Annotated in this window: 26 protein-coding genes; 5 read left to right on the top strand and 21 right to left on the bottom strand. The window is 40.2% G+C overall.

Annotation, left to right across the window (positions count from 1 at the left end; all coding sequences use genetic code 11):
- Nucleotides 1-127: 127 nt before the first annotated feature.
- The 6 genes from sov to ruvB form a co-directional block, all read right to left on the bottom strand.
- The gene (sov, locus tag CWD91_RS21775; RefSeq protein ID WP_103443095.1) at nucleotides 128-7,309 is read right to left on the bottom strand and encodes a T9SS outer membrane translocon Sov/SprA; all 7,182 of its coding nucleotides are present in this window, start codon (nucleotides 7,307-7,309) and stop codon (nucleotides 128-130) included.
- Nucleotides 7,310-7,314: 5 nt separating this feature from the next.
- Entirely contained in the window at nucleotides 7,315-7,896 is a 582-nt protein-coding gene (ruvA, locus tag CWD91_RS21770; RefSeq protein WP_103443094.1) for a Holliday junction branch migration protein RuvA, read from the bottom strand.
- A gap of 66 nt (nucleotides 7,897-7,962) precedes the next feature.
- Nucleotides 7,963-10,257 (bottom strand): NADP-dependent malic enzyme, encoded by a 2,295-nt coding sequence (locus tag CWD91_RS21765; protein ID WP_103443093.1) that lies wholly within the window; start codon nucleotides 10,255-10,257, stop codon nucleotides 7,963-7,965.
- A gap of 222 nt (nucleotides 10,258-10,479) precedes the next feature.
- Complete coding sequence (gene queG / locus CWD91_RS21760) at nucleotides 10,480-11,400, bottom strand: tRNA epoxyqueuosine(34) reductase QueG (RefSeq protein WP_103443092.1); 921 nt, start codon at nucleotides 11,398-11,400, stop codon at nucleotides 10,480-10,482.
- Nucleotides 11,401-11,405: 5 nt separating this feature from the next.
- Entirely contained in the window at nucleotides 11,406-12,737 is a 1,332-nt protein-coding gene (locus tag CWD91_RS21755) for a cytochrome P450 (protein WP_103443091.1), read from the bottom strand.
- Between the two features lie 53 nt (nucleotides 12,738-12,790).
- Complete coding sequence (gene ruvB / locus CWD91_RS21750; protein WP_103443090.1) at nucleotides 12,791-13,813, bottom strand: Holliday junction branch migration DNA helicase RuvB; 1,023 nt, start codon at nucleotides 13,811-13,813, stop codon at nucleotides 12,791-12,793.
- Nucleotides 13,814-13,964: 151 nt separating this feature from the next.
- Here ruvB and CWD91_RS21745 point away from each other — a divergent pair, with 151 nt between their 5' ends.
- Entirely contained in the window at nucleotides 13,965-16,229 is a 2,265-nt protein-coding gene (locus CWD91_RS21745; RefSeq protein WP_103443089.1) for an acyl-CoA dehydrogenase family protein, read from the top strand.
- Here CWD91_RS21745 and CWD91_RS21740 read toward each other — a convergent pair.
- The 9 genes from CWD91_RS21740 to CWD91_RS21700 form a co-directional block, all read right to left on the bottom strand.
- A complete protein-coding gene (locus CWD91_RS21740; protein ID WP_157943867.1) occupies nucleotides 16,226-17,050 on the bottom strand; it encodes a GIN domain-containing protein in 825 nt (274 codons plus the stop codon). The two genes, CWD91_RS21745 and CWD91_RS21740, sit on opposite strands and share 4 nt — an antisense overlap.
- Before the next feature lie 181 nt (nucleotides 17,051-17,231).
- On the bottom strand, nucleotides 17,232-19,052 hold the full coding sequence (locus tag CWD91_RS21735; RefSeq protein WP_103443087.1) for a cytochrome c oxidase subunit I: 1,821 nt from the start codon (nucleotides 19,050-19,052) through the stop codon (nucleotides 17,232-17,234).
- Nucleotides 19,053-19,096: 44 nt separating this feature from the next.
- A complete protein-coding gene (locus tag CWD91_RS21730) occupies nucleotides 19,097-20,155 on the bottom strand; it encodes a cytochrome c oxidase subunit II (RefSeq protein WP_103443086.1) in 1,059 nt (352 codons plus the stop codon).
- A 34-nt stretch (nucleotides 20,156-20,189) separates the two neighbouring features.
- Nucleotides 20,190-21,503 (bottom strand): quinol:cytochrome C oxidoreductase, encoded by a 1,314-nt coding sequence (locus CWD91_RS21725; RefSeq protein ID WP_103443085.1) that lies wholly within the window; start codon nucleotides 21,501-21,503, stop codon nucleotides 20,190-20,192.
- A gap of 18 nt (nucleotides 21,504-21,521) precedes the next feature.
- On the bottom strand, nucleotides 21,522-22,082 hold the full coding sequence (locus tag CWD91_RS21720; RefSeq protein ID WP_103443084.1) for a c-type cytochrome: 561 nt from the start codon (nucleotides 22,080-22,082) through the stop codon (nucleotides 21,522-21,524).
- A gap of 11 nt (nucleotides 22,083-22,093) precedes the next feature.
- Complete coding sequence (locus tag CWD91_RS21715) at nucleotides 22,094-22,615, bottom strand: DUF3341 domain-containing protein (RefSeq protein ID WP_103443083.1); 522 nt, start codon at nucleotides 22,613-22,615, stop codon at nucleotides 22,094-22,096.
- 2 nt (nucleotides 22,616-22,617) lie between these two features.
- On the bottom strand, nucleotides 22,618-24,366 hold the full coding sequence (gene nrfD / locus CWD91_RS21710; protein WP_103443082.1) for an NrfD/PsrC family molybdoenzyme membrane anchor subunit: 1,749 nt from the start codon (nucleotides 24,364-24,366) through the stop codon (nucleotides 22,618-22,620).
- A 33-nt stretch (nucleotides 24,367-24,399) separates the two neighbouring features.
- Entirely contained in the window at nucleotides 24,400-27,519 is a 3,120-nt protein-coding gene (locus CWD91_RS21705; RefSeq protein WP_103443081.1) for a TAT-variant-translocated molybdopterin oxidoreductase, read from the bottom strand.
- Between the two features lie 35 nt (nucleotides 27,520-27,554).
- A complete protein-coding gene (locus tag CWD91_RS21700) occupies nucleotides 27,555-28,883 on the bottom strand; it encodes a c-type cytochrome (RefSeq protein ID WP_103443080.1) in 1,329 nt (442 codons plus the stop codon).
- Between the two features lie 229 nt (nucleotides 28,884-29,112).
- Between CWD91_RS21700 and CWD91_RS21695 the strand changes: the two genes are divergently transcribed.
- Complete coding sequence (locus CWD91_RS21695; RefSeq protein ID WP_103443079.1) at nucleotides 29,113-29,484, top strand: SPOR domain-containing protein; 372 nt, start codon at nucleotides 29,113-29,115, stop codon at nucleotides 29,482-29,484.
- A 47-nt stretch (nucleotides 29,485-29,531) separates the two neighbouring features.
- Here CWD91_RS21695 and infB read toward each other — a convergent pair whose 3' ends face one another.
- The 3 genes from infB to rimP are packed head-to-tail and all read right to left on the bottom strand — an operon-like array spanning nucleotide 29,532 to nucleotide 34,129.
- On the bottom strand, nucleotides 29,532-32,375 hold the full coding sequence (infB, locus tag CWD91_RS21690) for a translation initiation factor IF-2 (protein ID WP_103443078.1): 2,844 nt from the start codon (nucleotides 32,373-32,375) through the stop codon (nucleotides 29,532-29,534).
- 43 nt (nucleotides 32,376-32,418) lie between these two features.
- Entirely contained in the window at nucleotides 32,419-33,651 is a 1,233-nt protein-coding gene (gene nusA, locus CWD91_RS21685) for a transcription termination factor NusA (RefSeq protein WP_103443077.1), read from the bottom strand.
- Between the two features lie 13 nt (nucleotides 33,652-33,664).
- Nucleotides 33,665-34,129: a ribosome assembly cofactor RimP gene (gene rimP, locus CWD91_RS21680; protein ID WP_103443076.1), complete on the bottom strand. Its 465-nt coding sequence runs from the start codon at nucleotides 34,127-34,129 to the stop codon at nucleotides 33,665-33,667.
- Nucleotides 34,130-34,692: 563 nt separating this feature from the next.
- Between rimP and CWD91_RS21675 the strand changes: the two genes are divergently transcribed.
- The gene (locus tag CWD91_RS21675) at nucleotides 34,693-37,050 is read left to right on the top strand and encodes an alpha-L-fucosidase (protein ID WP_103443075.1); all 2,358 of its coding nucleotides are present in this window, start codon (nucleotides 34,693-34,695) and stop codon (nucleotides 37,048-37,050) included.
- Between the two features lie 117 nt (nucleotides 37,051-37,167).
- Here the strand turns inward: CWD91_RS21675 and CWD91_RS21670 are convergent, their stop codons facing one another.
- The gene (locus tag CWD91_RS21670; protein ID WP_205164681.1) at nucleotides 37,168-38,331 is read right to left on the bottom strand and encodes a sialidase family protein; all 1,164 of its coding nucleotides are present in this window, start codon (nucleotides 38,329-38,331) and stop codon (nucleotides 37,168-37,170) included.
- 13 nt (nucleotides 38,332-38,344) lie between these two features.
- Nucleotides 38,345-39,604, bottom strand: coding sequence for a sialidase family protein (locus CWD91_RS21665; protein ID WP_157943866.1), 1,260 nt, complete (start codon nucleotides 39,602-39,604; stop codon nucleotides 38,345-38,347).
- Nucleotides 39,605-40,229: 625 nt separating this feature from the next.
- On the opposite strand from CWD91_RS21665, the gene CWD91_RS21655 reads away from it, so the two are divergent.
- Together CWD91_RS21655 and CWD91_RS21650 are read left to right on the top strand one after the other, a co-directional pair.
- The gene (locus tag CWD91_RS21655; RefSeq protein WP_103443071.1) at nucleotides 40,230-41,264 is read left to right on the top strand and encodes a dihydrodipicolinate synthase family protein; all 1,035 of its coding nucleotides are present in this window, start codon (nucleotides 40,230-40,232) and stop codon (nucleotides 41,262-41,264) included.
- 572 nt (nucleotides 41,265-41,836) lie between these two features.
- A complete protein-coding gene (locus CWD91_RS21650) occupies nucleotides 41,837-43,060 on the top strand; it encodes a site-specific integrase (protein ID WP_103443070.1) in 1,224 nt (407 codons plus the stop codon).
- A 190-nt stretch (nucleotides 43,061-43,250) separates the two neighbouring features.
- Here CWD91_RS21650 and CWD91_RS21645 read toward each other — a convergent pair.
- Nucleotides 43,251-45,435, bottom strand: a 2,185-nt coding sequence (locus tag CWD91_RS21645; RefSeq protein WP_157943865.1) for a relaxase/mobilization nuclease domain-containing protein, incomplete at its 5' end; no start/stop codon positions are given.

Raw genomic sequence — 45,435 nt, 5'->3', positions numbered from 1 at the left:
CAAGTTAAATGCCTGAAAATCAATCAGTTGACCAAAAATTATGGGGATGTAAAAAACAAAAAAAGTCGGAAGAAAAAATCTTCCGACCATGACTGCCTTTTAAGCCCCTTTTCTATAACAGGAAAGACTAATTACCGAAATTATACCTCAAAGTAAATCCGGTATTTATCGAAGTTTGAGGGAAGGCAGTTGAAACAGCAAATTTGGAAAATGAATGATCGTAAAAGAAAAGCGCATTTAAACTTTTGCTCAAGGCGTAATCTGCCACGAATTTAAGTGACACTATATTTTGTCCTGAAGTAATTTGATTGTTGTCAATATCCAAGTTTCGAATAATGGTAATATTATCCCTTAGGGTTAGGTCTGCTTTAAGATTTAAATCGCCCTTTAACCTTTGCTTCTCCCCTCCTATATTGGTTACAAATTTCACATCCTTAAAGCGATAACCAAGTCCAATCGTATAATCCCTACCATTGATCTCTGTCATCAAATTATTATCAAAACTTAAGGACATCATCCTTTCTGTTCTGATTTCCGCTAGGACACTAAGTGAATTTTGCATTTCGAAATCTACCCGCATCAATGGATTAAACTGATCCGTCAGCACCACATTGTTCATAATATTAACCGGTAAAAAATCTTGATTTTCCTGATTTATAGGCTCTAGACCCTCATTGATCAACTGGGTACGCGTTAAATTGGTCTGGAATGAATTTATACTATAAGCCGACCTATATCCGTGGCTTAAAGAAAAACGTTTAAATTTTTCCTTGAACCAAGGATTGCGCATTAATCCAGTATATTTAATGTTCCAGTTGGGAATTGGAATATTCCTAAAAGCGTCCAAGCTCACCTTGTTGGGATCTTTCCCTGTATAAGCAGCAAAAAAAGCAGGCAATAAAACATCCTGACTTGTTTTACCATATCTTTCCGGAAAACCATCAGCATCCACCACACCGGTATCATGGTTTCTTTCAGATACAATTCTATTGGCCACTGTAATCCTATTTTGCTTGAAAGTTTCAAAATTGTCCGAATTAAATTCATCTCCTTGACTAAATACCGTACCAATCATTAAAGTAGAAATACTAAAATTGCCATAGTTATTCCCCAACAAATTCAAATATTCATATGTGCTATTACCCAGATCTTCCACATTAAAAGTCTCCTGATAACTCTCCGAAGATTGCCTATCCGCTACAAGGTCAATGGTTAAATCCCTCGTGGGCTGAGCTGTTGCCGTTATATTCAACTGTTTATTGCTATTTTCTATATATTGCTGGTTAAACTCTTGAAAAGTGGTCAACCAACCATTCCTTGCCGCCTCATACCTAACATCGGCCTGACTTCCAAAAACAAATCCAATTGTTGGTTTTGCCGTACCTATAAAGCCTACAGACCTCGTATACCCGGGCAATACCTTACCATCATTTTGGCTATAGGTAACATTTACCCGCTTCACCATGGTAAGCACATCTATAAAGGCATTATATCCGGCACCGCTCGACTTTTTAACTTCATTATCATCTTCCTTTGATGCCGCATTACCCCCCTTGTCCAAACGAACCGGTTTCTTAGCTGCAGCTTTGGTATCCTTTCTGCCCAATCCTAGAAAATCATAGAATTTTTGCATGGTCAAGGAAGCTGTTAAATTATGGGTACTCGCATTCTGCACTGTATTAATATCCTCTCCAGCCACTTGGCGCAAAGCATCCCCTCCCCTTTGCCAATCAAAGTTACTGGTATAGGTATACTGGGAATTAATAAAACTAAACGCGGGGATTTTATTAAAGGGCAATTCGTAATTCAATTGCATCTCCTGAGAATGTCTATTGGGTTCTCCAAGGTCAAAAAATCCGTCCCACAATCCCAAGGCCTGGTTTATATCCGAATCCGAATTTCCATCTTCCTCAAAATAATTCCTTACAATATTATTATTGGAAGCAGTTAAATTTAATCGCAAGGACTTTGTTAGGCTATAATTGATAGCATACTGCCAATTAAAAAGATAGTTCCTTTGCTGTAAAAATGGTAGATCTAATTTTTCGACCCCCGGCTCAAAAACATCCCTGAACTTTTGTTGGTTAAAAGATCTGTTTATATTGGATTGAAGGGAAACACTGGCAGGCAGTACATTCAAATTTAAATCTTTCAACCATTTCCAATAATTGCCGGTAAACAAGGAATCTTTTTTTGCAAAAGGCTCCACGGTTACAGGTTTAAAATTATGGTTGTACACAAATCCGGTCACCACATTTTGATCCTTTAATTCATCGATCTCAAAATCCCTATGGTTTACCTCATTGTAGGAATAATTGAAGGTAAAGTTTTCTATATCGTAAAAGTTTGCATCGGCCTCTTCCCCTCTATCCTTACTAACCCCTATAAAGTTGATACTGGTCCTTTTTGTATAATCTTCTCCCTGTTGTTTTATAGCCTCTGCATCTTCAGGGGTTTCTGCAGCTGCAATGCGGTCCTCCAATTTAAGATCATCATAAACGGGATCGAATTCCGGAGTTATCATCTGCTCGGAAATACCGTAATTAAATGGCAGTTGTATACCCCATTTTTTTGGAAACAATTGACCAATATTCACATTGGTGACTACATCATAGGAGATAGCATCTTCACGCGCCCTTTCATTCGGCATTTGATCAATGGCACCGAATCCGGAGGTACTTTTACTACCGGTTGCGGAAACACTGGCAAAGTCTGCCATGTTCATATCCATTGCAGCGATTGCTGCCCATCCTCCATTATTATCCAATCCTGAAAGTCGCAATTCATTAAACCACACCTCGCCCCTAGCCGGAAGGTTGTCATCATTCTTCACCCCGACCATTACACTTCGAATACTGCCCAAAGAAGGGTTTCCACGAATACCGATACGCAAATTCCCAAGCGTCCTGGGATCAAATTCATTTACCTGAATCACTTCCCCATTATTAATTTCGTAATAATTAATAGTGCTCAGGGTCTGCGCTGCGATTCCAGCGGATTTTACCTTGGACAAATCATCCAATGAGAGATCCAGTTGATTTACATCGGGCCAAATTTCGCTGTCCGAACTGGTACCATAAGGCGTTAATTGCAAGGGTAACTCTATCTGATAATAATTCTGGGAAAAATCCGAACCTATTCTAATAAAACCTACCAAGGGAGTCTCGTCGTTGGCATAATCGGTCTCCACAATCTCTTCGGCATGTATAAACATTTTCAAACGTTTATACTGCCTAATGTCAATATTCAAATTTTTAAATACCCCTCTAGAATCCTGTGGTTCCAAATTCTCGACCACAAAAGACAAAGACTGTTCATTCTGCCTGATAATGGTATTGTTATTGTTAAGTCTTTCACGCTGCACCCCAGGAGGCAAAACATATGGTATTGGCGTTCTGTTTGCGTTTTCTTCAATATTAACAGCATTTACATCCACTAAAGTACCATCATCCGAAGCGTCTCCATCAACATCGGGCTGTAGAGATTTCGTATAGGTACGCCAATCTCCGCGCACCAGATCTAAAGTAGCAAAACGCATTACCACATTACTGGAGAATCCAGTTAGGTACATTCTCATAAAGCTAATAGATCTAAAATCGGTTATTCCTCCTTTGGCATCGGTAAAGTCCGTTAAAGGTATCTTGTACTGAATCCAACGCTCGTTCAAGGTATTCCCATTGGGTAATGATCTGGTAACCCCTTCTTTTATATCCGTTACGTACTTATCATTAATAGTAGTCCCAGGCTTAATATTTATACGATACTCAAAATAACTGTTTACAGTATTCATGGTTCCGTCCCTGTCTATATCCTCTACATCCGGCAAGGTTGTGGAACCTCTGTCAGAATTGCTCAATTGAACCGGTGAGTTGCCATCTGGGTTGTTGAAATTTAAATACCGTTCCAAAATGCCCCCTTCCCTGCTCAGGAAATATTCGTAATTATCCAGTGCCGGATCCTCCGCAGGACCATTATAGGTTAATCCTCCCTCAAAGGTATAGGTTGCCTCATCGGCATCATTTAAACCATCAAAACCAATATCCTGTAACCCCCTGTTGTTCTGATCTGCGTCAAAAGCATATACCAGGGATTGGGTTGCAGGAACCTTACCCCAATTTGTTTTATAGGTTAGATCATTGGAAACAGGATTTACAGGTAATCCGTTTTCATACTGCTTTCTTCCATCAGGCAGGATATCCTCTGAAATATTTCCAAAGTTGATCACCAAATCACCGGCACTTGTTGCAATACCATCCACATAGGGATCTAACACCCAAAATTGAACGTATTCCACGTTGGACTGCTCAAAATTGGTGCTACTCAAAGATCTCATTATTCCGGCCCATTTATCTTGAGGCTGTTCCGTAGTAAAATCAGGGTTTGCGTTGTAGGGACCTTTTACATTGGGATAATAAGCAATATCCAAGGTGTTTTGTGCCAAAGTCTGTCCTTGTGGAACATCTTGATTAAAAACGTCTTGTATATAGATCCTTCTGGTCTCGTTAGTGGAAATATCATCATCACTTAATGCCGTTGGACGTTGATTGGAATAAAAAATGGGATCCACGGTATACCATGCCATTTTAGCCCTTCCATATCCAGATTCCAAACTATTGGTACCGGTCATGTATTCCAAAGGCGGGCTGGCCATGGACCATCCGAGGAATGATCGAATATCGATTAAGGATTGTGCACCCTCAAAATCATCCAAATAAGTAGTGGTTTCTCCCTCAAAATCCGCATTCTTAGGTGAGCCCGGACTTAAAAAGGCCACTTCGCCCCGCACCGATAAATTGGACGGAACATCGGTATCAATGTTTGGTAATTTATTCGCCAATCTGGTCAGGAAAGGAACTTCTGTAGAGAAATTACTGTTCAAACCGAATATCGTATTGTTCACCGGCTCAATACCATAATTGGATTTTTGGGTTAGAGGTTTCTCGTTCAGGTTTAATAAAGTACCGCCCAACACAAAGTTCTTATTGAATTGATGCTCGACATTCACTCCGGTAAAACGCCTTGTTTGCTGACCAAAAACAGCATTATTTTCAACAGAGATATTGATGGGGGTGTTGGAAGCTTCCAAGCTTGGATCCAATATCTGAACTGTACCCGATTGATAGTTTACCGTATAGTCTATGCCTTCCTGCAGCTGTCGACCACCGGCCGTAACCCTTACCGATCCCCTAGGCACATTAAATGCACCGATTGGAATACCATTGGTTCCCTGTGACTTATAGGTACCTTTTAAAATGAATTTATTTTTTTCGGCATCCTGCTGCGCCGCCGCCGTAGGAAGGGCATACATGTTCCTAAATACGTACTTCTCCTGATTTGCATTATAACCCTGGTCATCATCAACATCATAGGTTCCTCCCCCTAGGAGATCAAATAAGTATTCGCCAAATGGCTCCACCTTCGTAAATATTATACTTCCCGTTTGCGAGTCAATGGTAATACCTTCCACATAATCAAAAAAGCCATCCCCACCATTTTGAAGGTCGTTATAAGAATTTAACCTATCCAGATTAAACACATCCAATAAAATCCTTTCCTCCAAAGGCTTAGGAGTTGTTGGCCAACCAGAACCAACTCCGGATTCCGCAGGGGTAATATAATTTCTAGGAGTGGTTTCGGTATATAAAATGTTTAACTTAAAATCCTCCTGACTTAATTGATAAGCTCCAGTGGAATAAATATTCTTCATCATCAGATCCCAGATTGGATCCACAACATTGGTGATATTGCTCTTTAGCAATTTAAGTATTAGGGTATTATTGTTTACTGGAATTTCAGCTCCTGGTGATACCGTTGTGGCATCTACACTACCATTGGCAAACTCACCCACCTGATAGACTTCACCGTTAAAGGTATACTGAAAGGCAACCCCTAAAACTTCATCATTGCTCAATCTTTGGTTTAAGGAAATATATCCCAGCTGGGCATTAAATGTAAAGTCCCGACCTTGTTCCAGTTTACGGGCATTTTCCAGGATTGCATAATCAAACCCTTGATTTACAGTATATCCTGGTATATTAAAACCAGACTGTACGGTAGCTATATCGCGAACATTGCTTGTAAGGACTCCACCTGACCCCATTTGCAAGGGATCGTAATCGTTGGCGCCGTTTCTAGGTAAATTACCAGCGGCAGAATTATTAAAGAATCCGGCTGGATCCCCGTTATTTTGTCCTATTCTGGTCTTTCCAGGTTGCACCTCACCCAAATCCTGAATGGCAACAATATTTCTGACATTTAAAGTTTGCTGACTTCTGTTGGTAACCCAAACCTCCAATCTGGTAATTTGGACCTGACTCCTTATATATGGATAATTAACAAGTGCAGCATCATAATTGTCCCTAAAGTAATGTGCTAGAAAAAAGTGTTTGTCCTCGTCATAATCCTGGGCTCTTAGTTCAAAGTCGTTCACTGTACCTCCTCCTTGCGCAACTACGGTATTGCTCTGTGACCTTTGTTCCGAAAAAACTGCTGTAACCCTGGTCTTGCCGAATTGCAATTCCGTTTTCACCCCAAATAAACTCTGCGCTCCTGTAATCAGGGAACTGTTAAGGGGCATACTAACATTACCGACTTCAATTTTTTGAAGGATATCATCCTCCGAGGGCGTATAGTCCAATTTTACCAAATTCTGGAAATCGAAGGTTGCCTCGGTATCGTAATTGGCAGTAACCTGTAACCGTTCCCCTATTTTGCCCAACATACTTAGACTTATACGTTGATCAAAATCGAAGGAAAGGTTAGTTCGGTTTCTTGGGGACAGGGAAGGATTGTCGTTTTTTTGCCAAATAACCCCTAAATCCATTGCCACAGAACCCTGGGGAATAACCTCGATCGTATTTCCGCCAAAAACACTTTCAAAAAAACTATTGTTTACATAAAAGTTGGGCAGTAAATTTTTACGAGCTTCCTCACTACCTTCCTTTTTACCTGAAAATGCATCAATTTTTTCCTTAAAATAAGATTTCATGCCTTCACGGCGTACTAGCTCCATATATTGGGCCGGTGTAAGTATAACTGGGTAGCTAATATCAAAATCGCCAACACTTACAGTATAAATATATCTGTCCAGATTGGGATCATAAGTATATTTGGAAATAATGCTATCGGGGTTTTCCATTTTCAATTTCCCCAAGGCAACACCGGTTTGAAGCGTGTCCAATTCCTGCTCGTTAGTATCTTCCACCTCTGTTTCCTGAGCAAAGGAAGATTCCGTTGCGGTGAAGAAAACAAAGAATAGGATAGTAAGCTTAAATAATGATTTAAGATAAATTTTTGCCCCTTTTTTCAAACTTGTTATAAATTTTTAAGCGCAAATTTTATAATGTCCTCTACGCTTAGTCCAGGGTCTTGGCCTACTACCTTGTCCACAACTTTTTCAGCTTGTTTGCGAACAAATCCAAGAACCTCTAATGCAGATAACGCTTCATCTTTATTTGTATTGTTTGACGGGGCGGAAAGTTCATCAATATCGTAGACTTTTAAAACCTTGTCTTTTAGGTCCAAAATTACTCGCTGGGCCGTTTTGGCACCAATACCCTTTATCCCTTGAATGGTTGGCACATCTCCGGTTGCAATGGCGTCCCTTATTTGGCCGGGAGACAAGGACGACAACATTGTCCTTGCAGTACTTGACCCTATTCCGGAAACGGACAACAACAATCTAAATATCTCGCGCTCCGACTTCTCCGAGAAACCGAACAAGGTATGTGAATCCTCCTTTACCTGGAGATGGGTGTATAGTTGTATATTTTCCGAATCCCCAATTTTTGAAAATGTGTGCAACGAAATATTTACAAAATATCCGACACCTGCACACTCTATTACAATATGGGTTGGATTTTTTTCAACAAGTTTTCCTTTTAAATGGGTAATCATTATTTATTTCTGGTTTCAGGGTTCAGTATTCGGAACTTCTTGAGAATTGAGATTTTTTCAATGATATTACTTTTTGGCCTTTGCCATTTTCCTTTTCTCCCTTTCTTGGGCATCAATAACGGCAACAGCGGTCATATTGACCATCTCGTCCACACTGGCCCCTAATTGAAGGATATGCACAGACCGTCTTAAACCTACCATTATTGGCCCTATGGAATCCGCTTGGTTCAATTCTTTCAATAACTTGTAGGTTATGTTTGCCGACTCCAAATTTGGAAAAATTAAAGTATTTACCTTCTTACCGGATAATTTAGAAAAAGGGAATTTCCCCTGGTGCAGGTCCTTATTCAATGCGAAATCGATTTGTATTTCACCGTCTACCACCAATTCAGGGTTTGAAGCGTGCAAAATTTTCGCCGCTTCCCTAACTTTTGTTGCTCTGGGATGGGTTGAAGATCCGAAATTGGCATAGGATAACAAGGCCATAACAGGGCTAAAACCAAAGGTAGTCGCTACATTTGCGGTCATTTTTGCAATTTCTGCAATTTCCTCTGCACTGGGGTCAATATTAATCGAGGTATCCGCCAAAAATAACGGCCCTCTTTCTGTAATCATAATGTTAACGGTTGACACCTTTTTAACGTTGGCCGCTCTTCCTATTACCTCGAATACTGGTTTTACCACGGTTGGGTAAGCTCTGGAATATCCTGAAATCATTCCATCCGCATCCCCCTCCAGGACCATCATTGCGGCAAAATAATTACGTTCCTTCATCTTGGCACGGGCCCCGAACAGACTTACCCCGCTACGCTGTCTATTTTCAAAATATTTGGTAGCATAATAATTTCTTTTATCATTGGCTTCATCGGCATGGGAATCTATGACAAGAATATCGGCATCAAATTCGAGTTCCTTCATCAATTCCGCAATAACCACCTTATTCCCCAATAAAATTGGCGTCGCGATTCCTTCTTCATACGCAATTTGGGCCGCTTTAAGAACGTCCAAATGATCAGCCTCCGCATAAACAACCTTTTTAGGGTTCATTCGGGCACGGTCGTGCAGCAATCGAACTATTTTGTTGTCGTTACCAGAGCGCTGTAGTAGCTCCTCTCTGTATTTATCCCAATCATCAATAGGCATTTTGGCCACACCACTTTCCATTGCAGCTTTTGCTACTGCAGGAGGAATTTCAGAAATTAACCTGGGATCAAAAGGCTTGGGAATAATATATTCTCTCCCAAAGGTTAATCTGGTTTGTCCGTATGCGATATTAACCTGTTCCGGGACAGGCGCCTTGGTGAGCTCCGCCAATGCCTTTACGGCCGCCATTTTCATAGCTTCGTTAATTTTGGTGGCCCTTACATCCAGGGCTCCTCTAAATATAAAAGGAAATCCCAAAACATTGTTTACTTGATTAGGATGGTCGGATCTTCCCGTTGCCATAATTATATCCTTTCTGGTTTTTATCGCCAGATTATATTCTATTTCCGGATCGGGGTTGGCCATTGCAAACACAATTGGGTCTTTGGCCATGGATAGTAACATTTCCGCAGAAACGATATCCTTCACGGAAAGGCCAATAAAAACATCGGCACCTTTCATGGCTTCTTCCAAAGTGTCAATTTTCCTATCCGTGGCAAACTCCAATTTTTCTGGGGATAAAGTATCGCGATCACTTCGGATCACCCCTTTACTATCCAACATTACTATATTCTTGTCACTGGCCCCAAATGCCTTATATAGCCGTGTACATGAAACTGCGGCAGCACCTGCCCCACTTACCACTATACGGACCTTACTTATTTTTTTCTTGGTAAGTACCAATGCGTTCAGAAGGGCAGCGGATGATATAATCGCTGTTCCATGCTGATCATCGTGCATTACCGGGATATCCAATTCCTCTTTTAATCGTCTTTCAATTTCAAAAGCTTCAGGCGCTTTTATGTCTTCCAAATTAATACCGCCGAAGGTTGGGGATATTATCTTAACCGTTTCTATAAATTTTTCAACATCAGTGGTATCCAATTCAATATCAATTCCATCAATATCAGCGAAAATCTTGAACAAAAGACATTTTCCTTCCATCACCGGCTTGGATGCCTCGGGACCTATATTGCCCAATCCAAGTACAGCAGTTCCATTGGAAATTACCGCCACTATATTTCCCTTGGCCGTATACTTATATACGTTATCCTTGTTCTTGGCAATTTCCAGACAGGGCTCTGCCACTCCTGGAGAATAAGCAAGACCTAAATCCCTTTGAGTAGCGTATGGTTTGGTAGGTACAATTTTTATTTTACCGGGTTGAGGCTTGGCATGATATACTAAAGCTTCCCTTCTGGTCTTCTGCTTGCTCATATAGTGTTATTTAGAAAAACAAAGTTAACAGTATTCTTTATAATAAATAAGAATTAAAAAAGTAATCTCCCTTAGTTTTATTATAGGCCGAGGCTATTAATTTGCATTAGCACTTGTCACCAATGTCCTACATACCAAAACAGATGTATAATTTCATTAAGCCATGCAACTCCCTAAACCATTTGGCTTTGGACCAGAATCCAATTCCTATATCGGCATATGCTATTTTAAAAAGTCAATGTTCCGTTTTAAACCTGAAAATTTAGTGCGTTTTACGGCAGATTTTTGGAACACCTTCATAAAAACGTCCTCTGTAATTTCTTCCCAATCCTTTTTAGTCATGGAAAGTAATTCAGGATTGGGATTAAACAAAGGTTCGCGATGGGGTTTGGAGAAGCGGTTCCAAGGACATACATCCTGACACACATCACAGCCAAAAATCCAATCGTCCATTTTACCTTTGAATTCTGTTGGCATCTCATTCTTTAATTCAATGGTAAGGTAAGAAATGCATTTACTGCCGTCCACTACATAGGGCTCAACAATAGCTTGGGTAGGGCAGGCATCTATACAGGCAGTGCAGGTACCACAATGATCTGTTACCCTATGGTCGTATTCCAACTCCAAATCCAATATCAGTTCTGCTATAAAATAAAAAGACCCCACTTGCTGGGTCAATAGATTGCTATGTTTCCCTATCCAGCCCAACCCACTCTTTGCGGCCCATGCCTTGTCCAATACTGGGGCCGAATCTACAAAGGCCCTTCCGTTCACCTCCCCTATCTCTTTGGCAATAAATTCTTGAAGTTCCCTTAATTTGGATTTAATAACATGGTGGTAATCCTGGCCATAGGCATATTTGGAAAACTTAAAGGTGGTTTCTTTTTGCGTTTCCTCCGGAAAGTAATTAAGAAGAAGGGAAATAACGGATTTAGACCCCTCCACCAATAGGGTGGGATCCAAGCGCTTATCGAAATGATTTTCCATATAGCCCATTTCCCCATTCATGTTCCTATTGAGCCACTTTTCCAATCTAGGGGCTTCCTCCTCCAAAAATTCCGCCCTGGAGATTCCGCACGACAAAAAACCGAGGCGTTTGGCTTCGGCTTTAATCAGCTGTGTATGCTTGCGTTGGTTATTCAAAAAAATTATCGTTCTTTAAATAGTAAAGGTACACACTTTGGCTTAAGGGAAATTAACGGATTGACCTCTACGTTTTCCAAGGAACTGGTAATTTGATATTTTTTCACAATTTCTGCTATGGCAATAATCATTTCATACATGGCAAAATTATTTCCCACACACATTCTTGGACCCGCCCCAAACGGATAATAATAGTCACTATAGTCCTTTTTATCCCTACCATTGAAACGGCTGGGAATAAATTCTGTTGGCCTTTCCCAATATTCGGCATAGCGATGTAATTCATAAATGGACATAAGCACCATGGAATCCTTGGGAAGTGCGATTCCCTCGAAAGATTCGTTTTCCGTGGCAATCCTATCAATGATGTATGCTGGTGGATATAACCTTAGCGCCTCCTCTACGCACTGTTTAACAAATTGAAGCCGCAACACTCCTTGCATCAAATCAACATTGCTATCGTCCAGATTTACCTTGGACACTTCCTCATAAACTTGTTGCTGAATTACTGGATTTTTGGCCAAAAGAAACAGGGTGAAGCTAAGTGCATTTGCGGTAGTTTCGTGACCTGCGGTAAAAAGAATCAGTACCTCATCCAACAATTGTCCATCCGGCATAGGCGAGCCATCTTCATATTTTGCCTTAAGCAACATGTCCAACAGATCATCTATTTCCAAACCGGATTCTCTCCGTTCTTTTATAATTTCCAAAAGCAGCCCCTTGCCTTCCTCGGACATTTTTAGGTGCCGGTCTATTTTACCATTTAGCCTGTACCACCATTTCAAATAAGGCTGTCGCATTTCTTTGATCAGCATCCGTTGATTGGCCTCGGTAATATGTTTGAGTCGGGACATCCTTTCCCTTATGTCAGTACTACTAAAAAGTGCCTTTGCCACAACCTGAAATGCAAGATCGCCCATAAGTGGAAAAACATCCTGTTCACGGTTGGGGTTTATGCGCTCAAGTTCCGAAAGTATGGCCCTTCTGATGACCCCCATTAAATTATGGAGTTTTTTCTTATGAAAGGCGGGTTGCACCATTCGCCTGTGTGTCCGCCAATGCTCTCCATTGGAGGTTAAGATACCATGACCAATATACTTGGCCAAGTCAACTGTTTGCAAAGGGGATTTTTGAAAATTCTTGTGCTGTTTTTGGAGTATGTACTTTATTAAGCCGGGGCTTCTGGTAAAAAGAACTATGTCATTGGTACTTAATTGCACTTTAAAGCTATCCCCACTTACCTCAAAATTTTCATGATGAAAGGGCAAAGGATTTTTTAGGATTCTCCTTGCATTTTTTAAGACCTGAAACCTGGATACTAATTTCAAATTATTCAATTAAAAAGGGTTTGGCTGTAGGTCCCATAATTTTATAGGTCTCGGTAACCCTATCAAAAAAGACCACCTTGGATATTTCCTTTAATTCTCCCAAGGTGCCTATAAGCCAATTCAGTTACCTCCCTACCTCTGGGAGTGCGCATTATAAACCCTTGTTGAATTAAAAAAGGCTCATAAACCTCCTCTATGGTTTCTGCACTTTCAGAGACAGCAGTCGCCAAAGTGCTTATCCCTACAGGTCCTCCTTTAAACTTGTCTATAATAGTGGTCAAAATCTTATTATCCATTTCATCCAATCCATGGGCATCTACATTTAATGCTTTTAGACCAAATTGCGAAATCTCAATATCAATCTTCCCATTACCTTTAATTTGGGCAAAATCGCGGACCCGCCTTAAGAGGGCATTGCATATTCTGGGAGTTCCCCTACTTCTTCCGGCAATTTCAATTGCCGCTTGTTGGGTTATTGGTGTTTTCAGGATTTCGGCACTTCGTTCCACTATGGTTGAAAGCAGTTCGGTGGAGTAATATTGCAATCTACTCTGTATTCCAAAACGAGCCCTCATGGGAGCCGTTAACAAACCAGAGCGCGTAGTAGCCCCGATCAAAGTAAATGGATTTAAATTTATCTGTACGGATCTGGCATTGGGACCCGATTCGATCATTATATCAATCTTATAATCCTCCATGGCAGAATACAAATATTCCTCCACAATAGGACTCAATCTATGGATTTCATCAATAAACAGCACATCCCGTTCATCCAAATTCGTTAGCAATCCCGCCAGATCTCCTGGTTTATCCAATACAGGACCTGAAGTCATTTTAATTCCCACCCCCAATTCATTGGCCAAGATATGGGCCAAGGTCGTCTTTCCTAAGCCCGGAGGACCATGGAACAAGGTGTGGTCCAGGGCCTCCCCTCTCAAATTGGCCGCCTGAACAAATATTTTTAGATTTTCCAGTACTTGCTCCTGCCCTGTAAAATCATCGAAGGAAATAGGGCGCAAAGCCCTTTCAATATCGTATTCTTCGTTTGAAAAATTACTGGCTGTCGGATCTAGGTTCTCATTCATACTCCAACAAAGATAACGGAATTTGGGATAATTCTTCAATGAAACTAGACATAAGAAAAGAGCTATTAACTTCTCCCAAATCGTTTCCCAAATTTTTCATAATCTTATAGGGTATAAGAATATTAAATAAAAAATAATGTAAATTCATAGAATGATAAAGACCATATATCCACCAGGCATTCTACAATATATACCTTTCTTTTTTGTAATCTGGTCCGATGACCTATTGACCGTTTCAGAAATAGCGGTGGTAAAAAAGGTAATTGACGAAGACCAACACCTTTCCCTAAAAAATAGGGAGACCCTAAACAACTGGCTTAATACAGCCAAGCCGCCAAAGTCGACAGAAATAAAAACATGGCAGCGTACCATTTCCAATTCCGGCATTAAATTGGTGGAAGGCGACAACCACCCTTTAACCTCTTTTAGCAAGAAATTAATATCACAAAATGGAGCTGCCGATTTATTCAATGAAGATTTGTCGGCCATTGAAATAAACCTCGGAATACAACCAAATCATTATCACCATTTGTTTGAAGTGGAAGTTGTACAGGAAAAAACTTCCGATTATTACAACCCTAAAGAAATAGATCAATTATTTAAGGGTGATTACAGCCATAAAATAGATGAATTTAGGGATAGCCTAAATGATACCACTTTCTCATGGGAGATCATTAAGAACAAAGACATTTTTAGGGAGAAAGTGCTATCCCAAGTACAATATTTGGCCAAAGAAGGCTATGGTGCCATTGCCTATCCAGAGGCTTATGAGGGCATAAACAATATGATGTTGTATGCCGCTATTTTCGAAAACCTCATGTACGTTGATGGAAGCCTTACCGTAAAGTTTGGGGTCCAATTTGGACTCTTTGGAGGAAGTGTGGAAAAGTTGGGCACAAAAAAACACCATGATCGTTATTTAACAGATATAGGAAGAGCCAAGTTACTGGGATGCTTCGCTATGACGGAAACAGGTCATGGATCTAACGTAAGAGGCATAAAAACCACCGCAACGTATAATTTAAAGCAGGACAAGATTACCATTCATACTCCGGGAAAAAATGACAACAAGGAGTATATTGGCAACGCCTTGCACGGTAAAATGGCCACGGTATTTGCACAACTGATTGTTGGAGGCAAAAATCATGGAGTCCATGCCATTATAGTGCCAATAAGGGACAGTAAACATCAGCTTATGCCAGGTGTACGGATTGAAGACAATGGATACAAATTAGGACTAAATGGTGTCGACAATGGTAAAATATGGTTTAATCAAGTGCAAGTTCCCCGAGAAAACCTTTTAAATAAATATGGTGATATTAAACCTGACGGCAGCTATTATTCTGAAATAAAAAATCCGAACAAACGTTTCTTCACCATGCTCGGAACCTTGGTAGGGGGACGGATTTGTGTAGCCAAAGGAGCCTTGAGCGGTGCAAAGATGGCCCTTGCCATAGCTGTAAAATATGCCTTGAATAGAAGGCAATTCAACGACAATGTAAAAATCCAGGAGGATTTGATCATGGACTATCCCTCACACCAACTAAGGCTAACACCGGCTATTGCCAAATGTTATGTATACCAAGTGACATTGGATTCATTAATGAAAATCTATAGTGATGACAGTATAACGGATAAACGAAAAATAGAAACCCAAGTAGCCGGATTAAAAGCTATTATAACCTGGTTCGCTAACGAAACCATACAAGAGTGCAGGGAGGCTTGTGGAGGAAAGGGATATCTGTTGGAAAACAGAATAGCCGATTTAAAAGCAGATGTGGATATATTTACCACATTTGAAGGAGATAATACGGTGCTTTTACAATTGGCCGCCAAGGGCATTATGTCCGATTTTAATTCAGAATTGAACAGTGCCGGGTTTTCGGCCGTAATTAAACTATTGGGTACACAAATAAGTGATAAATTGGTCACCATAAATCCTATATACGCCAACAAAGTAGATAAAGAGCATCTTTACAATCCAAAATTCCACAAACATGCCTTTGACTATAGGACAAGAAGATTAACTTATTCCGTAGCGATGCGGATTAGGGATTACATCAAAAAAGGGGTGCCGTCCTATCAGGCATTCTTAAAAGTGCAAACACATTTATTGACTTTGGGCAAGGCCTACAGTTGTGAATTGGCCTATACTACATTCTTACAGTTTACCGAAACCATTGAAGACAGCAAGAACAGACAACTCTTTCTGAAATTGGGGTGCCTCTTCGCATTATCTGAAATTCGTGAAGATGCCTCTTGGTTCTTGGAACAGGGCTATTTGGGCGGAACCAAATCCAAGGCTATACGTCAGAGGGTAGAGCGGTTAAGCTCTGAGCTCAGACCACATATTGAGGTTTTGGTTGATGGTTTTGGGATTCCTGAACATTGCCTTACAGCCCCAATAAGCCACTAATTCTTACGCCTATAAAGCTCGGAGGTATCCAGAAATTCCTGCAGATTAATTTTGCCGTCTCCAAAAACATAGGTCTTGGACGATCCTTGGGAATTGAGATCAACATTAGTCTTGGCCAAAACCTCGGCCGAGGAGCTGCCTTCCAGAGTTGCCAGAACCGTATTGGCTTCCAATCTTTTCGCTTTTAGGTCGGAATCATCCAATAACTGCACTTGAAAAACATCGGTAAATCCTTCCAAATCGGCTTTTGAATTCCGCTGCATATACAAAACAGTATTTTCCATAACCCCAAACAGCCTTAAATCCGATTTCTCAGCCAAACGAATATTTAAGGTATCACTGTCTATTTTAAAATTGCCCTTACTGTTATCGTTCATGTTAATTTCCATTGCATCGGCATCCACATCAATTTCAACCCTGCCAGACTCAAAAGTATTCACTTCTAGAAAATCGGTTGAAAATCGATTCTTAACAATGACATTACCCGCATTGGCAGTTATACGGTATAATTGACTAAAATTAACTGTAATATTTAACCTTCTCTTGGAGGTTATCTTATAGTAGGAACTAATAACAAGTGTTTCATTCTCTACTCTAAACTTTAGAACATCTATTAGATTGTCGTCCGCTTCTATTATATATTCCTCTGTGGAAGCTGCCTGCAAGTTGATATCAAGATCATCATTTAACTCAATTGCGCTAAACGGAGGCAAGGTCTCCCTAACCTCTATAACATTCTTATTGCCTTTGATTTTGGGTTTTCGCTGGGAATAGACTACACAGCTTACCGTTAACATAAAAAATAATAATATATGTCTCACTATAAATAATTTAAAATAAATAATCTATACATTACAAAAAACAGCTTTTAGGATCTTAGGCATTAAAACACTTAATTAACCCATAGATTATTTAAAGACCAATCTTTCCCCAATGTAAATGGAAGGTACAAAAAAAGTCCATCTTAAGGACGGACTTTTATATTTTGTTACTTTCAAATAATTAATGTTGCATTTCCTCCTCGCCCTCAAACAAAGGTAAGGTTTGAGGAACAAAATCCTGACTAGGAATTATATATTCACCCTTGTCATCGGTTTTGCTATAATCATATGGCCAACGATGTACTTCTGGAATTGCTCCGGGCCAGTTACCGTGCATATGTTCTACTGGTGTAGTCCATTCCAAGGTAGTAGCTTTCCATGGGTTCTGAACAGCTTTACTTCCGTAGAATATACTTCGTATAAAATTGAAGGCAAATACCAATTGTGCTCCAGCCGCAATAAGCGCAAATACTGTCATTAACACCTGAATATCCGTTAAGTCATCGAACATTGGAAATGCAGTGTTCTCATAATACCTACGTGGTACCCCTGCCATTCCAACAAAATGCATTGGGAAGAAAACACCATAAGAACAAACGGCCGTAATCCAAAAGTGCACATAGCCCATGTTCTTACTCATCATTTTACCAAACATCTTTGGGAACCAATGATAAACTCCGGCGAACAATCCGTAAAGTGCCGATATCCCCATCACAAGGTGGAAGTGGGCTATAACAAAATAAGTGTCATGAACATTGATATCCAAGGTACTATCCCCAAGAATAATTCCTGTTAATCCCCCTGAAATAAAGGTTGAAACCATACCTATGGAAAACAACATTCCAGGATTTAATTGAAGATTACCTTTCCACAAGGTAGTAATCCAGTTAAATGCCTTTACCGCTGAAGGAATAGCAATCAATAAGGTTGTAAACGTAAACACGGAACCTAGGAAAGGATTCATACCGGAAATAAACATATGGTGACCCCAAACAATAGTGGATAGGAATGCAATTGCCAAAATAGAGGCAATCATTGCCCTATAGCCAAAAATTGGTTTACGGGAATTCACGGCCATAATTTCGGAAACCATACCCATTGCAGGTAAGATTACGATATACACCTCAGGGTGACCCAAGAACCAGAACAAATGCTCGTACAATACCGGCGAACCGCCTTGATAATGCAATACCTCTCCTTGAATAAAAATATCGGACAAGAAGAAGGAAGTACCAAAACTTCTATCCATGATCAATAGCAATGCCGCAGATAATAAGACCGGGAAAGAAACCACACCTATAATTGCGGTAACAAAAAATGCCCAAATAGTTAAAGGTAGTCTAGTCATAGACATTCCCTTGGTCCTAAGGTTAATTACAGTAACAATATAGTTCAATGACCCCAATAAGGAAGATGCTATAAATATAGCCATAGATACCAACCAGAGGGTCATACCCATACCCGATCCAGGTTGTGCCATTGGAAGTGCGCTAAGTGGCGGATATACCGTCCATCCCGCAGCCGCAGGTCCTGCCTCTAAAAAAAGTGAGGTAAGCATAATAACACTGGACAAAAAGAACAACCAGTATGAAATCATGTTTAGGAATCCAGATGCCATATCCCTGGCCCCAATTTGAAGTGGAATCAATAAGTTACTAAAGGTACCGCTCAATCCTGCCGTTAAAACAAAGAATACCATGATGGTACCGTGAATGGTTACCAAAGCCAAATATACATCTGCGTCCATAACGCCTCCTGGTGCCCATTTACCTAATATAAATTCGAAAATTGCAAAAGATTCCCCTGGCCATGCCAATTGCATCCTGAACAATAATGACATCAGAATACCAATGAATCCCATGATAAGTCCAGTAATTAAATACTGCTTGGAAATCATTTTGTGATCTTGACTAAAAATATACTTCGTCACAAAGGTTTCTTTGTGATGATGTCCGTGATCATCTGAATGGTCTTCTACGTGTGCGTGAGCTGTTACAGACATAGTTCTATTTTTAAATATTTTTATAATTAATTTTTAAGACTAAATTATTGTGCAGAAGCCATGGACTTACCAAAAGTCTTCTGACTTGCTATCCAAGCATTATATTCCTCTTCGGTTTCTACAATAATTTTCATTTGCATATTGTAATGGGACTTTCCGCAAATCTTGTTGCACAACAATATATAATCAAATTCCCAAGGGTCGGTATTTTCAATTCCCTGAGCCGCCTTTTTGGCCCTAATGCCGTTAATGCGTTTTACCTTATCCACTACATCCGCATTCTGTCTCATCTCTTCCGTGGTAATTGTTGGAGTGAATGAAAACTGGGTAATCATCCCTGGAACACAATTCATCTGAGCCCTAAAATGAGGCATGTACGCAGAATGAAGCACGTCTTGAGAGCGCATTTTAAAATTAACTTTTCTACCTACTGGCAAATGCAGTTCCTTAACAATAATATCATCGGCTGCATTTGGATCTGCACTGTCCAAACCTAGAATATTGGCCTTATCAATATCGATCATTCTAACATTGGCTTCACCCAAAACATTATCATTACCTGCATATCGTGCTGTCCAGTTAAATTGTTGGGCATAAAGCTCAACAGTTAAAGGATCGTCCTCATCGTTGATATCCATAATATTGGTCCAAGCATATAAACCCCACAATATTAGGCCTGCCAATACGATAACAGGGATAATAGTCCAGATAAACTCCAAACGATCATTATCAGCATAGAACAATGCCTTTTTTCCCCCGTCACCCCTGTATTTAAAAGCAAAATAATGCAATAAAAACTGGGTTAAGGTTTGGACAATAAAAATGATCACAAAAGAAACTACCATTAAATAATCATACTCGCCACCATGCTCGGAAGCTGCTTCCGGCAAAAGTGTTTTAGAGTATTTCCAAAAGCTAAAAATGGTAATTCCATAAATAAAAATCAAGAAAGCGAACATTAAATACCCATTGTACTTATTATCCGTTTCACTTGCTACTTGGGAATTGCTAGCTCTAATTTGTGACAATTCGAATATCTTGGTCATTTGCCAGATGGCAATTGCCACTAATACTAAAACAACTATGGTCAATAATGGAGTCATCGTATGATTTGAAATTATACTTATATACTAAAAACTAATAATGAAAATGCTTACTCTCTTCGATAAACGGATTGCGTTTTGGCTGCAATGGAGCCTTCGTCAAAGCCCTGAAAACAAAAAATATAAAAAACCCGGCAAAGAATAAAATGGATCCAATTTCAGGTATGCCAATATACCATTGATCACCAACAGTTGCAGGCATAATAGCGTTAAAAATATCCATATAATGGCCTGCCAAAATTACAATTCCCGTCATTACAACAAACCAATTAGTCCTCTTAAAGTCACTGTTCATAAGCAATAGCACTGGGAATAAAAAGTTCATGGCCACCATGCCAAAAAACGGCAAATTGAAATCGGCTATCCTAGTAACGAAATAAGTAACCTCTTCCGGAATATTGGAATACCAAATCAACATAAATTGGGAGAACCATAAATAGGTCCAGAAAATACTGATTCCGAACATGAACTTAGCCAAATCATGAATATGGCTATCGTTTACATCTGGCAAATAGCCCCTAGACTTCAGATATATGGTCACCATGGCAATTACCGTTATGCCAGAGACAAACATACTGGCAAAAATATACCATCCAAACAAAGTACTGAACCAGTGTGGATCTACACTCATAATCCAATCCCATGACATCATGGACTCGGATATTAAATAGAACACCAAAAAGCCAGCAGATATCCTAAAATTCAATTTAAAATTGGAATCGTCATTGGATTCATCCTGTGCCAAGGACAATTTACGCGAATACTCCCTATATAAGATCCAACCGCCCAAGAATATAGCAGCCCTGATCAAAAAGAATGTACCATTTAGAAAACCAGCCTTTCCCTGTAATAATTTGTCATGGGCAACCACTTCGGGGTCCATCCACACAAACAAATGATTCATATGGGCAACAGACAAGGCCAATATTACAAATACAACTATACCACCTGGCACCAAATAGGCCGTAATTCCTTCCATTACCCTAAAGAGCAATGGCGACCAACCCGCTTGTGCTGCCCGTTGAATGGCATAAAAAGCCAAAACACCAAGGGCAATCATAAAAAAGAAAAAGGCTGCAACATATAAGGCCGCCCAAGGCTTGTTTTGCAACTGGTGCAACAAATGTTCATCATGCGATGCATCGTGTGCATCCCCATGTTCCATTTCGGCACCATGACCCTCCGCAACTGCATGAGCATCCCCATGTCCATCACCGTGACCGGCAACAATTGCCTTTGCCTCTTCTACAGTACTTGGCGCAGCCATAAAACCGATACCAATTCCCAAAACGCCAACAGCCATTAAAATGAAGGAAGCAATTTTTAATCTATTTGAAAAAGTGTACATATTGCTAAAATCTAGGTCTTATTTTGTTAAATCTTGTTTCAATTTCATAACGTATTCAGAAACCTTCCAACGTTCTTCTGTATCCAATTGCCCTGCATAGGACCCCATAGAATTCAATCCATGGTAAATGGCATGGTATGTAGTTCCAACGGTTACGTTCCTGGCTACATCTGCATAACTAGGCACCCCCAATATTTTTTCCCGTTTAACCAAGTTACCCTGTCCATCTCCCTTATCACCATGACAAATGGCACAATAAATAGTATAGAGCTCCTTGCCTACTGCTAGATTGTCTTCTTGTTTTAAGGAATCCAATGGACTTGGATTTACCCTAGCCAATTCTTTTCCTTCAAGAGTATTGTCAATTCCATAAGGTATCCATCCCCTTGCTACGGTATTTTCCGCTGGAAGACCAGCTTCCATTCCGTCCGGAAGAAAATCTACTTTCTGATAGGTTTCATAACCTACGGACTCGTACATATTGGGCATGTATTGATAGTTTCTGCTATTTGTGTTTGCACAAGAAGCAACTAATAATACCAAACCAAATAAGACTCCTATTTTGCTAAAACTGTTCATAATATTTATGACTACTTTTCTGTAATATTAATTTCGACTGCTCCCGTATCCATCAACAAATCCCTCAATTCCTGTTCGTTATTATGAATTTCAATTTCCATTAGGAAATGATCATCAGTGGTTCTGACATCTGGATTTTCAGCTTCTTTGAAAGGCCACAACCTACTTCTCAAGTAAAAGGTGATTACCATTAAATGCGCCGCAAAAAATACCGTCAGCTCAAACATGATAGGCACAAATGCCGGCATATTCTCCAAATAGCTAAAACTTGGTTTACCACCAATGTCCTGAGGCCAATCCTGAATCATGATATAATTCATCATCACAATTGATACAGCAAGACCAACACAACCATACATAAAGGACGTAATTGCAATCCTAGTGGGTGCAAGCCCCATTGCCTTGTCCAAACCATGTACCGGGAAAGGACAATAAACCTCCTCTATATGATGCTTCGCTGCCTTTACTTTTTTAACAGCATGCATTAGCACATCGTCATCATTATAAAATGCATGTATAACTTTCGACGCCATAATTATTTCTTATTATTTAAAATCTTTGCTTGTCCTGCCCAATCATCTCTTTGTGCCCTGCCTGGGAACGTTTCCGTAATGGAATCCAACAGATCATACTCCTTATTGGTCATACGACCCACCTGTGCGAATGTATATATCCCTATTTGATTCAAGGTAGCCTCCATTTGAGGTCCTATACCCTTAATTTTCTTCAGGTCATCAGCCTTCTGCTTGGTAGGATCAAAAGTTCCTATAGTACCTAAAAGTTCAGAAACACCAATTTTATCACCTTTTGCTGGAACAATTTCTCCCATTAATACGTCATCGGTTATAGGTTCCTTTTCCTTAACAACCGTTTTGCTTTTGGAAATTTCATACAAAGGCTTACCTGCATCCCTTAATTTCTTGTACTTCTCTCCAGAAGATTTTAAAATGGACTTCACTTCTGCCTGGGCAATTACTGGGAAAGTTCTAGCGTATAACAAAAACAACACGAAGAAGAATCCTATGGTCCCGATGAAAATCCCTATATCCACAAATGTTGGAGAGAACATTGTCCATGAAGACGGAAGGTAATCACGGTGCAATGAAGTTACAATAATTACAAACCTTTCAAACCACATTCCGATGTTTACCACGATAGAGATAAAGAAAGAAAACATAATACTGGTCCTCAATTTTTTAAACCACATAAACTGCGGAGAGAATACATTACAAGTCATCATTGCCCAATAAGCCCACCAGTAAGGTCCTGTAGCCCTATTTAAAAAGGCATACTGCTCATATTCAACACCTGAATACCATGCCATGAACAACTCCGTAATATAGGCACAACCTACAATGGAACCGGTCAACATAATAACTATGTTCATCAATTCTATATGTTGTACGGTAATATATGATTCCAAATGACATACCTTCCTCATAATGATCAACAAGGTATTCACCATAGCAAATCCCGAGAAAATAGCCCCAGCAACAAAGTATGGCGGAAATATGGTTGTATGCCATCCCGGTATTACCGATGTAGCAAAGTCAAAGGATACAATGGTGTGTACAGAAAGTACCAATGGGGTAGCCAATCCGGCCAAGACCAAGGAAACTTCTTCAAAACGCTGCCAATCCTTGGCACGCCCAGACCAACCAAAACTTATTAGACTATATATTTTCTTTTGAAAAGGTCTTACTGCCCTATCACGGATCATGGCAAAATCTGGCAACAATCCAGTCCACCAGAAAACAAGTGACACCGAAAGGTAAGTGGATATTGCAAATACATCCCAAAGCAAAGGAGAATTAAAGTTTACCCATAAAGATCCAAACTGGTTTGGAATAGGCAATACCCAGTAAGCCAACCAAGGACGGCCCATGTGAATTATAGGAAATAATCCCGCCTGAATAACCGAGAAAATGGTCATCGCCTCAGCAGAACGGTTAATTGCCATTCTCCATTTCTGTCTGAACAACAATAATACAGCTGAGATCAATGTTCCAGCGTGACCAATACCTACCCACCAAACGAAGTTGGTAATATCCCAGGCCCAGCCCACTGTTTTATTTAATCCCCATGTACCAATACCTGTCGATATCGTGTAAATTATACAGCCAACACCCCAGAGGAATGCCGCTAATGCAATGGAAAATACAATCCACCAATGCTTATTGGCCTTCCCTTCTACCGGAGCAGCAATGTCCACGGTTACATCGTGGTATCCTTTATTTCCGAGTACTAAGGGTTTTCGTATAGGTGCTTCGTAATGCGACGCCATAATTTAATATATAGTTACGTTCCTCTAATTTGATTAAGCTTCGTTCGTATTCCTCACTTTTACGTGATAAAAAACATTTGGTTTGGTTCCCACATGCTCCAACAAGTGATACATACGGTTACTTTCCTTTAATTTCACAATTTCACTCTCAGCGTCATTTACATCCCCAAACTTCATTGCACCATTGCCACATGCAGCGGAACAAGCAGTTTGAAACTCTCCATCATTAACCACACGACCATCCCGTTTGGCATCAAGAATTGTTTTCTGTGTCTTTTGCATACACATAGAACATTTCTCCATAACACCCCTAGACCTAACAGTAACATCTGGGTTGATGACCATTTTCCCTAAGTCGTTATTCATATGGTAATCAAACTCATCATTTTCATTGTAAAGGAACCAGTTAAACCTCCTTACCTTATAAGGACAGTTGTTTGCACAGTACCTTGTACCAACACATCTGTTATAAGCCATATGGTTTTGGCCCTGACGTCCATGTGAAGTTGCAGCCACTGGACAAACAGTCTCACATGGTGCATGATTACAATGCTGACACATTACAGGCTGGAATGCCACTTGGGGATTGGTAGAAGGATCTTCCATTTCACCAAAACCACCCAAGGACCCCTTATCTCCGAACAAGCCTTCGAATTCTTCCTTTTTAGTATCATCTTGCGCAAAAGTCTCTTCCGAGGAGTAATACCTATCTATACGCAACCAGTGCATATCCCTAGATTTTCTAACCTCGGCCTTCCCTACAACCGGTACATTATTTTCCGCATGACATGCAATAACACATGCCCCACATCCTGTACAGGCATTCAAATCTATGGACAAGTTAAAATGATGCCCAATAGAACGGTCAAAACTATCCCACAAATCCACAGAAGTAGCAGGAACTTCTTGATGATCCAAAGATACCACAGGAACAACATTCCACTCCTTGGCATCCTTTGTATTAAATATTTCTAAGGTAGTTTCTTTAATAATATCGCCTCTACCCATCAAAGTCTTGTGCAATTGAACACATGCAAATTCATGCATTCCAGCAGATTTCTCTATAGTCACCGCTTGGGTATTGGAAAAATTACTGTACAGTGCATATGCATTTACACCTGTCTGCATTTCACTCTTCATACCCACTGTTTTACCATACCCAAAGGAAAGTCCCAATGAGCCTGGAGCTTGTCCTGGCTGAACAATAACGGCCACACCATCTAAAGCAACACCGTCTACAGTAAGTTTTACATAGCTACCATTTAAACCCCCATCAGCAACATTTTCATTGACCAAGCCTAATTTCTCGGCATCAGCTTTGGAAACGGTAACATAGTTGTCCCAAGAAACCCTTGTAATTGGATCCGGAAACTCTTGCAACCAAGGATTGCTTGCCTGCTGTCCGTCTCCCATACCAACTTTGGAATACAAGATTAACTCCATACCATCCGCAGTAGCTCCTGACAAACTCCTTATAGCCGAAGCCAAAGGAACCGCAATCGGCGCTTCCTCCTCAACCCCAACAATAGGGACAACAGCCACAACAGCCTCTTCCTCCACCACTGGAACGGCCGCAAAAATACCATCGTGCAATGCCTGATTCCAGTCACTGCCCCCCAATATTCCTACATTCCATGTTTCCTTTATATAATCGTAATACGTTTTACCACTGTCCATCCATTGCAACATGGCGCCCTGGATCTGCCTTGTATCAAACAACTCTTTAATAGTTGGCTGCATTAAGCTATAATGCCCCTTCTTTAATTGCGCATCACCCCAAGATTCCAAATAATGGTTTGAAGCTCCAACATACTGAACCAATTCCGTAGTCTCATTTCTGTTCGTGGAGAATGCCACAGTTAAATCTACATTCTGGATTCCTTCCGCAAAATCAGCAGCATTTGGCAGTGAGTATGCAGGGTTGACACCATCCATCAACAAAGCACCCACCTTACCGGATTTCATGTCGGCCAATAAGGCATTTACTGCTTTAACATTACCCTGTCTCACATATTTGGGAGCAGCGGCATCAAACGCCTTGCTTCCCAACATTTCATTAATGGCCAAAACTACCGCTTGGGCATTGACATCATCTATACCCGTTACAACAACGGCATTTGATTTATTCTTTAGTACCTGACCAGCAACAACATCCAATGCAGCCTTTGCACTTTCCGGCAGATTACCACCACCAGAAGTACCGTTCAGCTTACTATAAAAATAAGCCAAGGCTACCTTTTGCTCAGAAGGTGTCAAAGGCACTCTTTTATCAGCATTAGCTCCAGTCAGGGACATATTGGCCTCAAACTGAACGTGCTTGGACATTTTTCCATTTTTCGGAACCCTGCCCTTGGAATAACCTCCATCATATCCACCACCTTGCCAATCTCCTAAGAAATCCGCGCCAAAAGAAACAATGATATCGGCATTCTCAAAATTATAATCGGCCAAAGCCCTTTCACCGTACTTGGCCTCAAAAGCCGAAAGTGCCGCATCCTCAGAAATGGCATCATAAGTAATGTGATCCACATTTACATAAGCCTCCTTAAATTCAGTTATCAATCTAGAAGTAGAAGGACTTGCGTAGGTCTGCGTTAATATCGCAATCTTTTTGGTAGAATTTTTTAATGACCCTAATTTAGATTTTACCGCGGCATCCAAATCGCTCCAAGCAACAGGCTCGCCATTAAAGGTAGGCCCCTGCAAACGAGTACTGTCATAAAGCGACAAAACCGAAGCCTGTACACGGGCATTGGCATTACCTCCGATTTTTGCATCGGTATTGTTTTCAATCTTAATTGGTCTTCCCTCGCGTGTTCTCACCAAAATACTGGCAAAATCAAAACCATTCGCAATGGTAGTGGCATAAAAGTTGGCCACTCCAGGAATTATATTGTCGGGTTTCACTACATAAGGAATAGACTTGATTACCGGACCCTCACAAGCTGCCAATGAAGCTGCAGCCGTACTAAATCCTACGTACTTAAGAAAATCCCTTCTGTTGGTCGAAGATGCCGCCAATGTTTCTTTATCACCCAAGAAATCATCTACAGGAATCTCTTGAACAAATTCATTTTGTCTTAGCGTCTCAACAATGGAATCGTTGGGGTTTAATTCCGCCTCGCTTTTCCAGTATTTTTTGTTTGATGACATATGATATATCTGAAATTATCTTCTAATTAGTTTGATTAATAGTGACACTTACCACATTCCAGCCCACCCATTTGAGCGGCCGTAAGCTTATCAACCCCGTATTTTTGGGAAAGTTCGGCATGAATCTTTTCATAATAAGCGTTACCCTCTACCTTAACATTGGTCTCGCGGTGACAATTAATACACCACCCCATCGTTAAAGGAGAATATTGATACATAATTTCCATTTCCTCCACAGGACCATGACATGTCTGACACTCAATACCCGCTACAGAAACGTGCTGCGAGTGATTGAAATAAGCGAAGTCGGGAAGATTATGAATCCTTACCCATTCTACCGGCTTGGACTCCCCGGTATATTTCTGATTTTCTTCATCCCAACCTACAGCCTTGTACAATTTTTTAATTTCACCCGTATAGAATTCGTTGGTATACCCATTTGCCAAATCTTCTTGGCTAGGACCCTCTGGATTACCTTTGTATTCATAAATGGATTTATGACAGTTCATACATACATTTAATGACGGTATACCTGATGTCTTGGACACCCTTGCGGATGAATGACAATATTTACATTCTATGGCATTATCACCAGCATGTATTTTATGTGAATAGTGAATAGGTTGAATAGGGGCATAACCCTGATCAATACCAACCTGCATCATCCAACCATAAGCAAAATAAGCACTGCCCAATAAAAGAAAAATGGAAAACACAAGTACCAAAAATTGATTTTGAGCAAAGGCTTTCCAAATTGGAGTCCGTTTTTCGGCCAGCTCTTTTTCCAAATCCACTCCGTTGGCCTCTGCAATGCGCCTCAAGGTTTTGTTCACCAAGACCAACATCATTACCAACAGACCAAAAACCAATGCCAAGGCACCTAAAATTATTTCGTTGGAAATACCTGAGGAACCGCCGCCACCTTGAGCACCTTCATTCGTCGCAATTGCAGTTGTAACCACAACAGGGGGAGTATCCGTGTACGCCAAAATATCATCAATATCCTGATTGGACAAAGTTGGAAATGGCGTCATTGCTGCCTGATTGTACTCATTGTAAATTTTTACGGCTTCGGCATCCCCAGCTTTGATCATTGCGGGACTGTTCTTAATCCACTGATACAACCAGTCCTTTTCACGTTTTTCCGAAACCCCAGCCAGTGCGGGACCGGTCATTTTCTTGTTCAAAGAGTGACAAGCAGCACAATTTTGGTTAAACAGCTGTTTACCCTTAACGGCATCACCTTCACCGGATGAGGCAGCCACAGTTTCTTGAGCAAGAAGGGAATTTGAAAGCAGTAATACTACTACCAGACTGACACCTAAAACTTTAGAAATTAGATTGCGGTATGGAACCTTTTTCATATTAAAAATATTTCTATCGAAAGTTTGGCATGATATTTACTTATTCAATATAATAATTTGACTGACCATGCTCAAATTGATGGCAAAAATACGCATTAGACTTTATTTGGGAAATGTTAAGGTATTGATAATTTATAATTTATACCAATTCTAAATAAAAATAAAATCTTTTGATTGATTCTTAATAATTTACATTTGTATTGTCTAAATTTCATAACATATATACCCTATGAAAACCATTTCTTTTACCCTCATTTTAGCTTGTTCCGCTTTTTATTCAAATGCACAACAAGGCAATATCAACATTCAACAAGATCAAAAAATTACCGACTTACTGGGGATTTATAAATCCGTAAATGAAAGTAGTAGCCACTACAGAATCCAAGTAGGGTTTGGCTCCTTTCAAGAGGCTGAAACCTTAAAGGCAAATGTAGATAAGGATTTTCCCGATTGGCCAACCAAGATCGATTTTGAATCTCCCAGCTACAGAGTAAGGATAGGTAGATTTAAGACCCAGTTCGAAGGGGAACGCAAACTTATAGAGGTAAGGCAAAAGTATCCGAGTGCAATGCTCCTAAAACCAGAAAAAACGACCAATTAGGTCGTTTTTTCTTTTTATGAATTACTTCTTTACTATTATATCCCTGACTATTTCAATTTCTTTTTAACAGCCACTTCCTGGAATGCTTCTATGACATCCAATTCCTGTATGTCATTGTAATTTTTAATTTGCAAACCACAATCATATCCTTTGGCAACTTCTTTAACATCATCCTTAAACCTCTTAAGGGAAGAGAACTCTCCAGTGTAAATAACAACACCATCCCTAATTAATCTAATATTGGAATTTCTAAAGATCTTACCAGTTGTTACCATACAACCTGCAATGGTACCAATTTTGGATATTTTAAACGTTTCACGAATTTCAGCGGTACCTGTAATCTCCTCTTTCATTTCTGGAGACAACATACCTTCCATTGCATCCTTAAGATCGTTGATAGCGTCATAAATAATAGAATACATTCTAATATCTATTTCCTCTTTTTCAGCCACCTGTCTGGCATTGCCCATTGGCCTTACGTTAAACCCTATAATTACCGCATCGGAGGCAGAAGCCAACAACACGTCAGATTCTGTAATTGGTCCTACCGCTTTATGGATAATATTAACCTGAATCTCATCTGTAGACAACTTCTGGAACGAATCCGTCAAAGCCTCCACAGAACCATCCACATCCCCTTTAAGGATAATGTTCAATTCCTTAAAGTCTCCCAGTGCGATACGTCTTCCAATCTCGTCCAAGGTAATATGACGTTGAGTCCTAACCGACTGTTCCCTTAATAATTGGGAACGTTTGGTAGCAATCTGCTTGGCCTCACGTTCATCTTCAAGAACATTAAATTTATCACCCGCTTGTGGAGCACCATCCAAACCTAATATGGATATAGGCCTAGACGGACCTACCTCTTTTATAATATGTCCACGCTCATCCTGCATGGCCTTAACTTTACCACTGCAAGTTCCTGCCAACACATAATCGCCTATTTTCAAAGTACCTGCCTGAACAAGTATAGTTGATACATATCCCCTACCCTTATCCAAAAAGGCCTCCACTACGGTACCTGATGCCAGCTTATTAGGATTGGCCTTCAATTCTAGAAGTTCAGCTTCCAAAAGCACTTTTTCCAACAACTCCTTAACTCCAAGCCCAGTCTTTGCCGAAATATCGTGTGATTGAATTTTTCCTCCCCAATCTTCGACCAATAAGTTCATTTGTGCTAGACCGTCCTTAATTTTCTCCGGATTGGCCGTAGGCTTATCTATTTTGTTGATTGCAAAAATTATTGGAACCCCTGCCGCTTGCGCATGACTAATGGCTTCCTTGGTCTGAGGCATAATATCATCATCTGCCGCTACCACAATAATTGCTATATCCGTTACCTGGGCACCACGGGCACGCATGGCCGTAAAGGCCTCGTGACCTGGCGTATCCAAAAATGAGATCATTTGTCCATTCTCAAGAGTAACCCCATAAGCACCTATATGCTGCGTAATACCTCCACTTTCACCAGCAATAACATTTTCCTTTCTGATATAATCCAATAATGAAGTTTTACCGTGATCCACATGTCCCATAACTGTTACAATAGGAGCTCTTGGTTGCAAATCTTCCGGAGCATCTTCATCCTCCACAATACTTTCCTCCAGGTCCGCAGTTACAAATTCCACTTCATATCCAAATTCATCGGCCACTATGGACAACGTTTCAGCATCCAATCGCTGGTTCATGGTTACCATGATACCCAGTGCCATACATGCCGAAATAATTTTGGTAGTAGGCACATCCATCATTGTTGCCACTTCACTGGCAGTAACAAATTCTGTAACCTTCAATATTTTACTTTCCAGTTCCTGTTGCTCAAGGTCCTTCTCCGTTTGCTGACGGTGTTGATCTCTCTTGTCCCTTCTATACTTGGCGCCTTTTCCTTTTTTGGATTTCCCTTGAAGTTTTTCCAAGGTTTCCCTAACCTGTTTTTGTACGTCTTCCTCGGTAGGCTCCACCTTGGCATTGGACACAAAACGTTGTCCGGGAGCTCTCCTCACCACAGGACCCCTTCCCTTGGCCGCAGGTGGCCTACTGGCAGTGTTATCACCAGGCTTACTAACTATTCTTTTTCTTCTCTTTTTCCTATCGGCAGCATCTCCTGCCTTAGGAGCTTCTTTTTTCTTTTTGGGCTTTTCGAATTTGGTAAGATCAATTTTATCTCCCATAATCTTAGGCCCACTAAGCTTTTGATATTTAGTGGTTAAAACCTCATTCTCTGCTGCAGAATCCTCTGCTTCGGAAGCCTCATCCTTTTTATCCTCCTTAACTTCCTTGACCACCTTAATTTCTTCAGGTTTCTCAACTTCCACCTTTGGAGTGGCTTCTTCCTTAACTTTGGGAACATCCACTTTTTCAGGAACCTCTGCCTTAACCTCTTCCTTGGTTTCCTTGGTTTCTTTGGATTCCTTGGATACGACTTCAGGTATTTTTTCCTCTACTTTTTCCGGAACCTTTACTGGTTCCTTTTCCGGAACAACCACTTCTTTTTTAACTGGTGCAGCGGGAGCGGTTTTCTTACCAGCATCCAAATCTATTTTACCAACAGTCTTTGGTCCTGCAAGTTCTACTCGGCCTTTGATAACATTATCTCTCTCGGCCCTCTTTTCCCTTGCAAGCTTTTTCTCCTCCTGCTCTTGCTCCAATTGTAATCGTATAGCTTCCTTTTCCTTCCTCTTTTCCTCACCCACCTCTTTGGAGGCAACTTTCTTGCTCATGTCCGTCTGGAACTCATCCAATAGAACTTGATATACCTCATTGGATATTTTAGTGGTAGGCCGTGCATCTATATCATGCCCTTTGGACCCGAGATAGTCTACCGCACGGTCCAATGAAATATTAAGTTCTCTTAGGACTTTATTAAGCCTTATCGTTGCATTATCCGCCATAAAAAAAAATTCCTATTCTTGTAATTTACTGCTAATATATAGTTTAATCTTCTAATTCTTCCTTAAGAATTCGCACAACTTCCAAAATTGTTTCCTCTTCCAAATCGGTTCTTTTTACCAAATCTGCCACATCCTGTTCCAAAACACTTCTGGCCGTATCCATACCGATTTTCTTAAATTCTTCAATGATCCAAGCTTCAATTTCATCCGAGAATTCTGTTAACTCTACATCTTCCTCAACACCTTCACGGAAAACATCGATCTCATAACCGGTTAATTGTCCTGCCAATCTAATATTATGACCTCCCCTACCTATTGCCTTGGAAACCTCCTCTGGCCTTAGATAAACCTGAGCAGTCATTTTCTCATCGTTCAATTTCACCGAAGAAACCCTTGCTGGGCTCAACGCCCTTGTAACCAACAACTGTGGATTACTGGTCCAGTTTATAACATCGATATTCTCATTGCCCAATTCACGAACAATTCCATGGATTCTAGACCCTTTCATACCTACACATGCACCTACCGGATCAATACGATCATCATAGGAATCTACCGCCACCTTGGCTTTTTCTCCTGGAATCCTAACAGCCTTTTTTATGGTAATCAAACCATCAAAAACCTCAGGAATTTCCTGAAAGAAAAGTTGCTCCAAAAACAAAGGAGAACTTCTGGACATGATTATGGTAGGCTTGTTGCCCTTGAGCTCAACACTTTCTATAATTCCGCGAACGTTATCTCCCTTTCTAAAGAAATCGGACGGAATCTGCTTGTCTTTTGGCAAAATAATCTCATTTCCTTCGTCATCCAAAAGAATAATGGCCTTGTGCCTAATATGATGAACCTCTGCAGTATAAATCTCACCTTCAAGATCCTTAAACTGCTTATAAATTGTAGTATTATCGTGCTCGTGAATCTTGGAGATAAGATTTTGCCTTAAGGCCAAAATTGCCCTTCTTCCAAGATCGATCAATTTTACTTCCTCGGATACATCTTCCCCAACTTCAAAATCGGGTTCTATTTTTCTAGCTGCCGAAAGCGATATCTCTTCGTTCGGATCTTCCACTTCCCCATCTTCCACTACGACCCTATTTCTCCAAATCTCCAAATCCCCTTTGTCAGGGTTTATAATGATATCGAAATTGTCATCGGAACCAAACTTCTTCTTTAACGCATTCCTAAAAACATCCTCCAAAATCGCCATTAGCGTTACCCTATCTATGAATTTATCATCTTTAAATTCTGAGAAAGATTCGATTAGCGCAATATTTTCCATTTTTGAACTACAATTAAAATTTTAATACAACTTTAGCTTCTTTAATATCAGAAAGAGCGATTTTCTGCTTTTTCTGAACTGTAATTTTCCCTTTTCCTATGGGTTTGGGTTCCCTATCTTTCCATTCCAAGGTTATACTATCCTCTGATGCCTCTGTTAACTTGCCCTCGAATTCCATATCCTGCTGGGTTTTAACTTCAAGCTTTCTTCCTATATTCTTTGCGTACTGCCTAGGTAATTTAATTGGCGAGGCCGCTCCGGCAGAAGCCACTTCCAAAGAAAAATCTTCTTCTTCCCTGTCCAAATTGTGCTCTATGGCACGACTTACGTTCATACAGTCCTGCAAAGTAACACCATGATCACCATCTAGGGTTATCCTTATCTTATTATCCGCGGTAATGGAATAATCCAATAAAAAAAGTGATTGATCCTCTTTTAACGCTTCTTCTAAAAGTGCAGTAACTTTTTCCTTCAACATATACTTCGGTTTTATTAAACACCTGCTTTAAATCTGAAATCTAAATGCTTCAGAATATAACTTAAAGCTGTTCTTTTACCGTACCATTTAAATGAAAGTATAGTAATAAAAGAGGGGACAAATTGTCCCCTCATGAATACCTTATATTCTTTCAGCACCGCAAATATACATAATTTTTAGATTCTACAATAATCTTAGTTATTTATTCTAAAAAAGACATCTAAATCTACCACATTAAATATTCCATAAATCCTTCAAAAATCATAAACGCTAAAAACCATTCCATTGCATTTCAATTTGAAAACTTACCGTGGAACATACCCTTTTCAATAAAAAAAAACATTCCTAAATACTTAATTGCAAACTGAGCTATATTGCTAAGATAAAATCAATCCCAATTTGCAGGTCCAATCAAATCCAATCGAGCCAACTTGACTGACAACCCCCTATTTCGACCTAATTATTGATAATTTGCTAAATTACCATCATACATTGAGTAAAATCAAGTGGTTATTCATAAAGATTCACAATATTTTTAGACTTACATACAAGATAAGTGTCACATGATAAATTTCACAAAACTATCCAACATTTTAATAGCCTGTTTAATAGGTTGTAACCTTCTTGCACAAACACCTTTTGAGAATCCAATAAAAAAACAGGGGCGGTTGGGGTCACCATTGGTTGAGACCTCTCCCTTTGTTTTCAACGATAAATTATACCTTCTGGAGAACAACCAACAATTTTGGGATGTTCCTGGAGCCAAGCCAGGTGATTACTTTCAGAAGGATGAAATTCGAATAAGGGACCTCGAATCGGGTAAACTAATTTCTGTTCCCTTAAAAAATCATGGTTTTGGAACAGTATTGACATGGAAGGGCACCGTTTATGTTTTTGCCGGGAATTACGGTACTGAAAAACCTTGGCGCCAGATGACAGAGATAACCATGACCAGTTCAAAAGATTTGAAAAATTGGTCAAATCCCCGAATTGTATTAAGGGCTTCAGGGCAAGAATTCTTTTTCAACACCGCGGTCTGCAGGGGAAAGGATAAGTTTATTTTACTTTACGAGACCAATGACCCAAAGTGGAAACCATTTACATTCCGATATTTGGAATCAACAGACCTTATCAACTGGAAAGAAATTCCCAATGCGGTTTATGGAAGCGAAAAGTACGTAGGTGGCCCTGCCCTATATTATGAAGGCGATTGGTACTATACGCTATATTTAGAATCAATCAAAGGTGGTTACGAAACCAGAATTACACGCTCAAAGGATTTGGTTAGCTGGGAAGATGTCAAAGAAAATAGACCTTTTATTACTTTTGACCCAACCCATAAAAATATTCCGTTAATTAAACCCACGGTTAGTGAAAGTAACGCCTCCGACGTTGAACTCTGTTATTTTAATGGAAAGACCATTCTTTATTTTACCGGGAGTGACCAGACCACTGCGGGAGACCTGCAATGGGCTACTTATGAAGGAACCCCTAAGCAACTGTTCGAACATTTTTTCGAGGATAATGAAAGGAACTTAGTGGCACCACCAGAGCACAAAGGCAATTGGACACCTGTACTTACCGCTCCTCAGGAACTAACTACTATGGGAACCACCCACGAATTGAAGGGCAGCAAAAAACCTTCGCCCCAACAACTTGCCTTTCAGGAAAGACAATTAGGGGCATTTATCCACTATGGCCCAGCGGCCTATATTGCTTCCGATTTTATGTCCGTTCCAGCTGCCAATGTTTTCAATCCTACCCAATTGGATGCAGAGCAATGGGTGAAAACTGCCAAATCCTTTGGCGCCAAGCATATAGTTTTAACAGCAAAACATCACAATGGCTATTGCCTTTGGCCAACCGAAACTACGGATTACTCCATAAAAGGGTCACCTTGGAAAAATGGCAAAGGGGATGTGGTAGGCGAATTTGTGAAGGCTTGCCGCAAATATAATATTGAAATTGGACTGTATGTCTCCGGGGGTGATAAGCATTTTGGATGCAGCAGCACACCAGATCCACAGGGCGAAAGAAAGATGGTTGGGGATATCCATAAATACTTCCCAGTTTTTATGGAACAACTAAGGGAACTACTGACCAACTATGGCGAGATATCATATCTTTGGTTCGATGGAGCCTACGACCCCTTTGGATGGGATGTAATGGACCCTAAGACCATGCAACCACTTGGAACTGCCTATGGAGATGCCATCCACTCCATGGTAAGGCATTTACAACCTGATGCAGTAATTATGGGAGGCACAAAACCGGACGTAAGATGGTCTGGGAGTGAACAAGGATGGGCAGCATATCCCTTAGAAAATATTGTAAGACCAGGAGAAGGCCTCGAAATGTGGGTAGGCCCACAAAATGCAGGCTGGATTCCCGCTGAGGCCAACCTTCACACCAGAAGTACCTGGTTTTGGACGCCGGATTCGGACAAAACACTGAGGGATATTCCTTTCCTAAAGAATGTGTATTTTGAAACCATTGGTCGTGGCGCCAATCTGCTCGTCAACATGACACCGGACACTACAGGCCTTATTCCTGAAGCGGAAGTAGAACGGTTAAACGAATTTGGCAAATCTTTAGAAAACACTTTTGCCAAACCCTTGGGCAGTACATCCTCAAAAGTTGACCGACCCAATAACCAACTTGTCATTGATTTCCCCAAAAAACTGAAAATGAACCTACTGGTCCTGGAGGAAGACATTCAGCATGGCCAACATATCGACACCTATAAGGTTGAAGCGTACGTTGACAGGCAATGGAAAACTATTGCCGAAGGCCAAAGTATAGGTAGGAAGCGCATTCAAACTTTCCCTGTCACCAAGACCTCCAAACTTCGACTTACTTTGGAAGGTGAAGACAACAGGATGTTTATTAATAATTTTACAGTTTATTTCTCGGAAAAATAAACTGTAAAATTAGAATTGATTCCAAAAATCATTGAAAATCAGATGGTAAAGTGGGACATAGGTCGCAGCAATCCATTTTATGGCTAAACATGAACCTTTATAGCCCGAATCATTGAATTATTGTGCGCCACCCTTGCTAACAAGCATCCTTCGATTGTACACTGCCAATATTGTTTTACTTGAACCCAACACTACATCTTCCTCAGAAAAACTTGTAATAAAGATTTCTTGATCACTTCTGCGGTTATAATCATAAGTAATATAAATAGTTCCATCATTTGATTGCTGACCATCGGGATAGGACACATCTTTTCTTTCGTCCAGCAACAAGCCATCCGACCATGAAAATCCATCATCTTTAGATATAAAAGCCATTAGATGGGATCGTCCAATTTTCATATCTATTGGCCCATGTTTTACTAGTAAAAGATTTCCAGAATTAAGTCTATAAATGAAAAATCTAGCCGTTGGATGTTGAATTTTAGAAGGTATTAACGGGGTCCAAGAATACCCCTTGTCCTTTGAAATACTTTCCCCTATCCCATATTTAGTTCGAACAAGCATCCATAATGTCCCATTCTTTCTCTCTACAATCATGTGTTCATCAGCATTACGTGCCAATTCTGGAACGTTAACGGCACCCCGTATTTGCCAGCTTTTACCTGAATCCATGGACATAACTGCTTTTGCCCCATCGTTTATTTGCCATGTTGAAACTGGCAAAACCCATTCCCCTGTAGATAATACGATTGGCTTACACATCATTATACCATCAATAATCCGTTTTGGTGTAGGCCATGAAGGGTTACCATCTTCAGCATCATCCACAGTCAAAACCCACACACCTGTGTTAATGCCATCGTAATGCTTATCCATCTCCTTATGAATTGATTGTGACCAAAAAATCCAGAGTTTACCTGCAGGATCGATCCATACTTCTGGATCAAAAGCCCTAACAGGACCCTGTTTGTCAGAATCAATCACAAAGACTTCTTCCCAAGTTTGCCCATTATCTGCACTAGTGGAAACAACCACATAATTATTAGCATCTTCCCCTGGTGTTATTCCGGAATACCATGTAGCCCACAGTCGTCCATTTGGGCTAACAGCGAGACTAGAAATTCCGGTGAATTTTCTACTCTCGGGAGTATAATACTCTACTGATGATGGATTTTTTATTAATTTGGGCGGGTCAAGGAAGGATTTATCCAATTGACCAAAACACAAATTATGTAACATTGTGAGTATAAGAAATACGTAGCAAACTTTTATATTCATCATAACTTAATTTTTTTTACTCCTTCATGGCCTTAACATTAAAATACGTGCCCACTAGCTCACTTTTCCAATGATCGTTTGGGTTGGTTCGGGAATACACTACCAGCAAAATGTCAGGGGCCACTTCGGCAACTGATACATAATTTCCACAATCCGGGGGATAAAGGTCATTATAAAATGGAATAATGGGACCCCAGTTATCGCTCTCTCCTTCATTAAACATTATCCAGTTGCCAGGTCGTCCGTAGGTCAAGGCAGTAATCCCATTTTTCATCAGAGCAGTATCCGGCCAAACACCATGGGAAGTTATGGGGTCCGGAATACTCCAGCTCTTACCACCATCAACGGAAACAGACTTATAAATTGGAGTCTGTTGCCCAAAACTGAAAGGCATTTTATTATCCCAATCGTTGTTATTAGAACTTCCTAAGGAAGCTTGGTAACTTGCACCCGACCTCATGTAGCAATTAATTTTACCATCGGGACGCACCAGCAGTGAAGCTTCATTAAAACCTTCCCCCCTGTTATCTTCTGACATATCAAAGGCTACAGTTGATAGGTAATGCCAAGTCTTACCTCTATCAGTGGATTTTAAAACAATGTCTCGAAATTTATTCTCAACGGACTTCTTGTCCCCACTTCTTAGGTACATACTCATAAGAAGGCTCCCGTCATTCAGTCCAACAATATTACGGCACAAAACGCCCGACCAATCCCTAAAAATTTCAGGCAAATAAATTCTAGCAGGATCACTTTTTCTACTTAGTCCATTATCATTGGAACGAAAAAAATTGGCCACTAAAACACCTACCTCATCAGACTTTTGTAAAGAAATTTCCGGTCTTCCTGCACTGGTTGAACCTCCCGCTGCATTATCCGATTGAAACATAACTACCTCCCCATCCGGTGCCGGGAATTGGTAGGTAGAATTTTCCAGAATATGGGCTACCTGACGCCAGGTCTTTCCGCCGTTATTTGAACGTCTGTCAAAAACCTGAATATCCCCATTGTTGTATTTGAAAACACTACCGGCAGGGCAGAAAAATTCCTGCTCTGGAACAATCACATGGGTTTCCCCTCTGATTACCTTAATCCCTGGCACATAGCTTACCCTAGATTTGACCTTCTCAAATTCAGGATTAAAACCATAAACCGATTTACCTGCACTGCTCGGCAGTTCTTTGTGGTGTTTCTGAGCTGTTGCACTTGGAGAGGAAAAACAAAATATAAGGAGGCATAGAAAAAAGTTAAAGCTTGATACATTGTGTAAATTCATAATAGTACTCTCTTTATTAATTTGGTCTCTTTTGCACATAACAACTTGTTGATACCCAAAGTAAATTAATCTTTTCGATTTAAACGATTAAGCAAATTTCATAAAAGCATCTCTTTTTTTACCTTTGAATAAAAGTGGAAATATAATATGAAACACCGCATATTCCAACTTTCATAGATTTTTATACCATCAGAGAAGGTGTATTTGATTAAGAAATCCTCATCCGGGACCATTTATGGCAGACCTTCCAAGGAAAAATTATTTTTTAAAATTAATTAAACAAAATCACTTCTTGACCTACAGTTTTTTAGGAGTAAGTTGTTGGAGGATAAATAATATTGAAAAAAACATCAAGGTATTAAATATAAAAAATGCCTCTTCCCTTAGTAGGGAATTGCACAACCTCATTTTAGAAGATTAACAAGGAATCACAACCTTTCAACGCCTTAATTCTAGCGTACTTAAATCCCATTAAAGAATCCCTTTTTTAAAGTCCCAATTACAACAACACCAAAAAATGAAGCTTTAAATCTATGACAGATTTAAATTGATACCCAAAATTTAGTATTTTAACCCTCAGGATTTTGGTTTAAATAAGCCATGTGTAAAATAAATTTAATATAGAATGAATTGGACCCGTAGAAAATTTGTGAGTACTGCATTTATGACAACTTTAGGCGGTATATGGTTAAGTAGGGGGCTCGAAAATTTGCCTTTTAATTCCGTAGGAAACAAACTGCCCGGTGGCTTTTGGCCAGTAATGATGACACCCTTTAACGTGGATCTATCTATCGATTACCAAGGGTTAAAAAGATTAATTCGGTGGTACGAGGATTCTGGATCCACGGGCTTATTTGCAAATTGTGGTTCAAGCGAAATGTACAATCTCAGTGATCAAGAACGCATAGACCTTACGAAGTTCGTTGTCGAAAATACCGAACTACCCGTAGTATCCACTGGAACCTTTTACGGCGAAGTAACGAAAAATGCAGATTTTATTAAGAAAATCTATGATACAGGAGTTGAGGCTGTCGTTTTAATACCAGCCGTAATGGTTGAAAAAGGGGCCAATGATGCTGCGCTATTGAATTCTTTTGAAGGCATCATGAATCAGACCGGGAATATCCCCTTGGGTATTTACGAATGCCCAAGTCCTTACAAACGACAAATTAGTCCAGAGATGTTAGCTCAGCTTCAAAAAACGGGAAGATATCTATACTTTAAAGATACCACATGCGATGCCGATTTGGTGGACAAGAAGATAGATATTGCTTCCAATTCCGATTTAGGCATCTACAATGCACATTCACCAGATGTATTACAGTCTATTCGTCATGGAGGCGCAGGCATATCCTGTATTGCCGGCAACTATTATCCAGAATTATTCTCTTACCTGTGGCAAAACGGGCGGACTGAAGAGGTGTCGGAATCTGTAAAAAAAGTAAATGATTTCGTCCTAGCCAACAAATCAGTTATCGGTAAAAAGTATTCAATCGGAGCCAAATATTTTATGAACTTGCGAGGCCTTGATTTGACCATAAACAGTAGGAAGAATACTTTGCCCTTGGATAAGTCGGATAAAGTCCGTTTGGAATTGCTATGGACAGAGCTTACTGCTTTATGTGAAGAACTACAGATTCATCTTGCGACCTACGGCTGAAACCATTGGACGGAAAATTCGTTTGAAGAGCTTGCCAAGGTATTCGGTTTTAAATAGCGTCTATCCCATTTCCTTTATCACAAGGCAAAAAACGTTGCACTGTTGGGAAATTGTATTCAATGGCCAAAAGTCGATAAATAGCCCTCCCCATAACTACCAAGGGATGTTTTGCTAGATATATGTCGTAAATAGTCAGTTTAGATGAACAATCCTGTCAATTTTAATTGGGAAGAAAATAGCAGTGGTGTGTCTTAAAGCCATGTTATAAAGTGATACTATTGGGCCTCCCTTATTTTGGATATGATCACAGTTGAATTTAATAAAAATCAATTATGTTGTACCCAAGAAATAAAAAATCCCCCAATCTCAATGAAATCAGGGGATTTAAACGTTGGCCTACTAGGACTCGAACTTATATGCTTTTAAATCAATATGTTTCTATTTAACTGAAAATGTGCACTTTAACCAATATCAAAAACCATATAAGACCTTAATAAACCAAGAAAAACCATCATTTGTTGTACCTATGTTGTACCTGGATTTTGTATCTTTACTACATATGTTCGAAAAAAATGGCAACAATCAACACTATATTAAGAAAAAAAAGTAACAAACAAGGACTTTTTCCAATTGCAGTTCGAGTCACTAAAGATAGAAAATCAACTTTTCTATACACAGGTCAATATCTTGACCCCAAATTTTGGGATGGGACAAAACAAAAAGTCAAAAAATCACACCCTAATTCTGCACGTTTAAATAATCTAATTGCAATTAAGCAGTCGGAAGCGAATTCCATTTTATTGGATACGGCTGCAAAAGATGGCGACCATTTTTCTGTTCAAGAATTGAAATCACAATTGACTACCACTTTATCCGGACACTCCTTTTTTGAGTACGCTGAAAAGCACTTTAAGCAATTGAAGGAAAGCAAAAAATTATCCCGTATAGATAGTGAACGCCCCTTACTCAATCGCATCAAAGATTATATGGGAGGTAAATCATTAAGTTTTGACCAGATAACTGTTCCCTTTCTGCGAGGTCTACAGAGTTATTTGAGATCCGTGGGCACACTTGGTGATCGAAGTATTGCCAATGTTCTAATGTTTATCCGCACGTTATACAATAGAGCTATACAGGAAAAACTGGTGAAACCTGAATTTTATCCTTTTGGCTCTGAAAAGGGCAAGATTAAAATTAAAATACCACAATCTGTCAAAATAGGTCTGACAAGTGAAGAAATTTCCCGTATCGAAAATCTAGACCTTTCAGTTCATGCCCCGCAAAATCATGCACGGAATGTCTGGTTATTCAGCTTTTATTTGGCAGGAATGCGTATCGCTGATGTTTTAAAAATAAAATGGGCCGATATTCATGAGGGTCGTCTCTTTTATCAGATGAGCAAAAACAGTAAAGTAATCTCCTTAAAAATATCAGACAAGCTCCAAAATATTATCGATCAATATGCTGACCTTGATCCTGGAACGAATGAGTATATCTTTCCCGAATTAAGAGGTATTGACCATAACAATGCGGACCGTATGTTGCGTAGCACAAAAAATGCCACCTTAAAATTCAATAAACATTTAAAGAAAATAACTGTAAAGGCCGGAATCAGCAAAAAAATAACCATGCACATTGCCCGTCATTCCTTTGGGAATATTGCTGGCGATAAGATTCATCCATTGATGTTACAAAAGCTATATCGGCACAGTGATTTAAAAACAACCATAAACTATCAAGCTAATTTTATTCATAAGGAAGCTGACGAGGCTTTAGATGCGGTAATCAATTTTTGATTATATACTTATCTATCCTAACTTTTTTTGGCTTTAAAGAACCAAAGTAATCGCAAGTTGTTTCAAATCAACATTATGCTGTCGTATTGGTAATATTGAATTATAGAAACCAAAAATATATTTCTTCCCCTATCCACTAAAAAGCACTCATAGAATGCCAGATAATATAACCGAACACTTTTTCAAAACACTAAATCGAAAGCCCCTTACCCTTGTACTTCGACCAATCAGTGAGTTCATCCTTGAACCCGTTGTAAACCTCCGCTTGCCCTTTGCCCCGATTGCCCAATAACGAACTGATGGCATAAACGCCATTCCTCAATAGGCGGTTCTGTTGAATGCTGGACTGCCTTTTGATCGCTTCTTCCACTGTTGTTCGAAGCCCGTCGTCCATATGATGTTGCACAATTTCCCGATGTAAGTTTGGGTAAACTTTTTCAGCTGTCAGCATAAAGGCGACCCTATCGTACATTCCCCTTTCCATTAGATGGCCCGCCCAAAGGTTCTTGAGATCGTTCCTGCCATCTTTGATCAGGCCGTTGATAACGGTCTGCTGTTCCAATAATGTTGCGGTGACATCGGGAATGGAATTCAAATAAAGGCCTGTTCTTTTGGGCAAGGTACAACTTGTCCTATGGTCAGTATAAATCGATCGGACCTCGAATCCGTCCTTCCCTTTTACAAAATAGAATCCCTTGGCGTTGAAAAGGGCCATATAGTCCTTCGGAGATTTTTCATATTGGGCGTGCATCCGCTCGGCATGTTTGAGATATGATCCCAATGCGGCCTTCTCGAATTGTTGCCTATAACCGATTGCCATAGCTTCGTACAGTTTCGGAAAGACCATTGGCAAAAAAATGGCCGTTGCTGTCAACCTAGGGCCAGTATCGGAATTCTGTGCCGTCATCATTTCCAGCACCGAATGGTTTTGACGGACGAAACCAGTGGATACATTTGTGTCCATGTCCTTGGGGTAGGGAAGCTCGACCAAACGAACGGGGACCGTATGTTTGTTGGAACCGGAAAAGGATAATCGGTTATCCTGGTACTTTACTCCCAAGGACCGGAACAGACGATGGACAATCCCTTTTTCCGTCCCGACATCGAAAATGCCGTTTTCCAATATCCTGCCGATAAGCCGGAACTTGCTTTCCAAGGTTTCTTTTTCCTTTTTTTCCTCCAATTGGTATAGCCTGTCCCTCACCGTCGGGAACTCTCTTTTAAGTGCTTCCATCAACAAATTTTTTGGATTTCTTGGAAGATAGCGTTCAAGATAAATGTAATCTTTGGATGTTTTTACATACGGAAGGATATCCATTAGGCTTTTGGCCGTTATGTTCTCCGAGAGCAGTCCGTTCCGTTTCGGGGATTTGAGATAGGATGAATAAAATGCTTCCCTTATCAGTTTTTGGATTTCCAATGTAAACTGTTTGCTGTCGGTATCGATCTCTGTGGGCCGGTCACCGTTCACGAAAATTTCCGATCGTTTCACCATTCGGATATTTTGGCCCAGCTCCCTATCATTGAACACATAGCCCGATCTGTCATAGATGGTATATCCCTTGATGATATCCCCTTTTCTGTCCAGTTTTATATCGATGTCCTGATATTCCTTAAGTACTTCTGTCAGTTCCTTAGGCCGAATTGTTTTGAAAAGTCCATAGGTAGTTTCTATTTGTTTTAGCAAACGCTTGCGGTGCATCGGAAGTAGCTTCGATCTGGAATTGGCCTCGAAAACTTTTTCCAGTTTCGGGCCGCTCAAGCTTCGGTGCACGGTGGAGCCGTTGATGAACCGGGTCCTGTAGCCTTTTTGATTGTCCAGGCCATAGGCCACACCTATCCTTCCCGATATGTTTTTTGTTTGCCTTACCTGTATGTGATAGGGCTTTACAAGTTTTGCCAGCTCCCCGAAACTGCGCACTTTGTATTTTTGGAGGATGCCGTTGAGCACATCCTGCAAATAGAACTTCGTACCCTGGGCAGGATCCATGCCGAACTGGAGTTCTGGCGACCTGTATATTGGGAGCTCCCTCTGCTGTGTGGTACGTGGCGAGGGCGATAGTCTAAACTTTTTTTCGAGGTATCGTTGGGTCGCCACATTCCTTCTATAGCTGTTGAAAATTCCGAGGACCTTTCCATCATCGTCCACATTGGTCGTTATGATATGGACATGCTCATGGCCGGTATCAGTGTGCCTTACCATTACAAAGGGCTGTCCACCATAGCCCATTTGCTCCATGTATTCCCTTGATACTGCTTGGAAGGTATTGTCATCCAAGTGTTCCCCTAGGGGAAGGTTTAGGGTAATATGGGCATAACGGTTCTTGGTGGCATTGCGCTGTCCCTGAAAGTGGAGTACCTTCCAGAAGAATTTT

This window comes from Arenibacter hampyeongensis (assembly GCF_002909255.1).
Classification (GTDB): Bacteria; Bacteroidota; Bacteroidia; order Flavobacteriales; family Flavobacteriaceae; genus Arenibacter; species Arenibacter hampyeongensis.
The sequence above is the reverse complement of the archived record's forward strand: the minus strand, read 5'-3'. Positions and strand labels throughout refer to the sequence as shown.

Bases quoted from the DNA above. Each gene is read 5' to 3' on its own strand.
- CWD91_RS21665 (WP_157943866.1), bottom strand. From the start codon at position 39,604: ATGAATTTACACAATGTATCAAGCTTTAACTTTTTTCTATGCCTCCTT.
- CWD91_RS21695 (WP_103443079.1), top strand. From the start codon at position 29,113: ATGAAAACCATTTCTTTTACCCTCATTTTAGCTTGTTCCGCTTTTTAT.
- CWD91_RS21730 (WP_103443086.1), bottom strand. From the start codon at position 20,155: ATGACTCCATTATTGACCATAGTTGTTTTAGTATTAGTGGCAATTGCC.
- nrfD (WP_103443082.1), bottom strand. From the start codon at position 24,366: ATGGCGTCGCATTACGAAGCACCTATACGAAAACCCTTAGTACTCGGA.
- rimP (WP_103443076.1), bottom strand. From the start codon at position 34,129: ATGTTGAAGGAAAAAGTTACTGCACTTTTAGAAGAAGCGTTAAAAGAG.
- CWD91_RS21720 (WP_103443084.1), bottom strand. From the start codon at position 22,082: ATGAACAGTTTTAGCAAAATAGGAGTCTTATTTGGTTTGGTATTATTA.
- nusA (WP_103443077.1), bottom strand. From the start codon at position 33,651: ATGGAAAATATTGCGCTAATCGAATCTTTCTCAGAATTTAAAGATGAT.
- CWD91_RS21715 (WP_103443083.1), bottom strand. From the start codon at position 22,615: ATGGCGTCGAAAGTTATACATGCATTTTATAATGATGACGATGTGCTA.
- ruvA (WP_103443094.1), bottom strand. From the start codon at position 7,896: ATGATTACCCATTTAAAAGGAAAACTTGTTGAAAAAAATCCAACCCAT.
- CWD91_RS21765 (WP_103443093.1), bottom strand. From the start codon at position 10,257: ATGAGCAAGCAGAAGACCAGAAGGGAAGCTTTAGTATATCATGCCAAG.
- CWD91_RS21650 (WP_103443070.1), top strand. From the start codon at position 41,837: ATGGCAACAATCAACACTATATTAAGAAAAAAAAGTAACAAACAAGGA.
- CWD91_RS21745 (WP_103443089.1), top strand. From the start codon at position 13,965: ATGATAAAGACCATATATCCACCAGGCATTCTACAATATATACCTTTC.
- infB (WP_103443078.1), bottom strand. From the start codon at position 32,375: ATGGCGGATAATGCAACGATAAGGCTTAATAAAGTCCTAAGAGAACTT.
- CWD91_RS21700 (WP_103443080.1), bottom strand. From the start codon at position 28,883: ATGAAAAAGGTTCCATACCGCAATCTAATTTCTAAAGTTTTAGGTGTC.
- CWD91_RS21705 (WP_103443081.1), bottom strand. From the start codon at position 27,519: ATGTCATCAAACAAAAAATACTGGAAAAGCGAGGCGGAATTAAACCCC.
- CWD91_RS21735 (WP_103443087.1), bottom strand. From the start codon at position 19,052: ATGTCTGTAACAGCTCACGCACACGTAGAAGACCATTCAGATGATCAC.
- CWD91_RS21670 (WP_205164681.1), bottom strand. From the start codon at position 38,331: ATGATGAATATAAAAGTTTGCTACGTATTTCTTATACTCACAATGTTA.
- ruvB (WP_103443090.1), bottom strand. From the start codon at position 13,813: ATGAATGAGAACCTAGATCCGACAGCCAGTAATTTTTCAAACGAAGAA.
- CWD91_RS21675 (WP_103443075.1), top strand. From the start codon at position 34,693: ATGATAAATTTCACAAAACTATCCAACATTTTAATAGCCTGTTTAATA.
- CWD91_RS21725 (WP_103443085.1), bottom strand. From the start codon at position 21,503: ATGTACACTTTTTCAAATAGATTAAAAATTGCTTCCTTCATTTTAATG.
- CWD91_RS21655 (WP_103443071.1), top strand. From the start codon at position 40,230: ATGAATTGGACCCGTAGAAAATTTGTGAGTACTGCATTTATGACAACT.